Annotated in this window: 53 protein-coding genes and 1 tRNA gene (1 of these 54 running past the window's edge); 19 read left to right on the forward strand and 35 right to left on the reverse strand. The window is 50.7% G+C overall.

From position 1 onward, the window contains the following. On the forward strand, window positions 1-724 hold a 724-nt coding region (locus AC5OW4_RS02070; RefSeq protein ID WP_493676587.1), incomplete at its 5' end, for an alpha/beta hydrolase. A gap of 293 nt (window positions 725-1,017) precedes the next feature. Here the strand turns inward: AC5OW4_RS02070 and AC5OW4_RS02075 are convergent. From AC5OW4_RS02075 to AC5OW4_RS02120, 10 genes are all read right to left on the reverse strand, one after another. Then, window positions 1,018-1,464 (reverse strand): zinc ribbon domain-containing protein, encoded by a 447-nt coding sequence (locus AC5OW4_RS02075; RefSeq protein ID WP_072683843.1) that lies wholly within the window; start codon window positions 1,462-1,464, stop codon window positions 1,018-1,020. Between the two features lie 36 nt (window positions 1,465-1,500). After that, window positions 1,501-2,826: a replication-associated recombination protein A gene (locus tag AC5OW4_RS02080; RefSeq protein WP_493676588.1), complete on the reverse strand. Its 1,326-nt coding sequence runs from the start codon at window positions 2,824-2,826 to the stop codon at window positions 1,501-1,503. Window positions 2,827-2,906: 80 nt separating this feature from the next. Next, window positions 2,907-3,938, reverse strand: a complete 1,032-nt coding sequence (locus tag AC5OW4_RS02085) for a GGDEF domain-containing protein (RefSeq protein ID WP_493676589.1) — start codon at window positions 3,936-3,938, stop codon at window positions 2,907-2,909. Between the two features lie 48 nt (window positions 3,939-3,986). Continuing rightward, window positions 3,987-4,538: a DNA-3-methyladenine glycosylase I gene (locus AC5OW4_RS02090; RefSeq protein WP_493676590.1), complete on the reverse strand. Its 552-nt coding sequence runs from the start codon at window positions 4,536-4,538 to the stop codon at window positions 3,987-3,989. Window positions 4,539-4,712: 174 nt separating this feature from the next. Beyond that, on the reverse strand, window positions 4,713-5,357 hold the full coding sequence (locus AC5OW4_RS02095; protein WP_493676591.1) for a CBS and ACT domain-containing protein: 645 nt from the start codon (window positions 5,355-5,357) through the stop codon (window positions 4,713-4,715). Window positions 5,358-5,361: 4 nt separating this feature from the next. Continuing rightward, window positions 5,362-6,066, reverse strand: coding sequence for an ABC transporter ATP-binding protein (locus tag AC5OW4_RS02100; RefSeq protein WP_493676592.1), 705 nt, complete (start codon window positions 6,064-6,066; stop codon window positions 5,362-5,364). Between the two features lies 1 nt (window position 6,067). Then, window positions 6,068-6,841 carry an ABC transporter ATP-binding protein gene (locus tag AC5OW4_RS02105; protein ID WP_493676593.1) on the reverse strand — a complete coding sequence of 258 codons (774 nt, stop codon included), beginning with the start codon at window positions 6,839-6,841 and terminating at the stop codon, window positions 6,068-6,070. Beyond that, a complete protein-coding gene (locus tag AC5OW4_RS02110) occupies window positions 6,838-7,800 on the reverse strand; it encodes a branched-chain amino acid ABC transporter permease (RefSeq protein ID WP_493676594.1) in 963 nt (320 codons plus the stop codon). The genes AC5OW4_RS02105 and AC5OW4_RS02110 overlap by 4 nt, the downstream gene beginning before the upstream one ends. Window positions 7,801-7,804: 4 nt before the next feature. Beyond that, window positions 7,805-8,683 (reverse strand): branched-chain amino acid ABC transporter permease, encoded by an 879-nt coding sequence (locus tag AC5OW4_RS02115; RefSeq protein WP_493676595.1) that lies wholly within the window; start codon window positions 8,681-8,683, stop codon window positions 7,805-7,807. A 78-nt stretch (window positions 8,684-8,761) separates the two neighbouring features. Then, window positions 8,762-9,976, reverse strand: a complete 1,215-nt coding sequence (locus AC5OW4_RS02120; RefSeq protein ID WP_229100680.1) for an ABC transporter substrate-binding protein — start codon at window positions 9,974-9,976, stop codon at window positions 8,762-8,764. A 379-nt stretch (window positions 9,977-10,355) separates the two neighbouring features. On the opposite strand from AC5OW4_RS02120, the gene AC5OW4_RS02125 reads away from it, so the two are divergent. The 6 genes from AC5OW4_RS02125 to AC5OW4_RS02150 all read left to right on the forward strand — a co-directional run bounded on the left by AC5OW4_RS02125 (window position 10,356) and on the right by AC5OW4_RS02150 (window position 18,124). Further along, the gene (locus tag AC5OW4_RS02125; protein ID WP_308559632.1) at window positions 10,356-10,946 is read left to right on the forward strand and encodes a hypothetical protein; all 591 of its coding nucleotides are present in this window, start codon (window positions 10,356-10,358) and stop codon (window positions 10,944-10,946) included. A gap of 131 nt (window positions 10,947-11,077) precedes the next feature. Next, window positions 11,078-11,161: transfer RNA gene (locus AC5OW4_RS02130), tRNA-Leu, on the forward strand. Window positions 11,162-12,396: 1,235 nt separating this feature from the next. Continuing rightward, entirely contained in the window at window positions 12,397-13,767 is a 1,371-nt protein-coding gene (locus AC5OW4_RS02135) for an MATE family efflux transporter (RefSeq protein WP_072683854.1), read from the forward strand. A gap of 267 nt (window positions 13,768-14,034) precedes the next feature. Beyond that, window positions 14,035-14,898 (forward strand): DegV family protein, encoded by an 864-nt coding sequence (locus tag AC5OW4_RS02140; protein WP_072683855.1) that lies wholly within the window; start codon window positions 14,035-14,037, stop codon window positions 14,896-14,898. Between the two features lie 467 nt (window positions 14,899-15,365). Next, window positions 15,366-17,093 (forward strand): sensor domain-containing diguanylate cyclase, encoded by a 1,728-nt coding sequence (locus AC5OW4_RS02145; protein ID WP_159432756.1) that lies wholly within the window; start codon window positions 15,366-15,368, stop codon window positions 17,091-17,093. Window positions 17,094-17,128: 35 nt separating this feature from the next. Next, window positions 17,129-18,124, forward strand: coding sequence for an EAL domain-containing protein (locus tag AC5OW4_RS02150; RefSeq protein WP_083538458.1), 996 nt, complete (start codon window positions 17,129-17,131; stop codon window positions 18,122-18,124). A 270-nt stretch (window positions 18,125-18,394) separates the two neighbouring features. Here AC5OW4_RS02150 and AC5OW4_RS02155 read toward each other — a convergent pair whose 3' ends face one another. Then, entirely contained in the window at window positions 18,395-18,742 is a 348-nt protein-coding gene (locus AC5OW4_RS02155) for a DUF1622 domain-containing protein (RefSeq protein ID WP_072683856.1), read from the reverse strand. A 564-nt stretch (window positions 18,743-19,306) separates the two neighbouring features. Between AC5OW4_RS02155 and AC5OW4_RS02160 the strand changes: the two genes are divergently transcribed. Beyond that, window positions 19,307-21,154, forward strand: a complete 1,848-nt coding sequence (locus AC5OW4_RS02160; protein WP_195396208.1) for a GGDEF domain-containing protein — start codon at window positions 19,307-19,309, stop codon at window positions 21,152-21,154. A gap of 101 nt (window positions 21,155-21,255) precedes the next feature. On the opposite strand, the gene AC5OW4_RS02165 is transcribed toward AC5OW4_RS02160, so the two are convergent. Together AC5OW4_RS02165 and AC5OW4_RS02170 are read right to left on the reverse strand one after the other, a co-directional pair. Then, complete coding sequence (locus AC5OW4_RS02165) at window positions 21,256-21,756, reverse strand: HIT family protein (protein ID WP_072683858.1); 501 nt, start codon at window positions 21,754-21,756, stop codon at window positions 21,256-21,258. A 257-nt stretch (window positions 21,757-22,013) separates the two neighbouring features. Then, window positions 22,014-23,621 (reverse strand): amidohydrolase, encoded by a 1,608-nt coding sequence (locus AC5OW4_RS02170; RefSeq protein WP_072683860.1) that lies wholly within the window; start codon window positions 23,619-23,621, stop codon window positions 22,014-22,016. A gap of 160 nt (window positions 23,622-23,781) precedes the next feature. Here AC5OW4_RS02170 and AC5OW4_RS02175 point away from each other — a divergent pair, with 160 nt between their 5' ends. The 3 genes from AC5OW4_RS02175 to AC5OW4_RS02185 all read left to right on the forward strand — a co-directional run bounded on the left by AC5OW4_RS02175 (window position 23,782) and on the right by AC5OW4_RS02185 (window position 29,788). Beyond that, window positions 23,782-25,122 carry an HdeD family acid-resistance protein gene (locus AC5OW4_RS02175; protein WP_072683861.1) on the forward strand — a complete coding sequence of 447 codons (1,341 nt, stop codon included), beginning with the start codon at window positions 23,782-23,784 and terminating at the stop codon, window positions 25,120-25,122. Between the two features lie 429 nt (window positions 25,123-25,551). Next, window positions 25,552-28,503: an ATP-binding response regulator gene (locus AC5OW4_RS02180; protein ID WP_072683862.1), complete on the forward strand. Its 2,952-nt coding sequence runs from the start codon at window positions 25,552-25,554 to the stop codon at window positions 28,501-28,503. Beyond that, complete coding sequence (locus AC5OW4_RS02185; RefSeq protein ID WP_072683863.1) at window positions 28,487-29,788, forward strand: ABC transporter substrate-binding protein; 1,302 nt, start codon at window positions 28,487-28,489, stop codon at window positions 29,786-29,788. The genes AC5OW4_RS02180 and AC5OW4_RS02185 overlap by 17 nt, the downstream gene beginning before the upstream one ends. Before the next feature lie 122 nt (window positions 29,789-29,910). Here AC5OW4_RS02185 and AC5OW4_RS02190 read toward each other — a convergent pair whose 3' ends face one another. After that, a complete protein-coding gene (locus AC5OW4_RS02190) occupies window positions 29,911-30,378 on the reverse strand; it encodes a hypothetical protein (protein ID WP_072683864.1) in 468 nt (155 codons plus the stop codon). A gap of 119 nt (window positions 30,379-30,497) precedes the next feature. Here AC5OW4_RS02190 and AC5OW4_RS02195 point away from each other — a divergent pair, with 119 nt between their 5' ends. After that, window positions 30,498-30,926, forward strand: a complete 429-nt coding sequence (locus AC5OW4_RS02195; protein WP_308559635.1) for a GNAT family N-acetyltransferase — start codon at window positions 30,498-30,500, stop codon at window positions 30,924-30,926. Between the two features lie 110 nt (window positions 30,927-31,036). Here the strand turns inward: AC5OW4_RS02195 and AC5OW4_RS02200 are convergent, their stop codons facing one another. The 5 genes from AC5OW4_RS02200 to AC5OW4_RS02220 all read right to left on the reverse strand — a co-directional run bounded on the left by AC5OW4_RS02200 (window position 31,037) and on the right by AC5OW4_RS02220 (window position 36,798). Continuing rightward, window positions 31,037-31,723 (reverse strand): hypothetical protein, encoded by a 687-nt coding sequence (locus AC5OW4_RS02200; protein ID WP_308559636.1) that lies wholly within the window; start codon window positions 31,721-31,723, stop codon window positions 31,037-31,039. Window positions 31,724-31,773: 50 nt separating this feature from the next. Then, window positions 31,774-32,937, reverse strand: a complete 1,164-nt coding sequence (locus AC5OW4_RS02205) for an iron-containing alcohol dehydrogenase (RefSeq protein ID WP_493676596.1) — start codon at window positions 32,935-32,937, stop codon at window positions 31,774-31,776. Between the two features lie 119 nt (window positions 32,938-33,056). Beyond that, the gene (locus tag AC5OW4_RS02210; protein ID WP_072683868.1) at window positions 33,057-33,389 is read right to left on the reverse strand and encodes a cupin domain-containing protein; all 333 of its coding nucleotides are present in this window, start codon (window positions 33,387-33,389) and stop codon (window positions 33,057-33,059) included. 250 nt (window positions 33,390-33,639) lie between these two features. Beyond that, window positions 33,640-35,706, reverse strand: coding sequence for a serine hydrolase domain-containing protein (locus tag AC5OW4_RS02215; RefSeq protein ID WP_493676597.1), 2,067 nt, complete (start codon window positions 35,704-35,706; stop codon window positions 33,640-33,642). A 195-nt stretch (window positions 35,707-35,901) separates the two neighbouring features. Beyond that, window positions 35,902-36,798, reverse strand: coding sequence for a cation diffusion facilitator family transporter (locus tag AC5OW4_RS02220; RefSeq protein WP_493676598.1), 897 nt, complete (start codon window positions 36,796-36,798; stop codon window positions 35,902-35,904). A 641-nt stretch (window positions 36,799-37,439) separates the two neighbouring features. On the opposite strand from AC5OW4_RS02220, the gene AC5OW4_RS02225 reads away from it, so the two are divergent. Next, entirely contained in the window at window positions 37,440-37,925 is a 486-nt protein-coding gene (locus tag AC5OW4_RS02225) for an NUDIX hydrolase (protein ID WP_072683871.1), read from the forward strand. A 632-nt stretch (window positions 37,926-38,557) separates the two neighbouring features. Here AC5OW4_RS02225 and AC5OW4_RS02230 read toward each other — a convergent pair. The 8 genes from AC5OW4_RS02230 to AC5OW4_RS02265 all read right to left on the reverse strand — a co-directional run bounded on the left by AC5OW4_RS02230 (window position 38,558) and on the right by AC5OW4_RS02265 (window position 47,110). Then, entirely contained in the window at window positions 38,558-38,836 is a 279-nt protein-coding gene (locus AC5OW4_RS02230; protein WP_229100681.1) for a DUF1016 N-terminal domain-containing protein, read from the reverse strand. A 239-nt stretch (window positions 38,837-39,075) separates the two neighbouring features. Then, a complete protein-coding gene (locus AC5OW4_RS02235; protein ID WP_159432758.1) occupies window positions 39,076-40,446 on the reverse strand; it encodes an MATE family efflux transporter in 1,371 nt (456 codons plus the stop codon). A gap of 22 nt (window positions 40,447-40,468) precedes the next feature. Then, window positions 40,469-41,545 carry an SIS domain-containing protein gene (locus AC5OW4_RS02240; RefSeq protein ID WP_195396199.1) on the reverse strand — a complete coding sequence of 359 codons (1,077 nt, stop codon included), beginning with the start codon at window positions 41,543-41,545 and terminating at the stop codon, window positions 40,469-40,471. 114 nt (window positions 41,546-41,659) lie between these two features. Then, window positions 41,660-42,481 (reverse strand): PTS system mannose/fructose/sorbose family transporter subunit IID, encoded by an 822-nt coding sequence (locus AC5OW4_RS02245; RefSeq protein WP_072683873.1) that lies wholly within the window; start codon window positions 42,479-42,481, stop codon window positions 41,660-41,662. Beyond that, window positions 42,474-43,250 carry a PTS mannose/fructose/sorbose/N-acetylgalactosamine transporter subunit IIC gene (locus tag AC5OW4_RS02250; RefSeq protein ID WP_083538461.1) on the reverse strand — a complete coding sequence of 259 codons (777 nt, stop codon included), beginning with the start codon at window positions 43,248-43,250 and terminating at the stop codon, window positions 42,474-42,476. Before AC5OW4_RS02250 ends, AC5OW4_RS02245 begins: the two co-directional genes overlap by 8 nt. Window positions 43,251-43,264: 14 nt before the next feature. Further along, on the reverse strand, window positions 43,265-43,735 hold the full coding sequence (locus tag AC5OW4_RS02255) for a PTS sugar transporter subunit IIB (RefSeq protein WP_195548016.1): 471 nt from the start codon (window positions 43,733-43,735) through the stop codon (window positions 43,265-43,267). After that, complete coding sequence (locus AC5OW4_RS02260; RefSeq protein ID WP_072683876.1) at window positions 43,729-44,163, reverse strand: PTS sugar transporter subunit IIA; 435 nt, start codon at window positions 44,161-44,163, stop codon at window positions 43,729-43,731. The genes AC5OW4_RS02255 and AC5OW4_RS02260 overlap by 7 nt, the downstream gene beginning before the upstream one ends. Before the next feature lie 154 nt (window positions 44,164-44,317). Beyond that, entirely contained in the window at window positions 44,318-47,110 is a 2,793-nt protein-coding gene (locus AC5OW4_RS02265; protein WP_493676599.1) for a sigma 54-interacting transcriptional regulator, read from the reverse strand. 165 nt (window positions 47,111-47,275) lie between these two features. Between AC5OW4_RS02265 and rpoN the strand changes: the two genes are divergently transcribed. Both rpoN and AC5OW4_RS02275 read left to right on the forward strand, forming a co-directional pair. Then, window positions 47,276-48,550: an RNA polymerase factor sigma-54 gene (gene rpoN / locus AC5OW4_RS02270; RefSeq protein ID WP_072683878.1), complete on the forward strand. Its 1,275-nt coding sequence runs from the start codon at window positions 47,276-47,278 to the stop codon at window positions 48,548-48,550. Between the two features lie 102 nt (window positions 48,551-48,652). Then, the gene (locus tag AC5OW4_RS02275) at window positions 48,653-49,792 is read left to right on the forward strand and encodes a GGDEF domain-containing protein (protein WP_072683879.1); all 1,140 of its coding nucleotides are present in this window, start codon (window positions 48,653-48,655) and stop codon (window positions 49,790-49,792) included. Here AC5OW4_RS02275 and AC5OW4_RS02280 read toward each other — a convergent pair. Together AC5OW4_RS02280 and AC5OW4_RS02285 are read right to left on the reverse strand one after the other, a co-directional pair. Further along, a complete protein-coding gene (locus tag AC5OW4_RS02280; protein WP_072683880.1) occupies window positions 49,783-50,088 on the reverse strand; it encodes a hypothetical protein in 306 nt (101 codons plus the stop codon). The two genes, AC5OW4_RS02275 and AC5OW4_RS02280, sit on opposite strands and share 10 nt — an antisense overlap. Continuing rightward, window positions 50,070-50,723, reverse strand: a complete 654-nt coding sequence (locus AC5OW4_RS02285; RefSeq protein WP_072683881.1) for an HD domain-containing protein — start codon at window positions 50,721-50,723, stop codon at window positions 50,070-50,072. The genes AC5OW4_RS02280 and AC5OW4_RS02285 overlap by 19 nt, the downstream gene beginning before the upstream one ends. Before the next feature lie 81 nt (window positions 50,724-50,804). Between AC5OW4_RS02285 and AC5OW4_RS02290 the strand changes: the two genes are divergently transcribed. Then, entirely contained in the window at window positions 50,805-51,008 is a 204-nt protein-coding gene (locus AC5OW4_RS02290) for a hypothetical protein (RefSeq protein ID WP_493676600.1), read from the forward strand. Between the two features lie 188 nt (window positions 51,009-51,196). Here AC5OW4_RS02290 and AC5OW4_RS02295 read toward each other — a convergent pair whose 3' ends face one another. Beyond that, entirely contained in the window at window positions 51,197-51,544 is a 348-nt protein-coding gene (locus AC5OW4_RS02295; protein ID WP_072683883.1) for a hypothetical protein, read from the reverse strand. Between the two features lie 161 nt (window positions 51,545-51,705). Further along, window positions 51,706-52,311 (reverse strand): uracil-DNA glycosylase family protein, encoded by a 606-nt coding sequence (locus AC5OW4_RS02300; protein WP_072683884.1) that lies wholly within the window; start codon window positions 52,309-52,311, stop codon window positions 51,706-51,708. Between the two features lie 255 nt (window positions 52,312-52,566). Between AC5OW4_RS02300 and AC5OW4_RS02305 the strand changes: the two genes are divergently transcribed. Both AC5OW4_RS02305 and AC5OW4_RS02310 read left to right on the forward strand, forming a co-directional pair. Further along, the gene (locus AC5OW4_RS02305) at window positions 52,567-53,193 is read left to right on the forward strand and encodes a hypothetical protein (RefSeq protein WP_072683885.1); all 627 of its coding nucleotides are present in this window, start codon (window positions 52,567-52,569) and stop codon (window positions 53,191-53,193) included. Between the two features lie 89 nt (window positions 53,194-53,282). Beyond that, window positions 53,283-53,609, forward strand: coding sequence for a dATP/dGTP pyrophosphohydrolase domain-containing protein (locus tag AC5OW4_RS02310; protein WP_072683886.1), 327 nt, complete (start codon window positions 53,283-53,285; stop codon window positions 53,607-53,609). 453 nt (window positions 53,610-54,062) lie between these two features. Here the strand turns inward: AC5OW4_RS02310 and AC5OW4_RS02315 are convergent, their stop codons facing one another. After that, window positions 54,063-54,884: an HAD family hydrolase gene (locus tag AC5OW4_RS02315; RefSeq protein WP_072683887.1), complete on the reverse strand. Its 822-nt coding sequence runs from the start codon at window positions 54,882-54,884 to the stop codon at window positions 54,063-54,065. A 221-nt stretch (window positions 54,885-55,105) separates the two neighbouring features. On the opposite strand from AC5OW4_RS02315, the gene AC5OW4_RS02320 reads away from it, so the two are divergent. Beyond that, the gene (locus AC5OW4_RS02320) at window positions 55,106-55,876 is read left to right on the forward strand and encodes an AIM24 family protein (protein ID WP_072683888.1); all 771 of its coding nucleotides are present in this window, start codon (window positions 55,106-55,108) and stop codon (window positions 55,874-55,876) included. Window positions 55,877-56,163: 287 nt separating this feature from the next. Here the strand turns inward: AC5OW4_RS02320 and AC5OW4_RS02325 are convergent, their stop codons facing one another. The 3 genes from AC5OW4_RS02325 to AC5OW4_RS02335 form a co-directional block, all read right to left on the reverse strand. Next, window positions 56,164-56,577: a hypothetical protein gene (locus AC5OW4_RS02325; protein ID WP_072683889.1), complete on the reverse strand. Its 414-nt coding sequence runs from the start codon at window positions 56,575-56,577 to the stop codon at window positions 56,164-56,166. Between the two features lie 25 nt (window positions 56,578-56,602). After that, window positions 56,603-57,175, reverse strand: a complete 573-nt coding sequence (locus AC5OW4_RS02330) for a GrpB family protein (RefSeq protein ID WP_072683890.1) — start codon at window positions 57,173-57,175, stop codon at window positions 56,603-56,605. Window positions 57,176-57,297: 122 nt separating this feature from the next. Then, window positions 57,298-57,671 carry the 3' portion of an MmcQ/YjbR family DNA-binding protein gene (locus tag AC5OW4_RS02335; RefSeq protein WP_072683891.1) on the reverse strand. Its footprint extends 289 nt past the window's final position, so only the last 374 of its 663 coding nucleotides appear in the window; the start codon falls outside the window, past its right edge; it ends in the stop codon at window positions 57,298-57,300.

Here is a 57,671-nt window from a genome sequence, read left to right on the forward strand (position 1 = left end):
CGTCAGTCAGGATGGGCTGACACTGCGCGCCCTGCAATACACCGCGGATCCTGCGTCGCATCGCTACGCTCTGGTCATCCACGGTTATACCTCGAATAAAGAAGCGATGCAGACGGAAGCCCGGCATTTTTCCCAGCTGGGCTACACGGTCATCACACCGGATAACCGCGCGCATGGCGAAAGCGACGGATCCTATATCGGGATGGGCTGGCTGGACCGCAAGGACCTTTTACTCTGGATCGATCAGGTTGTAAGCCAGGATCCGGATGCGGAAATCGTATTGTACGGCGTTTCGATGGGCGGGGCGGCCGTAATGATGACCGCAGGGGAAGCCTTGCCTTCCCAAGTCAAAGCGATCATTGAAGACTGCGGTTACACTTCGGTATATGATATGTTTAAAAATCAGCTGGATTACCGCTTCGGCTTGCCAGAATTTCCGTTTCTGGCAACCGCGGATATCATGACCGGGATTCGCGCCGGCTATCACTTCAAAGAAGCGTCAGCTGTAGAACAGCTGAAAAAGGCAGCAGTGCCGATGATGTTCATTCACGGAAGCAACGATACTTATGTGCCGACAGAGATGGTTTATCAGGTCTATGAAGCCTGCCCGACGGAGAAAGAACTGCTGATCATTGAAGGCGCGGCCCACGCGGCCAGCGCGGATGTAGACCCGACATTGTACTGGGATTCAGTCACCACTTTTCTGAACCGGTTTTTAAGTTAATGATGATTCCATCTGTCTGAGCCGCAATGCAAACTGACTCAATAAAAACATGTCTGCTTCAGAATTCTGTTTGCTTTTCTGAAAAGACATGTTTTTTTGTTTGTTTTTTGTACTCTAATTGATCAGTTCAATCCAGATCTTCCCCATTAGACGCAATGACTTTTTTATACCAGTCTGATTGTTCTGCGCATTCCAAGATATAAATATTGAAAAAGGAACGCCGCAGTTTTTTTTGCGAATTGGATTGTATGGGAATGAAGAAATTTCCTTCTTCTCGCTGATGCTTGAGTCATCTAGTAAAATTGACGGAACTGGCTGGCCTGATCCGCCGCCTGCCGCAGTCCTTTGATCATCTCCTGCAGCGAGCGGTCGTCGACATGGAAATCAAAGCGCAGGCGCACCCGCTCGCGCAGCGTTTCAAAGTCAGGCACTTCCCCCGATTGAAGCTGCACGCCCAGATATTCGATCACTTCGTTCATCTGCTTTTCACTTGGCATCCACTGCGCCTGCTTCAGGCAGAACTCTTTTTCATTCTCCGCGATCTCAAAGCCCGCCTTGCAGCGCGAGCACGCGATGCCCCAATGCTTGCCCCAGCGCACGACCGGCACGAAAAATACCGATACCTGCTGCGCCTGCTCAACTAAATAAAAATGGCTCAGTTTTCCACAATGCGGACAAACCCGAACTCCCAGATAAGCTTTTTTGCGATGCCCCGAACCGGCGCCGATCATGATGAACATGGCGTCCCTCCTTATCAGTCCCCAAATCTTTTCATTTTATTGATGGCGATGCTGCTTCTGCCAGGCTTCGATCTGTTCCATCCGCTCCTGAATCCGGCCTTCCCGGCCCTGCCGCGTCGGCACATAATACTTCCGGTTCAGCAAAGCGTCCGGCAGGCATTGCAGCGTCGTTAGTTTTTCCTCGGTATCGTGGGCGTATTGATACCCTTCGCCATAATGCAGCTCCTTCATCAAGGCGGTCGGCGCGTTGCGGATCGCTAACGGCACCGGCTCCGCGAGATGTTCCAGCGCATCCTTCTTCGCCGCTTCATATGCCATATACAAAGCATTGGACTTCGGCGAGAGCGCCATATAAACGACGGCCTGCGTCAGATTGACGCTGCACTCCGGCATTCCGTTGAAATGACATGCCTGATAGGCCGCCACCGCGACCTCCATTGCCCGGCTGTCCGCCATGCCGATATCCTCGCTCGCAAACCGCACGACCCGCCGCGCGATATACAGCGGATCCTCGCCCGCTTCCAGCATCCGTGCCAGCCAGTACACCGATGCCTGGACGTCGCTGTTGCGCATCGACTTGTGCAGAGCGGAGATTAAATTGTAATGCTCCTCCCCTTTTTTATCATACAACAACGATTTGCGGTTGATGCACTGTTCCAGATGCTCTTTGGTCACGACGATATCCTCGCCGTTCTTATCGCCGTTGAGCACAACCATTTCCAAAGTGTTCAGTGCGGTGCGTGCGTCGCCGTTGGCAAAATTGGCGATCATCCACAACAGATCGTCGTTCAGATCCACATGATAATTGCCAAAGCCCCGCGGATCCTTCAGCGCCCGCGCCAACAGCTCCATCAAATCCTCCGTTGCCAGCGCCTGCAGCACAAACACCTTGCACCGGGAAAGCAGAGCGGCGTTGATCTCAAACGACGGATTTTCCGTTGTCGCGCCGATCAGGATGATGCTGCCCTTCTCTACAAAGGGAAGGAAAGCATCCTGCTGAGCCTTATTAAAGCGATGGATTTCATCGACGAACAGAATTGTCTTCTCGCCCATCTGGCGGTTCAGCTCCGCTTTATTCATGACTTCTTTGATTTCCTTAATCCCGCTGGTGACCGCACTGAAATCCACGAAATGCGACTGCGTGCGCTCAGCGATGATCCGGGCCAGCGTCGTTTTGCCCACGCCCGGCGGCCCCCAGAAAATCATCGAGGACACCTGATCCTGTTCGATCAGCTGCCGCAGGATCTTTCCCTCGCCTAAAAGATGTTTCTGACCCGCGACTTCCTCCAGCGTTTTCGGCCGCAGCCGGCTGGCCAGCGGACTGTTCAGATCGCGATCATCAAACAACGATTTCTGTTCCATGAACATCGCCTCCTGCGCTTATTATACAACATTTTCAATCGTTTCCACGCGTGAGTTTGAATTTTATTCAACTTTACAAGTTAGAAGACAATCCGATCCTTTCCCTGACGTTTTCCCTGATACATCCGTTGATCTGCCAGCTCGACTACGGCTTCAAAGTCCGCGCCGATCCTTCCGTAAGTCAGACCAAAGGTCATGGTGACCCGGATCAGATGCCCGTCGTAAGAAAATGGATAACTGCGGATTTTCTCTGCCAGCGTTGCCAGTTTTCTCTCTGCCTCCGCCTGCGGCAGATCCGCCATCAGAATCAGAAACTCCTCGCCGCCCCAGCGGCAGACAAGCGCCGATTCCGTTTCCCGCATCAGCCGGGCAGTCGTTGCCAGCACATAATCGCCGCAGATATGGCCATAGGTATCGTTAACCTGTTTGAAATCATCCAGATCTCCCAATGCCACAGCCATCCATTTCCCCTGACTGGTTCTGAGCTGTTCCTGTAAGCCATACCGGGTCAGCGTCCCGGTCAGACGATCCATGAAGGCCGCTTCCTGCAGCTCTTTGTTCTTGCGCCGCAGCCGGCCCTGCGCCAGCGCCGATGATACGTTGAAGATCGAGGAAGACACAAGAATAATCGTAAAACACATGGCAGCGTTAAACAGGTAAATGCCGTTTACCAGACTGCCGGGAAGCGCTTGCGGCAGCCATATTCCCTGATCCGAGGTCAGCTTCAAAAATGCGAACACGCCGATTTCCAGCAGCGAAAAGAGAAACGGAACCGTGCTGTGGCGATAAGGACAGATATAAATCAGCGAAGCCATCGCGATCAACAACAGCGGCAGGCCGGTTTCCCACCCCAGCGCGTGCGTTCCCACAACAACGAAAACGCAGACTTCCAGGTGAATCAGGGCTACCGCCAGACGATAGCGGCCATAGAATACCAGCACAAGCATCGTCAGATAAAACACTGTGCTGCCAACGTTGTAAAACACCATTTCCGTCATGGTCAGCCAACCGCCCAGCGCGATGTAGAGCACGTGCACAAGCATTCCCAAAAGGATAATCCGCTGATAAACGCGGCGAATCATGCCTTGATTTTCAACTTTATTTTTTGCCATCCCGCCTCCGCTCCTTTCCCCTTTGCCTCCAACCGCAGGCGTTTCCGCTCATACAGCCCGGAAACAATCCGCTTCATGTCCGTCGATAAATCCGGCAGCCTCCAGAAAAGCCTGCACGGTCACCGACCCGAGAAACCGCATCCCCCGTTGTTTCATCTGCTTTGCCAACGTATCCGACCAGACGGTTGTCGCCGGATGCGGACAAGTCCGCAACAGGATCGGTTCCGGCGGCAGAATCGTCTGGATGAAAGCCAGGAACGTTCCATATTCCTGCTGGATCGCCAGAAAGCAGCGGGCGTTGGTGATCGCTGCCTGAAACTTGCCGCGATGCCGGATCAGCCGCGCATTTTGCATCAGGGCATCCAGTCTGGCTGAATCATACGCCGCGATTAAAACCGGATCGAACTGATCCATCGCTGCGCGGAAAGCTTCGCGTTTATGCAGCACGATCTGCCAGGATAAACCGGAATGGAATGATTCCAGAATTAACAATTCAAACAATTCCCGCTCACCGCGGACCGGCTTGCCCCATTCCTCATCATGATAGGTTTTCAACTGAGCGGAGCCGTTTTCCGCCCAGCCGCATCGTTTGTGTTCCATGAGCTTTCCTCACCCGGCAGCTGACGCCCGCCGTTTCTTCATCTTCTTTTATTATATCAGAAATGTTAATTCTGCCTTCTGACAATCGCTGATCTTACTTTCCTGATTCTTTTTTTTCTGAAATTTTGTTCGCCGCGCAAAAAAGGACAGCCGGTTGCGGACTGTCCAGAACTCTTACTTATCGCAGCGGGTCAGCACTGAGGTTACCTGATAGCCATGGTCGTTCAACAGCTTTTTCATCACCTCCGGCGCTACGCCGCGGGCACGGATGACGACGTCAGTCTGCGCGTCTTTGCGATAGACGGCCAGGTTGGTGATCTGCGCCATTTCATCAAAAAACAATCCGGTCAGATCGGCCAGCACGCCCGGTTTGTCTTCGACCGCGATCACATAGCGGCTGCCTTCCTCATAATACCCCAACAGGTCGATAAACGCCTCGAAAATATCGTTCTGTGTGATGATGCCGACGACTTTGCGGCCTTCGGTCACAACCAGACAGCCGATGTCGTGCTGCCGCATCAACACCGCGGCTTCTTCCAGCAGCGCGTCGGAATGAATCGTCACGACGTCTTTGATCATGACAGACTCGACGGTGCTTTTTGCCAGAAGATAATTCAGCTCATAGACCGACAGGCTGGTCGCCTTGCTCGGGGTGTTCTCCGCGATGGTACCCTCGGTGACCAGACCGACTAACTCCTGGCCGGCGACGACCGGAATGCGGTGAAAATCCCGCTCCGCCATCAGATCCAGAGCCGCGCTGATCGAGGTATCCTTACTGATGCAGTAGGGATTGGCTGTCATACGATCTTTCACCAACATAATGTTATCCTCCTAAATAGGCTTTCTTAATGTCTTCGCTGGCGGCTAATTCCGCGCCGGTGCCGCTCAGCACGACGCTGCCGGTTTCCAGTACATACGCCCGGTTGGCAATGCCCAGCGCCATCCTGGCGTTTTGTTCGACGAGCAGGACGGTCGTTCCCTGGGCGTTGATATCCTGAATGATTGAGAAAATTTCCTTGACCAGCAGCGGGGAGAGGCCCATGCTCGGCTCATCCAGAAGCAAAAGCTTCGGTCGGGCCATCAGCGCCCGGCCCATCGCCAGCATCTGCTGCTCGCCGCCCGACAGCGTGCCGGCCAGCTGCTTCATGCGCTCCGCCAGCCGCGGGAAGCGCTGGCATACACTTTCCAGATCACTTTGGATTCCGGCTTTATCCTTGCGCAGATACGCGCCCATCCAGAGGTTTTCCGCAACGCTCATATCGGGGAAAATCCGCCGCCCTTCCGGCACCTGCGTTATGCCTGCCTTAACGATATCGCGGGCATTCTTCTTCGTTATGGACTGGCCGAGAAATTCAATTTCGCCGCCGCTTTTTTTCAACAATCCGCTGATCGCGTGCAGCAGCGTCGTTTTGCCCGCGCCGTTCGCGCCGATTAAAGCCACGATCTCGTTTTCCTTCACTTCCAGGGAAACACCCTTCAAAGCTTGAATTACGCCGTAATGAACGCTTAAATCCGTAATTTTCAGCATCTTAATCCTCCCCCAGATATGCCTCGATGACGCGGCGGTTGTTTGTGATCGCATCCGGCGTCCCATGGGCGATGCACTTGCCGTAGTCCAGCACGTAGATCCGTTCGCAGATCTTCATGACCAGCGACATATCATGTTCGATCAGCACGACCGTTAAATTGAATTGTTCCTTGATCTGATGGATCAGCTCCGTCAGCTCGGTGGTTTCCTGCGGATTCATCCCGGCGGCGGGTTCGTCGAGGAACAGAATCTTCGGCTTCGCCGCCAGTGCCCGGGCAATCTCCAGCTTGCGCTGCTGCCCATACGGCAGATTCTTCGCCAGCGTCGTCTGTTTTTCCGCCAGGCCGACAACTTCCAGCAGTTTCACCGCTTCCTCCAGCACGCGCTGTTCCTCGCGGTAATAGGAAGGCAAACGCAGAATTGTCGCCAAGGTGGAATACTTCACCGACTTGTTCATCGCCAGCTTGACGTTGTCCAGCACGGTCATGTTTTTAAACAGCCGGATATTCTGAAACGTCCGCGCCAGCCCCAGGCCGGTGATCACATACGGCTTTAAGCCGCCGATGCTTTTCATCGTCCCCTCAACATTCAGTTCGATTTTGCCCTCGCTGGGATCATAGACCCCGGTCAGCAGGTTGAACAGCGTCGTTTTGCCCGCGCCGTTAGGTCCGATCAGACCGATCAGCTCGCGTTCCTCAATTTCCAGATTGACGTTGGACACCGCGGCCAGACCACCGAAGTTTTTCGTAAGGCCGCTGACTTTCAAGACCGTCATCCGCGTGCCTCCTTTCGTTTTCCAAACCGCTCAAACAGGCTGGAGAACGTAAATTCTTTCGTGCCCAACAGACCGCTTGGACGGAAGATCATGATCCCGACGAGCATTAAGCCATACAGGATCATCCGGATATCGGAGAACTGCTGCAGGACCGTATTGAGTACGCCGATCACACCGGCCGCAATAAACGAGCCGGTAAAGCTGCCCATGCCGCCGAAGACGACGAGCACGAGAATATCAATCGACTTGTTAAAGGTGAACATCTCCGGTTTGATGACGTAGAACGCCCCGGCATACAGCGCACCGGCCACGCTGGCGATCATCGCGCCCAAGACAAACGCCATGATTTTATACTTCGTCGTATTGATGCCCATCGCTTCCGCCGCAATTTCATCCTCGCGCACGGAGATGCACGCGCGGCCCTGGGCAGACCGGCAGAAGTTCAGGATGATGATCGTGCAGATCACCACTGCCGCAAAGATAACCTGCCAGCTGATCAGTTTCGGCAGGATCAACCCCGCCGCGCCGTTGGTAATCTTCATATTCAAGATAAGGATGCGGATGATTTCGCCGAAGCCCAGTGTGGCAATCGCCAGATAATCCCCGCGCAGGCGCAGCGTCGGAATCGCAACGACTAACGCCACCACGCCGCTGATCACAATGCCGATTCCCATGCCGAGCAGAATCCCGCCCAGACTGGCGGAGAACTGCTTGACCGCAACCCCGGCACAATACGCGCCGATGATCATAAACCCGGCATGGCCAAGCGAGAACTGACCGGTCACGCCGATGATCAGGTTCAGGCTGATCGCCAGAATGATATTGATGCCGATCGTCATCAGTACGGTCAGGTAAACGTTGTTGATCACCCCGGCGCTGATTAACAATGAGATTAAGCCGTAGCTGCCCGCAATCAGAACAAGCCAGCAGGCATTCTTTTTATTCAACAGGTTCTTCATGCGCTTACACCTTTTCCTTTACATTTTTACCGAGCAGCCCGGCCGGTTTGACGACCAGAATGATGATCAGGATGATGTAAACGACGGCATCCTTATATAAAGAACTGCCGTAGCCGCTGACCAGCGTTTCGACAATGCCGATGAAGAAACCGCCGAACATCGCCCCGGGAATAATGCCGATCCCGCCGAAAACCGCGGCGATAAACGCCTTGACGCCCGGAAGCATACCCATCAGCGGATTGATGGAATTATAATACAGACCGACCAGCACGCCGGCCGCCCCGGCTAATGCCGAACCGATCGCAAACGTATAGGAAATCGTCATGTCGACGTTGACGCCCATCAGCCGCGCCGCGTCCGCGTCCACCGACACCGCCCGCATCGCCCGGCCGACCTTCGTCTTGCGCACGATGAATTGAAGCAGAAGCATCAAACCGATCGTCGTCGCGAAGATCGCGATCTGCTGGGTTGTGATCATCACATCGCCGATCATGATCTTCTGATTGGCCAGCACCTGCGGGAAAGTTTTAACGCCGGTGCCCATGACCTTCTGCGTGCTCGCCTCCAGAAAATAGCTGACGCCGATCGCCGTGATCAGCGCCGTAATCCGCGTCGCGTTGCGCAGCGGCTTGTACGCGATCCGTTCGATGACGACGCCGATTAAAGCACAGACCGCCATCGCGGCCACCAGCGCCGGAAAAAAGCTCATGCCTAACTGCGCCGTGCAGATAAATCCGATATACGCCCCCAGCATATAAATATCCCCATGGGCAAAGTTGATCAGTTTAATGATGCCGTACACCATCGTATACCCCAACGCGATCAGGGCATAGATGCTGCCCAGCGACAGCCCGTTGATCAGCTGCTGCAAAAACTGGGTCATAGTCCTCTCCTCCTTTTCTCAATGGGAAAAAATAGGAGAACTGCTTCCCCTATTTCTATCCGTTGTTTGCTTTGCCCGTTAATCCAACTTTGGCGTGACCGCGACCGCGTCCGTCTGAACGCCGTCGACCAGATTGACGACCAGCACCGGTTTGATCGGCGTGTGCGTCGGATCAAAGGTAAACGAACCCGTAACGCCGTCAAAGCTGATCTTTGCCAGCGCCGCCTGCACCGCCGCGCCGTCCGTGGATCCGGCTTCTTCCATGGCCTGGATCAGAACGTTCGTCGCATCATAGGCCAACGCTGCGAACATATTCGGTTCTTCATTATATTCCGCTTTGTACGCGTCGATAAATGCCTGCAGCTTGTCCGAAGCGCCAACCGTCGTGTAAGCGGTCGTGAAATAAACGTCGTTCAGGTTCGTTGCGCCGCCCAGTTCCACCAGCGTTGTGGAATCGAAACCGTCAGAGCCGACCACCGTCTGGTTCAGCCCCATTTCCCGCGCCTGCTTGATGATCAAGCCCGCTTCGTTGTAATAGCCCGGGATATACAGGACGTCGAAGTCCATTCCCTTGATCTTGGTCAGGACGGAGGAGAAATCCGTATCCTTGCTGACATAGTTTTCCTTGCCGACGATCGTTCCGCCCAGCTTGGTAAACTGCTTTTCAAAGGCTTCCGTCAATCCCTTGGCATAATCGGTTGTGGAATCGCCGTAAATGACGGCTTTGGTCTTGCCCAGCGTATCATAAGCATACTGCGCCATCGCCGCGCCCTGATAGGAATCTTCAAAGCAGACGCGGTAAACATAATCATACGGCGCGCTGGACGCATCGTCCGGGTTGGTCAACGTGACGTTATTCTGCGTCGCAGAGGGGGAAAGCACCGGAATCTTCGCGTCGTTTAAAATCTGATAGGAAGCCGCGCTGGCACCTGAGGTTGCCGGACCAACAACGCCCGCCACGCCGTCGTTAACCAGCTGCGCCGCTAAGGTTACCGCTTCTGTTGGATCCGATTTATCATCATATTTGACATAGCCATATTTTTCACTCCCGGCTGCCGCGTTGGCCTGCTTAATCGCCAACAATGAGCCGTTGAGTTCCGCTTTGCCATAATCCGCCACTTCGCCGGTCAGTTCATAGTGCAGACCAATCTTCACAGCCCCCGCTGTATCTGTACTACCCGCTTCCGGTGTTGTTGTACCGCTGTTTCCGGATCCGGAATTTCCGCATCCGCTCATGGAAGCCGCCATCATCAAGGCAACGGCGCCCATGAATACTTTCTTCATCGTATTCATCATTTCATCTCCCGTTTCTTTCTAAAACCGCCTGGTAAAAGGTTATAGTGGTTTTATTATAGCGCCGGCCCGGTCTGATTACAACCTCTTTTTTCATTTTTACAATTTGTTTTCATGAAAGTATTTTCAGTTTTGTTAAGAATTTGAATCTTTTTTCTTTTTCTACTTCCGACTTCCTCCTTATCGCTTATAATGAAGAAAAGGGAAGGAGTGAATTTCGATGATTCCGGATATACAATTAATAAGGAAGGAATTAATCCTGCGGAAAGAATCCGAGGCGTTACAAAAAGAAGTTGAAACTTTACGGACCGAACTGTTGGCCGCTGAATATGAGGCAGATCATGCTTCCAGCTGGTTTACGGCGAAAAAGAAACAAGCTTTGATCCAGAAACGGGATATCGTACAAAATCAGTTAACACTTAAAGAAGAAAAGCTATTGCACTTTTCCATCGCTTCGCTGCGCTGCCTTGCCGACCAATGTCAACTATTGAACGATAAACATCATTCCACAACTTCTAAGAGACTGGCGGAAATTCTCAATTTCGCTGTCAGAACCGAGCTTTATCTCACAGCGTTAACTGAACTGGACAATGCTTTGAACGAATGTTTTGTGGAACAGATCAATGTCCGCGATCAGGCTGCCATCACGAATAAAACGATTAATCTGTCGCCAGTGCTGCCGCTTCTGCCGGGTTTTCTCGATCATGACGCGCGCTACCGGAATCAACTGCACGAGTTCAATCAGAAATCATTACTGTCTCAGCCTCTGCGTCTGCGCCGCCTGGATTTTACGCGGCTGTCAGCAATGGATAAACAGAGCGAGCTGCGTTTTTTCGGCAAACAGTGCCAGCCTTTAAAAGCAGACCTGCAAACCATTCTGCGAAAGCTGGAAGACCAGGCGATTTGTTTCACTTCCGAACTAGCAAAAAACTTGGAGTCCTGTTCAAAATGCGCTGGATCCCAGAATTAAATTTCAGCATACGCCGCCGGGATTAAGGTTATCCGGGCCTGTCCTTCGCCGCTTTTCTCATATTTTCAATACGATTTGAGCTATCCAGATTCTTGTCAAAAATCAGAAGTCTTGGTATAATATCTGGGTATGCGCGTGTGGCGAAATTGGTAGACGCACCAGACTTAGGATCTGGCGGTTCATCCATGGGGGTTCGAGTCCCTTCACGCGCACCAGATATGAAAAAAGGGCTGTAACGTCAAGAAAAATTCTGAAAGTTACAGCCTTTTGATTTGCAAAGAGGCTTTTTCCGCATCAACTAAAGATAGTAATCAAGTTGCCATTCATAAATCCATTTGTTTCTATTTTATTTTTTAACTAAAGAATCAATAACCAGTTTATTTAAAAAGAATTATTTTTTGACTTATTTGTTAAAGAGGAACAATAAAAATTTTGCTCACCTTAAACTTGAAGTTCCATTCTATCAATGTCCTATATTCAAGACCTTTACTAAAACTCATTTCCAGTTTCAAATATCATTAAAGATGCAAGAGTCCGCCTGATTTTCCTGATTTCTCCCTATCCTTATTTAAGTACTTTTGACTTTTATCACCTATTGCTCTGCTGAAGAAACTTTACAACATAATATCAAGATAATACAATTACAAAAAGGGAGTTGGAGGAATTTCTATGGCCAGGCGAAAAAATATCACCAAAAAAAAACAAAATTATTTTTTCTTTTTGTTTTATTTAGTTTTCTAATTTATTATCTTACTTCATCACCTGTAGATGTAGCAAAGCATATTGAAATTCGAGTATATGACGAAGGAATCACTGCAATATTTGATTATAGACTGCCTATTACTTATAAAAATTTTAGTTATAACGATACAAATTTTAATTATGGCGGCAGTACCATCTATGTAATTAGATTAGAAAATGCAAAACAAAACTTTGATATCAACAAATTTAATATCTCCTATTCTGAAAATTTTTATTCATTGAAGCGCCATCAACGTTTCTACAATTCTAAATCATATAAAATTAATTATCAAGATCAATCATTTAAGGACTATCTCCATTACACAGGAATTAGAGTGCCTTATGATAATATGAATAGAGCTAATCCCTAATTAATAACTTATGCGAAACACAAAATTCAATTTTAGATCAGCAGCGGAAGCAGCGGATTTTTCATAATTTGAATATCGGTTTTCTCATCTGACAACCAGGACAAAAGAAACCGACTGCGCAGCGTTTTGCACCCGCCTTTTTATTGCTGGAGATCAGCGAAGAATTCGAAAATCTGTTTCTTTCCGAACTTCTTTACAGGATCTCCTGTACATTGACGATCTCCCTGTCCCATCCTGTTTGTTGGAATTTCCCAGGAAATAAATTTGATCGTTTCCAGCTTGAAATTCCTACCCGGGAGCGTATAATACTTAAATGACTTAAGGGGGAACTTTTTACTGTGAAAAAATCTTACGCCGTGGATATGGTCAACGGTCCACTGTTGAGCCGCATCCTCATCTACGCCTTTCCTTTGATTTTGTCCGGCGTCCTGCAGCTGTTATTTAATGCTGCGGATATCGTTGTCGTCGGAAAATTCACCGGCAGCCACGCTCTGGCCGCCGTCGGCTCCACCAGCGCTTTGATCAATCTGTTAGTCAATTTATTCATCGGGATATCCATCGGCACCAACGTCATGGTCGCCCGCTATTGCGGAGCACGGGACTGGCAAAACTGCGAGGACACCGTGCATACCTCGATCGCCATTTCCATCATCGGCGGCATTCTGATGATCTTTGTCGGCGTTTTGTTCGCCCGGCCGTTATTGGAATTAATGGGTACGCCAGCCGACGTCATCACGCACTCCGTGCTGTATATGCGGATCTATTTTCTCGGCATGCCGGCGTTTATGATCTATAACTTCGGCGCGGCGATTCTGCGTGCAATCGGCGATACCAAACGGCCGCTGTACTTCCTGACGATTGCCGGCGTTGTCAACGTCATCTTCAATTTGTTTTTTGTCGTTGTCTTCAACATGGGCGTCGCCGGGGTCGCGATTGCGACGGTAATCTCGCAGGCGATCTCTGCGGTTTTAATCCTGATGTGTCTGTTGAAAATGGACGGCATGTGTCAGCTGCATAAAGAAAAGATCAAGCTGCACGGCGCGAAAGTGAAGGAAATGCTGCGGATCGGCATTCCGGCCGGTTTGCAGGGAATTGTATTCAGCATTTCCAACGTGCTGATCCAGTCGTCGGTCAACTCCTTCGGCTCCATCGTCATGGCCGGCAACACCGCCGCCAGCAATATCGAGGGCTTCGTCTATACCGCAATGAACGCGATCTATCAGACCTCGTTAAGCTTCACCAGTCAGAATCTGGGCGCCGGCAATACCGCGCGGATTAAGAAAATTCTGTGGTGCTGCCTGGGCATTGTCACGGTGATCGGGCTTGTGCTGGGCCAGGGGGCATACCTGCTTGGCCGGCCGCTGCTTTCGATTTACTCCTCCGATCCGGCCGTCGTCGATTTCGGTCTGGTCCGGCTTTCGATCGTCAGCGCTTCCTATTTCCTGTGCGGTTTGATGGACGTCTGCTGCGGAAGCATTCGCGGTTTAGGCTATTCGATCATGCCGATGCTTGTGTCGCTGACCGGAGCGTGCGCCTTCCGCGTGCTGTGGATTTTTACGATTTTCCAGGTTGAACATACGCTGTTCAGTCTGTATATCTCCTATCCGATTTCGTGGATTCTGACGTTTGCGGTGCATATTCTCTGCTTCGTTTACGCTTACCGCAAATTGATGAAATCGAAGCTGGATCTTCAATCCGCCGAAGCCTGAGGCATGCCCCTGAGCTGATGATTGAACCCGCTTTCGATCCGGCGCTTCCAAAAATTTTCATGATTTGATCACGATCTTAGACTACACAATTTTCAAAATGTGTGGTCTTTTCTTTTCCGGCGAATCATCTTTTTATTTTTTTCCAAAAGAAGACTTTACTTGACACGAGGTTCACGGTAAAGTAGTAGCGTCTGGTTTTTCTTAATGAGATGTACTGACATCATAAACTAGAAGAATCAGAGTTAAAAATAAGTGGGGGACTTGGTTATGAAAACAATCATTACAACTGAAAGCTGTTCCGACATCCCGGCTTCCATGCTGGAAAAATTAAATGTTCCCATGGTGCCTTTCAGCGTCAACTTCCCGGACCGGACAGTCCTTGACGGCGAACTTCCAATTCAGGAAATTTACGACTTTTACGAATCCACACGGCAGATCCCGAAAACATGCGCGGTCAGTCCGTATCAATACAGTGAGTTCTTCAATCGACTGCTGGAAGATCCGGAAGTGGAAATCGTCCACATCGGGTATTCCTCGGCATGCTCGTGTTCTTTCCAGAACGCCCTGATCAGCCTGCAGGACTGCGACGAATCGCGCATTCATTTAGTCGACTGCCTGAACGTTTCCGGCGGGTTCGGCTTGTTGACGCTCAAAGCAGTGGAGCTGCATACGCGCAATCCGCAATGGAGCGCCGCGGAGCTGGCGGAGGAAGTTCGCAAATGGGTGCCGCGGATCAAGACATTGTTCATTCCGGAAAAGCTCGATTTCCTGGCGGCCGGCGGCCGCGTCAGCAACGCTGCAGCGCTGGGTGCTTCCCTGCTGCGGATTAAGCCGCGCATCGACATCCTCAAGGGCGAGCTGATCAACACGAAGAAGTATTACGGTACGATGAAAAAAGCGGCGTCCCAGATGGTGGAGGATTTCCTCAGCGAAGAACCGCTGGACCGCACGATGGCGCTGATCATCTATGCCAAAGGCGCCGACCCGGATTTGTTGGAACGGCTGCGTCAGCGCGTGCTGAACGACGGTTTCCAGGAAGTGCTGGTGTTTGAGCTGGGCGCGGTGATGACCGTGCACGGCGGCAAGGGTGCGATGGGCATTACCGGATTCCGCAGCGAAGCGGCAAACTAAAGATCGCCCTGCATTCGCAGAGAATGGCAGACGAAGGGGCAGATGTACCGATGGTTCCAATCCTTGCGGACAGTTTGTTTTCCGATATGCCTGGATCTGCCTCTTACAATATAAACAACACGATTCTTATCCGGCGGACAAAGCTTCCAAAGCAATCGCCTTTACGACCGAACGTCAACGTTCGGTTTTTTTGACAACGTCCGCTGAACCCTTCCTTTCGTCTTCCGGTTGTTTCCTTTTTGACCTGTATTTTACTTTATACCCTGAAATTATCGAATTTAATTAAAATTATTGATCATTTTCCGATCAATTTTCATTCTACGGATTTCCACGATCCGTTTACCGGAATTAAGCTTTTATTCCTTATAAATTGCAGTATAATAAAAGTAACATCCTTTGTGTCCGGTAAGACTGAATCGGGCAAACGCCGCGCAGGCACCCGATTGATGGAAGAAAGCGGTATTGTTATGAAAAACAATAAGATTTCGTATTCCACCCGTTTTTTGCTCATTCCTTTAATCCTCTCTTTAATCCTGACCGGGATTCTTTCGTTGTTCACGATCCGCAATCTTCAAGGCAACGCCCGTGTCATTAACTATACCGGCATTGTGCGCGGCGCAACGCAGCGGCTGGTCAAACAGGAACTGAATCACCAGGCGGACGACGCGATGATTGAGAAAATCGACGGGCTGCTGAACGAACTGGAAACCGGCGAAGGTCCCGACGCTTTAATCCGTCTGGATGACAAAGCGTTCCAGGCTCAGATCAAACAGATGCGCAACGCCTGGGCGCAGATGAAAACCGCCATTTATGATTTCCGCAAAGGAGGTTCCGCCAGCGAACTTTATGCTCTGAGCGAAACCTATTTCGATCTGGCCAACGACGCTGTCAGCTATGCTGAAGCTTATACCGAGGCCAGCGTTCACAACGCCCAGATTTCTCTGCTTTTAGTCAATGTTTTTTTCCTGCTGATCACGCTTGTCTTGTTATATTTCAGTCATCTTCAGCACAAGCGGCAGAAACGTCTGGAACTGGAGGAACTGGAAACTCGCCGCAAACAGGAGGAACTGGATCAGCTCAACCGGGAGCTGCAGGCTCCGATGAATGAAATCAGCGAGCTTATTTACATTTCCGATCCTGAAACCTATGAATTGTTATTTATCAATGAAAGCGGCCGCAAAGCCTTCAACATTGATTCGATCGAAGGAAAAAAATGTTACAAGGTCTTGCAGGGATTAGATCAGCCCTGCTCCTTCTGCACCAACGCCGTCCTGAAAGAGAACGAAACATACAGCTGGGAAATCAATAATGCCCTGACCCATTGTCACTATCTGCTTAAAGACCGGCTCATCACCTGGAACGGCCGGCGGGCACGGCTGGAAATCGCGTTTGACACGACCAAAAGCGAAGAAGAAAAACAACGCTTAAAAACGATGCTTGATAATGAAAAACTGATCGTGGACTGCGTTCGCGAGCTTTACGAGGATGAAATGCTCGAATCGGCGATTCCGGAAATGCTGCGCCGGCTGGGTGAATTCATGGAAGCGGAACGAATTACACTGTTCTCCCTCAGTCCGGTCCGGCTGACGATTACCTCGCGCTGGTCCGCTGAGGGCGCTTCTGAAATTGAAATGCTTTCCGACCTGAAAGTCCGGCCGTTTTACAACCGCTGGCTGAAACGGCTGCGCGAGGATGAATCGTATGTCGTCGAAGATGTGGAGCAATTAAAAACACCGTTCCCAGAAGAATACAAGCTGCTTCACGCTTACGGCGTCCAGCAGCTGATCATTCTCTCCCTTGAGGTGCGCGGCGAAGTCGTCGACTGCATCTGCATCGACAATCCGGCTTCGGGCAAGCTGCAGAACTCGATCATCGTCTTGCAGACGCTGCGTTACTTCCTGCTTCTGGCCCGTCATCGCGCCATTGATAAAGCCAAGCTGGCGCAGCTCAGCTACACGGACAGCCTGACCGGCCTGTTCAACCGCAACCGTTATATTCAGGACCTGGATAAAAAGATTTCAGCTCCGCAGCCGGTCGGCGTTCTGTTTGTCGATCTGAACGGATTAAAAGAAATCAACGATCAGTTCGGGCATGACCGCGGCGATGAAGTCTGCGGACCTGTTCCGATCACCTGCGGGCCTGCTTCGCTCCGGATTCCTGCTACCGCATCGGCGGTGATGAATTCGTCGTTCTGACGCACGATTTATCCGAAGAAGAATTCTTCGATCAGGTGCATCATCTGCGGCTGCGGCTGCAGGACAATACCAGGCTGCACTTGGCCGTCGGTACCCATTGGGCGCTCAGCGGTTCTCAGCTTCCTTCCGCCATCAAAGCCGCGGATGAAAAGATGTATAAAGATAAAAAGGCTTATTATTACCATGCCTCGCAAACAGGACGCTACCGTCACCATACGGATGAAGTTCTGCCGTTAGCCAATTTGAATATCTTGCGTCAAAAGATCAATGAAAGTCGCTTTCTCGTATACTTCCAGCCAAAAATTGCGATTGACTCCGGGCTTTTGGTCGGCGCTGAAGCGTTGGTCAGATATCAGCTGGACGATAATTTAATCCTGGCTCCCAACGCCTTCATTCCGCTGCTGGAAGAAACGCAGACAATCAGTCAGATCGACTTCTTCGTCTTTGAGTTTGTGTGTCTGCGGCTGCAAAAATGGATTCATGAAGGTCGGGCAATATCGCCGGTTTCCGTTAACTTCTCACGCTACACCGTTCTGGAAGAGACGTTTTGCCAACGTCTGGCCGAGCTCAGCGATCACTATCAAATTGAACGGAATCTGTTGGAAATTGAAATCACTGAAAACGCGCTGGATGTTCGCGAAGAAGATCTGCGCAGGATCATTGATACTGTGCGGCGCTTTGGATTCAGTGTGTCGATCGACGATTTCGGCGTTGAATTCTCCAATCTCTCGCTGTTTTCCGGGGCAGACTTCGACATTCTCAAGCTGGATCGCAGCTTGATTCAGGACATCGCCGTCAACGAAAAAGCGCGGGCACTCATCCAGGCGATGAGCGACGTCTGCCTGAAAATGAATATCAAGCTGGTAGCGGAAGGCGTAGAAACGGAAGAACAACTGAACATCTTGAATCAGTGTCATGTCAATATTGCGCAGGGCTTCCTGTTCTCCAAACCGATTCCCGTCGCCGATTATGAAACGAAATATTTGCCGCTTCCCGATGCAGATCTCAACGGCGGACAGGACAAATGTTAATTTTTTTAAACACGCTCCCTCGGAATGAACAGCCAGGCTATGGGCTTCGCCCACGCTGTTTTCAAGGGAGCTTTTTCATCCGTCAACGATACGCAAAAACGCAGCGTTTCCGCTGCGTCGGACTTGCTTTTTCAGCTGTTCTGCGGGATCTGACGTCTTTGCTTTCCGGTGGTTTCCGCAGCGCGATTTCAGCGCCGGAGTTCGTTCATAATTTGAACTTATCGGAAATAAATTCGCCGTTCATCCCCGGATGCAGGTACTCGTAGTGAATCAGTCGATCTTCTTTTCGATCATTTCCAATTCCCGTTCGTGCTGTTCCTGTTTCATTTCCCAATGGATCAGGATGGACAACGCGACGCGCATCACAATGACGCCGCCGACCATCATCAGCTCGCTGACTTCTTCCAGAGCGATGGTCTTGAGAATCTCCGCGCCTAACAGAAAGGAAAGACCGGTTGAAAATCCCTTCAACAGATCCAACGCAACGTTGTCGTCTTTTTTGAACAGAGAAATTGCACCCTTGCATCCAGCGTAGATGATCATGACTAACGCCAGCAGTTCAAAAAATAAGACCGCGACTTCGCCGCCTTTTAAAATAAATTCTTTTAATTGCAACATCTTCCTCAACTCCATCTTTTAGTTTACCATGACCAGCTTCGGATTCCAAGCGAAAGCGCTTAGATTCGAACATTATTTTACGCAGGTAAAGTGAAGAAATGGATGATTCAGTCCTTATTGGTCGAAAACCCAACAAGGAAAAGGCTGTGCGCCAAGGGAATAGATTGAGGTAAACTCGCTTTAAAGCTTAGTTCTGCACACAATTCCAGATTAAAAAGAATGCACGGCTCATGCAAAGCTTCCATTCAAAAAAACTGAGGCTTTTTTCTTTGCAAATAAAATAACTTTTGATCATTTTCTTAAGAAATAATTTCCCCTTTTGCGCCATGGTAACGCGGGTCAGGCTTTGAGAACTGCGGATGTCCCTGCGAAGAGAAGCAAACCTTCATTGCAGCTCCAGTTCAAATAGATATCCGGTCAACAGGGACAAGATTGTACGTTATTTACAGAATTTATGTTGTATTTTTTCAATGAGTTGAATATAATTTTCATAGTTAAGCCGGAGAACTTCTTTTCCCCTCACAAATCCAATCTATTTCAATCATAAGAACGGATGTGAACAATATGCAGAGAAAAAGCTGGAAGAACAGCTCGCTGCTGCTTCTTGGAACCGCAGTATTCGCAGGTCTTGTTTTCATACTATTCAGCACTTATCAAAGCTGGCTGAACGTCAAGTTTGAGCAGCAGATCATGGAAAACTACACCGCCTACATTGAGAGCGAAGGCGCGCAGTTTTCAGGAGCGCTCAGCGATATCGAGGGAACGCTTCAAACGCTGGCCGCATTGCTTTCCCAACAGCCGCAAACTCCGGATCAGGCGGAACTTGAGCCGGCGCTGAGGTTGTTGTCCGCGCAAAATGCTCATTTTAATGTTCAGATGCGAACACCTTCAGAAATGTCGTTAACTCCAATCCAAAGGAAACTGCTGGAACACAACGAGACAGTTGTCACTTCAATGGAAACGTCCAATTCCGGAGGTTCCTTTCTGCGCGTTCTGATCCCCATACTTCATCATTCGCAAATCGACGGCATCCTTGAGGCCTCGGTCGATGTGACTCAGCTGCTTCAGAAAAGTCAGTCGCAGCGGATTCAGACGCCGTTAAACAGCTGGATCGTGGAATCCGACGGTTCCAGCGTCTATACCAGAAACGCAAACGAGAGCGCTTATGTCAATCTCTACGCGCTGATCGAAGGCAATCCCAATTCGGAAACCACGCGGCAGCAGGTCCGCGCCTGCCTGCAGGCAGGCAATTCCGGTACGTTCCGGGTTCAAACACGGCAGGAAGGGACGCTGTACGTATCGCTGACCCCGCTGAAGACCGGCGGCTGGACGCTGGTAAATTTCACCCAGGCTAATGAAGCCTCTGAGAACTCGCAGATGATTCTGCTTTTCACAATGCGGATCGGGTTATTCCTGATTCTGACAACCGCCGCCATGGCTTATCTGGTTTACGTGCTCCTCGCACGCCAGCGCCGTCAGATCAATCTCGAACAACGCCGCTACACCTTCCTCTCACGGTTTTCCGACACGTTGATTTTTGAGTATGACGTCTTGGAGGATATGCTGGAACTGACCGGCAACGCTCAGAAAATTCTGCCGGTCAAAGAACTCTCGGCCAGACATGTGAAAAAGAACCATGCGTTGACGCCGTTTATTCATGCCGAAGATTTTTACAAGATTGAGGAAGCCTTCAAGACTGTCCACCGCTTTCAGGAATTCGGTTCCGTTGAGCTGCGGATCAAAACCCGCGACGGCAGCTATCATTGGTTCAACTGTCAATTTCAGGCCGTTTATGAACGTTATCACCGCGATCCGGTGATGATCATCGGCAAGCTGACTGATATTCAGGAACAGAAGCATATTGAGCGTCAGCTGATCGAGGAATCAAGCTGCGATGGCCTGACCTCCGTTTTAAACAAGAAAGCCGTTGAACGCCGGATTCGTGAAGAACTGAGCGAGAAGACGGAAGGTTGTCTGCTCATGATCGATCTCGACGATTTTAAAATCATCAACGACGAACTGGGACATGTTGCCGGGGATCAGGTATTGGCAGCCATCGGCGTTTTATTAAAAACCTGCTTCCGCCAGAATGATTTGATCGGCAGGATCGGCGGCGATGAATTCGTCGTCTTCCTTCATTCCATTAATCCGACGGTGATCCATCAAAAAGTAAAACAAATCAACAAGACCTTGCCCAAGCTGCTGCATCGGGAACAGATTCCGGCCGTGGTTACGCTGAGTATCGGCGCGGCCATCAGCCGTCCGGGCGATACCTATCGGCAACTGTTCAGCCGGGCTGATCAGGCGATGTACTGCGCCAAGCAGCGGGGGAAGAATCAATTTCATCTGGAAGTTTCGTCCGCCGAAAGTGCTCGGGAAAAAGAGCCGGCGGAAATAAAAACTACCCGATAAAAACAGCCGCGGCTGCTTTTATCGGGTCTTTTATAAAGCTTCAATTTTGCATGGCTGAAAATACATACTCCGCAATGATCCGCTTTATCGGATGGCGGCTGTTATACAGTCATGCCCAGACGTTCGATTTCCCGGCGCAATTCCTGAATCCAGCGCTGGCGCTGCTGGGAAGAAATTTGTGCCTGCGGGCCATGCAGAACCGCTTTTGGCGTCAGCCAGATCGGTCCGGGCTGCGGCGTATCGCCGGTGCGGCGAGGGAACAGATGCCAGTGCATGTGGACGCTTTTGCCGATACCCAACAACTCGTAATTCATTTTCTCCGCATGAAAAACCGTCGCCACCGCCTGCGCTGTCAACGCCATTTCATTAAGAAACTGAGTCCTAAAACCCGGCTCGAGATCAAACAGTTCCACAGCGTGGATTTTGCACAAAAATAAGGTATAGCCCCGAATGTATTGATCGTCGCCCAACACGACATAGCCGGTCGGCAGCTCCGCGACCAGATTGGGATTCTCTCCCCGGGCGCTCAAACGCAGACGGGCGCAGACATCGCACTCCTCGTCGTTCAGCCAGGTTGTGGAAAATGCTTGTTTTAATTCCATCTTCTAAGTTTCGCTCCTTTGCCATAAACTGTCCTGGAAAGCAGATATTAAAAAATCCGCAGCGGCGACCTGCACGCCTGTTCCGGCAGTCTGTTCCTTTCCGCAGGCTGATGCGCCGCTGTTCACGCTTTCCACACTTGTTTTCAGGATAGCGGATTCCCGCAGGGAAGACAAGCTCAGCCCGAAAATCGTCAGATATTTGTCAGAAATTAAAAAGTCAGGCTTCACAACGGCAAACCTGACTTTTAATCTCATCCTTATTTCGCAATATAAACCGTAACGCCTTCCTTGATCGTTTCCAGCACCGCAATCGCGCCGATTTCCTCAACCGGACAGCTCAGCGGGTTCTCCTTTAGAATCACCAGATCGGCCAGCTTGCCTTCCTCCAGCGTTCCCTTACGCGCTTCCTCATGGTATTGCCAGGCTGCGTTGATCGTGACGGCCTTTAACGCTTCCAGCGGCGTGATTCGTAATTGAGGATTGAGCTGCTTTCCGCCTCTGGTCACCCGACGGCAGGCACATTCGACGCTTTCCAGCATATTGGGCATGATGACCGGCGTATCCTGATGCATCGTCACATTCAGCCCCTCGTCGATCGCCCAGCGCATCGGACTGATGTTGCCACCGCGTTGGAGCCCGAAGTTGCGCAGATGGATATCACCCCAGTACCAGCAATGCGCGGTGAAGAACGACGCCGTCATGTTCAGCGCCTTCATTCGCGCCAGCTGATCAGCCCGGACCAGCTGCGCATGGATCATCACCGGCCGCAAAGCTTCCGCTCCCGGATGCCGGGCCTGTTGGCGCTGCGTGCAGCGGATCAGCTGTTCCGCGGCCGCATCCCCGTTGCAATGGGTCAGCAGCTGCCAGCGATGGCTCATGGCCTCGTCGATCATCGCATCGACCTGTTCGTCGGTATACACCGGGTAACCGCAATATTGCGAATCTGTGTCAAGGTAAGGTTCGCTCATCCAGGCCGTCCGCCCTTGCGGGGAACCATCCAGGAATATCTTGACGCCGCCGATCCGCAGCCGGTTCTGATATCCTTGGGCATAATCCGGATGCTCGCTGATCAGCGCTTCATTCTCCTTAAGATCCACATAGCTGACGACATCGACCTTCAGCCGTTTCCGTTCGGCCATCGCCTGCAGCATCGCCCAGTCCGGACGCTTTGTGATCCCATCCTGCACCGTAGTGACGCCGCAGGATAAATACTTTTTTTGCGCCTGATCCAGCTGATCCAGCAGCTGATCAATATCCGGAGCCGCCATTCCCCGCGACAGCTGCGTAAATGCCGTTTCTTCCAGATATCCATCAGGCTTCCGGCTGCCCGCTTCCCGGCCGATCCGTCCGCCTTCCGGATCCGGCGTGGACGCGTCAATCCCCAGCTGTTTCAGCGCCGCGGAGTTCACGACGCCCATGTGGCCGGAAGCATGCGCGATTAAGATCGGATGCGACTCGCTCACCGCGTCAAGTTCTGCCCGGGTCGGATGCCGTTTCTCCCTCAGAAAATTATGATCATAACCAAATCCCTGAATCCACGCGCCCTCCGGCAGCTGCCGCTCGATGAGAAAATCCCGGATTTTCTTCTGCAGCTCGCCGATGGACGCCACATCGTCAAAATGCACGAGATTGACGGTCTGGGCCAGCGCCGTGATGTGGCTGTGGGGATCAATGAAGCCCGGCAGCATCGTATGCCCCGCCAGATCTCTTTCTTCCAGCTTCTCCTGCGGATGCGCCGCCTGCCAGTTCCGCGCCTGATCCAGCGAACCGACCAGCACGATCCGCCCCTCCTTCTCAATTAACGCCTCTGCCATCAGATCTTTCGCCATCGTCACAATCACACCGTTCTTATACAACACTGCCATACCGCAACCTTCTTTCTTTTGTCTTTATTATACCCGTCCCCCGCTCATCCTCGATAGTCATTTTCAGGCTTTTGTCAATCGTTTGGTGATTTGCTTTCTTTCATTCCTTATTTGTTCTATAATAGGTAAGAATTCAAGCGCAGGGAAGGGAGCGGGTCAAATGCTTACCAATAAATTCAGCAGTGCTTCTTCCTTATTAACGGGGATCTTTTTTATTATATTGGGCGCGTTGTTTTTTACGGAGTATTCCAAAATCTGGGCGTTGATCTATATTCTGTTTATGATCGGCTTTCTGTGGATCGGCCTCAACCAGATCCTGCGGGCGCTCAATAACAAGCAAAACGCCAGCCTGAACCTGCCGAAAGTTTTGACCAGTCTGTTATGCGTCGGTCTGGCGATCTACACCTTTTTCAATCCCGGCCTGTTCTTCAAGTTTATCCATTACGTCATCGGCTGGTGGGCTTTACTGAACGCCGCGATTCAGTTTATTAACTTCTACGTCTACCGCCGCGATTGCCTGAAAGGCACTTACGTTCTGTTCTTAAAAGGACTGGCGGACGCGATCTTCGCAGCGATGTTGATGCTCAAGCCGATCAACAAGCTGTGGATCGTCGCCTACATCGCCGGAGCTTATCTGATCTTCTACGGCGGCGTCACGGTTTTGGAAGCGTTGAAGGATTTATTAAGCGCCGGGATGAGCGTGAAAATCCGCGAGCATCTGCGCATCTCCATTCCAGTTTTAATCTCGGCGATCATTCCGCAGCGCTTCTTCCTGTCGATCAACGCGCTGATCAAAACCAACAAGCTGAATCCGGACGCGCACGTTGCGCCGCAGGCCAGCACGGATCTGGAAGTGTTCATCTACCTGAAAGAATCCGGTCCGGAATCGCTGGGACATGTTGATATCAGCTTTCAGGGTAACATCTATTCCTACGGCTGTCACGATCCGCATCACCGGGGGCTGTTCGGGACTCTGGGCGACGGCGTGCTGATCGTCTCCAAGCGTGAAGCCTTTCTGAAGCATGCGCTGAAATCTGAGGATAAGACGATCATCAGCTATGGTCTGGCGTTAAGCGAAGGCCAGAAAGCGATGCTTCAAAAACGGATTGACGCGATGCTGGAGCGTGCCTATCTCTGGCGGCCGGATGCTCAGTTAATCGCCGAGGGCGAAACGGCTGAAGGCGAAGCCCGGGATTACGCCTCGCGCGTCTGGAACGCGACGCACGCGCACATGTACAAGTTTGCCAACGGCAAATTCAAGACCTATTTTGTTTTCAGCACCAACTGCGTCCTGTTGGCGGATGAACTGCTTCATTGCAAGGAACTGGATCTGATCCCGATCGGCGGCATCGTTACGCCGGGCACGTATCTGGAGTTTCTCAACACGGAATATCTGCGGCCGGGCGGGATGGTCGTCGAGCGGACGATTTACAAGCGCACCCATGGCAAGGGCGGCGAACATGGCGGCTCGTTTGGTTCCTCGCTTTCTTCCTCTTCCTGATTTCAGCAGGATCTGCGTTACGGAAATTCGGTTGAATTTCCGTTTTTTTATTTTTTTATTTCCTTGACTTCCGATTTGGGAAAACCGTGACGGATTCTGTTTTCGTCTGCCTGTTCCCTTTCCTTTTTCCGCTTTGACAAACGCCGTCCGCCAGGCGTCCTTATATGTTATAAGATATGTCATTTTCTGAACCAAATATGTTTGTTTAATACCAACATAAGTATTTATTCCGCGACTTTAATGTTATACTTTATTCTTGTATAGAACTAATTATTGATTCATCCCTCCTGCGGTTATTTTCATCAAAGCGCGCAGGTCAATGAATTGCGGGCTTCGCCTCACCGTCAGATCTGTCCGTTATTGTTTTACCGCCTTGCCCGCTCCTTTTCACCGTCTTAACACCCGCTATTGAAAATGAAGGTAAATCATATGAAAGTAAAAAAACAATCCGTCGCTTTCATCCTGGGGATGATCGTGCTGCTGGCAGGGACCGGCACGCTGATGATCACGGCGATGCGCGAGATCAAGGTTAAAATGAACGTCAGCGCCAACACGACGCTGCTCAACACCACGCGGATGATCTCCGACAGCCTGCTCAATAATTTTTCAAGCGATCAGCAGCAGCTGGAAACCTGCGCAAATCTGTTCAGCCGGATCGATCTTGAACAGCCGGAAGACGTCGTTCGGGCATTGGCGGAATATACCGAAGCAACGTCCTTTTTCCGTTTTTATTTCGTCAATGACGAGGGTGTGGGCTGGGATTCGACCGGCGCAAAGCTGACGCTTGAGGAAATGAGCTTTGACGATACCGCGCTGAGCGAGGGGAAAGCGGGTTATTCCGACGCTTATCTCGGCGCCAGCGGCCGTTTGCAGATCACATTCCAGACGCCGCTGCGGATCAACGGCCAACTTGCGGGCGCCTTGTATGCGGATAAAACAATGTCGAATTATCACAGTCCGTCGTTGTTCACATTCAACGGCGTGGCCGGCAGCGCCTACGTCGTTCAGGGTGAGGACGGAGCGTGGATCATCGACAGCTCCGCAAGCAATACAGACAACCTGTACGTTTTTCTTGGCAAGCAAAACAACGAACCGGCCGTCCTGGACAAGCTGAGAACGCTGATAGCGGACAACCGGTCGGGAACGATCCGGATTCAATACCATCAACAGAACAGCTTTCTCTGCTTCATCCCGCTGAACGCCAGTCATCACTGGTACTTAATTTCGATTCTGCCGCAGAATATCCTGCAGCAGGAGTCGGCGGAAGTTCTGCAGGTGATCTCCTTTGCCCTGGCCGGGTTGTTAGTCGCGCTGGTTTTAATCACGCTGCTCTTACTGAGCCGCCAGGCCTCCAGCAGCCGCGAACAGGAGCGCAAACGCCGCGAACAACTGTTCCAGATCATTTCTGAAAATGTCGACTTTGCCTTTCTCTTATATACGCCGTCCAGGCGGAAAGTGGAAATGCTTTCGGAGAATGTCCGCTTTTTATTCAACATTGAAACAAAAGAAGCCGTTGACCATCCGGAACGTTTGTTTCTGAGCTGCGGGATGCCGCCGCAGGATCCGGCCGGTCATGCGTTTCTCAACGGCGAGCTGACCCAGCGGCTGCGTTATGAATATCAGACCGGTACTGAAAACAAGCTTCAGCGCTGGATTGAGATTTATTTCATTCCCGTTCACAGCGATCAATATCTCGCCGTCCTGCACGAAACGACGGCTGAGCATCACATGCGTCAGGATCTGGCCGACGCCCTGCAGCAGTCGCAGGAAAGCAATCAGGCCCGAACTGTCTTTTTCTCCTCGATGTCGCACGATATCCGTACGCCGATGAACGGAATTATCGGCATGACGACCATCGCTCAGTCGCACCTGGACGAACCGGAAAAAGTCGCGCATTGTCTGGATAAAATCAGTCTCGCTTCGCAGCATCTGCTCGATCTGATCAACGAAGTCCTCGACATGTCGCGGATTGAAAGCGGCAAGATCAGTTTAAAAAAAGAACCCGTCAATCTGTCCCGGCTGATCTCCGACGTGCTGGTTCTGGTCAAGCCGGACCTGACGAAGAAACGCCAGACGCTGCATATCCGCTCAAGCGCGCTGGATTATGACACGGTGATCGGCGATACGCTGCACCTGCAGAAAATCTTATTGAACCTGTTGTCCAACGCCGTCAAATACACTCCGCCGCAGCAAGATATCACCATCGGGATCCATGAAGAAGCCGGCGTTGACGATAAAATCAACGTGATTTTCACCGTAGAAGACACCGGGATCGGCATGACGCCGGAATTCCTCAATCGGATCTTCACCCCGTTTGAGCGGGCGCAGGACAGCCGCATCAGTCAGATCACCGGCACCGGTTTAGGCATGGCGATCACCAAGAACATCGTCGACATGATGGCGGGAACCATTCAGGTGGAAAGCCAGGTTGGCGTAGGTTCCAAATTCACGGTAACGCTGCCGTTTACGACCACACAGACAACGCAGACAAAAAAAGTTCCGCTGGCCGGCTGTTCCGTGCTGGTAGTGGACGATGATCCCGACACCTGCGAAGGTCTGCGGATGATGCTGGAACGTGAAAATGTCCAGGTCCGCTGCGCCTACACCGGCCAGCAGGGAATTGACGCCGCGCTGCTGGCACATCAGGAAGGCCATGATTATCTGGGAATCATCATGGATTGGAGAATGGAAGGTCTTAACGGGATTGAGGCTGCGCGTCAAATCCGCGCCCGGATTCCTTCAGAGATTCCGATCATTCTGCTTTCCGCTTACAACTGGGAAGACGTCGAACAGGAAGCGCTGGATGCCGGCATTAACGGATTTTTAACGAAGCCGATTTTCCGGAGCGAATTGATTGAAAAACTCTCCGACGCTCTCATTCAGGTCAAAGAGGGAACGCCGGCGCTCAGCGATACCGCCCTCAGCTGGCCGGCTGAGGATTTCAGCGGGATGCGTGTTCTCTTAGCGGAAGATAACGAGCTGAACCGCGAAATTGTCATCGAACTGTTAAACGGCTGCGGAATTCAGGTGATCTGCGCGCATAATGGACAACAGGCGCTCGATCTTGTCCGCCAACAGCCGGAAGACGCTTTCGATCTCATCCTGATGGATATCCACATGCCGGAAATGAATGGCTATCAGGCTACCGCGGCCATCCGTTCGCTGCCGGATGCGGCGAAGGCCGGACTGCCGATCATCGCGATGACGGCCGACGCTTTTGACGAAGACGTCCAGAAATGCATGGCTGCCGGCATGAATGGACACATTGCCAAGCCGATTCAGTATCCATTACTTTTTGAAACGCTCCGCCGCTACCAGCCCTTTGAACAAAGACCTGCGACATCAAGAAACGAGGAGAACAACCATGACCATCAAAACTAAATTACGCAAAGCGGCGGCCGCGCTGACGGCCCTCTGCCTGATCGCCGGCTGTACCACCAAACCGAAAGACCCGGAAGTTTACATCGACGATAAAAATGAAGAAATCGTGCTCACCCTGTTCGCTCAGGGAGAGGTCGTTGCCAACCTGATTCAGCAATGCTTCAATGAAGTGATCAACCGCAAGCAGGAAAAAACATTTATTCTTTACAGCGACAGCGCCTCCTTTTACGCAGACGAAGGACTCTCTTACCGCGAGCTACTGTTAAAAAGACTGGAAAGCGGCGAAGCGGACGATCTGTTTATCATTCCCGCCGAAGACGTGCTGGAATTTGACCGTAAAGGTTATCTCTATGATCTTTCCGATATGGATTTCATCCACAATCTGTCCGCCGATGCGCTGCAGCAAAGCACCTATGACAACAAGGTATTCTCACTGCCGCTGTCTTATACGGCGTTCGGCTTGTTATGGAATGTCGATCTGCTTCATCAGTACGATCTGGAAGTTCCGCAGACACTATCTGAATTTCTGACTGTCTGCGAAACACTGAAACAAAACGGCATCGTCCCTTATGGCGCAAACATGGATTACGGCCTCAGCATTCTGGCGATGTGCACCGGGCTGGCGCCGTTGTACAGAGACGCGGACAAAACACAGAAACTGGCGCAGCTGGCTGAAGGAACATTGCCGATCAGCCATTATCTGCGCGACGGATTCACATTCTTAAAAATGATGATTGATCAAGGTTATCTGGACATTGAGCAGGCACTGAACACACAGCCCAACAGCGAGGAAGAAGCCGGCCGGTTCCGCGATGGTCAATGCGCGTTCATCAGCGCCTTTTGCCGGGCCGCCACTTTCTCCAGCGATTACCATTTCGAAGTCGTCATGACCGCATTGCCGGTTCTGGAAGAAGGCTCAATCTGCGTTGTCGGCGCGGATCAGCGGCTGGCTGTCAATCCCAATTCAAAACATTTAAAAGAAGCGCTGATCACAGTTGAAACGCTGGGTACTGTTGAAACGCTCAATGAATTCGCGAAGATGCTGGGCAAAACCTCACCAGCCCGCGGCAACGAAGCTTCGACTTTGCCGCAGGCCGCGCCGCTGGTTGCCAGTCTGGCAGAAGCCGAACAAATTCCCAATCAGGATTTCTCGCTGCATTTCAACACCTGGAATACAATTAAGGAATTGTGCGTTAAGCTGGGACAAGGGGAAAGTATTGACGCCCTGTGCGATGAATATGACAAGATTCAGCTTGAGGAAATTGAAACCTATCAAGGACAGTAACCGAAACGGCATTCCGGATGAGCTGGAAACAGCACGATTAAAAAAGACCTGGATATCCCGACGCTTCATTCAACGTCGCTGGATCCAGGTCTTTTCTAGTTCTCTTCCGCTTGCGTGTATCTTCAGTTTTTAGCTTTCGCCTTCAGGTTCAGTTCAGCCTGTTCCTGTTCATAACGCGTCAGCATCGCTTCCACCGCATCCCGCTGCGCCGTTGAAAAGTAAACGAAGCGGCTGACCTTCTTCACCGTAAACTCCACCTTGATCTCCCTGGTTTCCTCTGCCTCCGTGACGTCGGCCTGCGTAATCCGATCCCAGGTATAAAGATTTCCCAGCAGTACGATTCCCTGATCGCTGAAACCGCTGCGCATCTGGCTGTAAAGAACCCCCAGCAAGACGATCAGCACCGTCTGAACGATCGAGAATAACGAATGGTTTTGAAACAGCCGGATTATGCCGATAACGACGAAAAATGCCGTAATGATCCAGGTCGGCCCCAGCTTGCCCGGCACTTGGACCTGTCGGGAATGCATCGCCATCCGGGTAAAATAAAAGAGTAAAATCAGATTGACTATGACAATCGCGATTTCCATGAATTCTCACCTCATGGTGAACATTATACCATGATCTGAGCGCTTTAGAAAGAGCGAGGGCGCCGGTTGACAAGCGTCTTAAATCAAGCTACGATAAAACCAGCCAAGGAGGAATTTTCATGGAACTGCATTTTTTCACCGGAAAACAACCTGGTTTCGAACAGGCCGCCGCGATTCGTCAGGCGGTGTTTGTCGAAGAACAAGGGTTTCATAATGAATTTGACGAAACTGACGAAACCTGTCTGCATTGCGTGATCTGCGATGGAGAACAGCCGGTCGCCACCTGCCGGGCGTTTGCCAAGGGCGACGAAAGCGGCCGCTGGATCATCGGCCGGGTTGCCGTCAGCCTGAACTACCGCGGCCAACATCAGGGAAACGCGGTGATGAACGCCATGTTGAAGCATCTGTCAGAACAGGGGGTGCGGGAAGTGGAAATTTCCGCTCAATGCCGCGCCGCCGGCTTCTATGAAAAGCTGGGGTTTCGTTCTACCGGAGAAACCCACATGGACGAATATTGCCCGCATGTGACAATGCTCAAGACGCTTTGACCGCTGATGACCGTCACCATCGTCCCACAGCGCTGAATCTTAATACGGCTGCAATCATAAAAGGAATTCCCTTATAAGTCCCGGGAATTCCTTTTTTGTTTTCTTGATAGCTATCGTTCGGCTACCAGCGCCAGATTTTCCTCGAGCATTTGCCTGATCATCACTTCCCAGGCTGTGCCCTTCAATTTTTCCATAGCTTCCTTCAGCATCTTGCGGCAGTTTTCTTCATCATTCTTATAATAGTAGAGCTTCGCCGCACGGTACAGGAAAATTCCCTGATAAAACGGATTGGTCATTTTCGACGCCAGATCCAGCAGCTCGTCCAGAATCTCCGTGTTGTGATGAATATAAATTTCAACTAAAAAGGTACATTCCTTGAGGATACTTTCCACCTGCGAATTGTTGAATTTCGCGGCGATGGCCTTCAAGGTGTCATACGCCTTCAGGGCTTTATCGAACTGCCGGGTATCAATATAAAAGGACACTTCCTTCTGCGCTAACCCCAGCTTGTTGGCCGGATTCATTTTAACGGCGTCCAGCTGTTCGAAAATCTCCTCGATCTTCGCCGTTTCATTCTGCATCAACAGTGCGTCGATCGCCATCAGCGAACGGGTTTTTTTCGAAAAGAACATCTTCCCTTTCCAACTGTTGAGGACCTCGAGATATTTCTCCGGGTTGACCTCCTTATACAAAATTTCCGACAGCTCGACCATCAGCTTCTGCATCATCCGGTTCAACAGGAAGTACAGGATCAGACCGACGGCGAGAATCAGGACAAACTGAATGATTTTATTCATGACTTTCCCTCGACTTTACTTTGTTAACTATATCATAAAATTTGAACAGCTTACAGACAGGCGCGATAGATTTCCAGAATATCCTCGCGGGTTAACGGCACAAAGGCGCGGCTGAAATCATTTTTCGCCGCCTGATCCGCCATTTCTTCCAGCCGGCTTTCGTCAATGCCGACCTCGCGCAGCGTCATCGGCAGCCCCATGGAAGCAAAGAACGCCGACAATCTATCTATCCCCTGCTGAGCCGCTGTCCAGCAGTCCAGCTGCGGATCGACGCCCCAAACATTCAGCGCAAACCGGGCGAAGACGTCGACGGTCTGTTCGTTAAGCACATGCTTCATCCAGCGCGGCGTTACGATTGCCAGACCAACGCCGTGGGTGATGTCATAATAGGCGCTCAATACATGCTCCAGCGGATGACATGTCCAGGCTCTGTTTTTCCCCAGCGAATTCAGACCGTTGATCGCCAGCGAGGCCGCCCACATCAGATTGGCGCGGGCGGTGTAATCGTCCGGCCGCGCCAGCGCCGCCGGCCCCGACTGAATACAGGTTTTTAACAAGGCTTCCGACAAGCCGTCCTGCACGGAAGCATCGCGGACCTGATCAAAATAAGATTCCATAATGTGCGACATGATGTCCGCCGTCCCCGCCGCGGTCTGACCCTGGGGAACGGTATAGGTATAGGTCGGATCGAGAATACTGAAGCGCGGATACATGCCATAGCTGCTGAAACCGCGCTTGTCGTGGGTTTCCGGATTGGAAATCACCGCAATGTTGTCCATTTCCGAACCGGTCGCCGCCATCGTCAGCACGGTGATCAACGGCAGGCATTCCTTCACCTTCGTGCGGTCGAGCACCAGCTCCCAGGGATCTCCCTCGTATGCTGCGCCGGCACAGATGGCTTTCGAACAATCCAATGTGCTGCCCCCGCCGACCGCCAGCACGCAATCCAGCTGATGTTCGCGGACCAACCGGACGCCTTCGCGCACCGATCCGATTTTCGGATTGGCCTGCACGCCGGACAGTTCCTGCCACGCGATCCCATTTTCTTTCAACAAGTTTGTAATCGTATCGTACAATCCCGTTTTTTTCACGCTGCCCCCGCCATAAACCAACAGCACCCGCGTACCGCAGGTCTGAATCAGTTCTGGCAGATGAACGATCTGACCTTGTCCGAAATAGACTTTTGTCGGAATATCATAAATAAAATTATTCATCCTTTTTCCCTGACCTTTCTTAATGAGCCCTTGCCGGACTTTTGCCTAACGAACGTGGCGCGCTGATTCCCGCCTCCGGCTGCTTTGCCAAAATGCAGTGATGTCTGCGGCTCAGGAAATTATGGAAAAACCACTGTCAGCAGCATTTTAAACGCCATCTCGGCATAGACGGCATGCGGCTTGCCCGCCGGCATGATGATCGTTTCTCCAGCCTTGCAGAAATGGACATGACCTGCGATCGTAAAGCGGCCGATGCCTTCCAGCACCAGGACCATCGCGTCGCCTTCGGATTCATGCGTACTGATTTCCTCGCCCTGATCAAACGCAAACAGCGTCAGGCTGACCGCGTCGTTCTGGGCCAGCGTCTTACTGACGATCTGCCCCGGCAGCACAGCGACCTGATCGGCTAATTTTAAACTGGTTTCCGGATTCATGTTTTTAATATAACTCATAAGTTTTCCTTTCCAGAGGTCTGGCCTCAGCCAGCCGGCACCTTGCGAAATCCGGCTGTCATTATGATTATTTTACCATGGTTTCCTGCGTTCTGCGCACTATTCCTGTCGATGTGGAAGAAAGCTGGAATTTCTGATGGAACGGGATTCCATCTTTGCTTCAATGTGAAAAACTGCCGGCGTGTTTTCACACCGGCAGTCTGAGAAGATTCTCTGTTTTTCCCCCATGGGAAATTGAAACCAGACGACGCTAATCGGAGATCGTGATCGTAAAGGTTGTCTGCGGATCGCCGGCCAGTCCCAAATAACCTCCCTCCGGCAGCGTCAGCGTCTGATCGCCGTCAGTGACGCGGTTATACTGGCAGATCATCGAAGAATTGTACATGAAGACTCCGTCGGATTCGGAGGTCACCGTCAGCGTCTTGCCTTCCTGCAATGCGGGAATAAACAACCATTGGGTATTGCCGGCTTCGCCGATCGTGACGGTCATTCCGTCTTCAAGAAGATCCGCTGCTTCTTCGCTGACGTACAGATCGCCGCCTGCCTGCAGATATTCGACGCCGTCTTTCGTGAAGAACTGGTAATCAAACTGATCGCGGCTGCCGCTGCCTGGAATCTGAACGAAAGCTTCGGCCCGGTTTTCATCCATGATTTTATGAGCGTTGACATAGCCTTGTGCAAATGTGCTGAGCGGCGCCGGAGCGACCGGCAGAATCATTTCATAAATCTGTGATTGGGAACTCTCGCTCAACAGGAAGTAGAGCTTTCCGCTGCGCTGCTGCCAGGCGGATTTTACGGCATAGGATAACGGATTTTCTTCCACCTTCATGGCGTAGTACACCGTTGCCGCCGTGTAGCCCAAACCCGGAATTTCCGTCACGGCTTCGACTTTCAGATAGGTGTGTCCGCCGTTTTCCTCGAAGCTGAACAGCTGGTTGGTCGTCGGCGAAGGCAGCAGGAACTTGCCATCCCCGACATGCGTCAGCGGCGTCGGGGTATCCGGCGCCTGTTCCATCGTGAAGTTGAGCATACCCTCGTCGGTGAAGTCGATCCGATACAGCGAGGTGGAATCTGCGTACAATCCGGCATAGTCCTTGACTCCATCCGGAATCGCCGGAATTGTTTCCGGCACCGACGGCAGCTGATAACGCGGCAGCGCTTCGCTGATCGCGCCTTTTTCCAGCAGCGCCTGTTCCAATAGCGTTGCGGCCATCATCTGATTATACGAGCTCAATCCGCCCGAGCTCAGAACGACGCAGGTCAGGCCATATTCCGGAATGACTGTGAAATTGGCGTGCGAATACATCGTATCGCCGCCTTTGGTCAGCGCCTGGATGCCGCCCTGGGCAAATGGGGCCAACGCGACGCTGTCCCAGCCTAAGCCATAATCCAGACTGTTGGCTTCCTCGCTTGGCCAGATCCCTTTTGCGGCTTCGTTTTCACTCATCGCGCTTAAAGAATCCGCGCTGAGCACCGGGGAACCCGGCATGAACGCCTGACCCCAGCGGCATAAATCCTCCGCGGTGGAGAAGAGGCCGCCGGTACCGATCACCGACACGATATCCGCCGGAATCTCCCGTTCCGGCTGACTTGCGGAATAGACTTTCGGCATCGCGCTGAAATCGACGTTTTCCACCGGCGTCTGCGTCCGGCCCATGTCCAACGGTTCTAAAAACTGCGAGCGGAGATAGCTGGTAAAATCCTGACCGCTGACCTTTTCCACAACCAGCTCCGCCAGCACATAACAATCGTTGGAATACACAGAATATGCGCCCGGATCCGCCTGCAGCCGCATCGTTTTCAAGGTTTCCAGGAATGTATCGTGAGCGGTCGTGCTCGGTGCGAACACAAAACCCTCGTCAAAGGTTGAACCCGGCAGGCCCGCGCTGTGGTTCAGCAGCATCCGCACGGTGATCTCAGAATAACGCTCGTCCGCCATCGTGAATTCCGGAAGCAGCTCCGCGACCGGCTGATCAAGTTTCAGCTTGCCCTCTTCCTGCAGCTTCATGACGGCTGCGGCCGTAAACATCTTCGACACGGAACCGATCGCATATTGATCGTCCGCGCTTAACGCCTGATCGGAGCCCTTGGCAAACACGCCCCGCTGACCCGAGACGAGGATCGTATCCCCATCCATCAGCGCATATTGAACGCTTGTGGCGCCCAGCTGACTGACTAACATCTCCGCCAGCTGATCGGCGGTTTGCGTCAAGCCTGCGGTTTCCATCGTCGGCTCACTGCTCGGCGTCGGCGTCGGCTGCGCCGTGCAGCCGGACGTCGCAAGCAACAGCGCCAACAAACATGTCCATCGTTTCATTAAGTATCCCCCTTCAAATTTCTGATCGTTTTGTTTGATCTGACTGTAATTAAAACACAGCTGACCGGCAAAAACAAGCCGTCGGCGATCAGCGGAGAAAATCAGACCCTGACCGGAAGCCTGATTCGGGCAGCGGCCGGAGTTCCGTTTAGAATTGAGCAAATTGAAAGAAACAGATTGAAAGACACAGATTTTCTATTCTTTCCGGACCGGATTGACATGAATAGCGCAGTGCTTCACTCGCGGGAATGTTTCCTCTACCGCCTGATGCACATTTTCAGCGATCGCGTGAGCTTTGACTAACGGCAGGTGGGCGTCGACGCCGATCTCCAGTTCGACATAAATCCGATTTCCAAAAATCCGGGTGCGAAGCGTATCAATCGTCATCACGCCGGGCTGCCTGACGATCACCTCGGCGATTGCGTGCAGCGCTTGCGTATCACAGGACTGGTCAATCATCTTATTCAGCGACTGCCAGAACAGTTTTACAGCCACTGCCAGAATCAGGGCGCAAATGATCAGCCCCACGGCGGGATCCATCCACAGCCAGCCCTTCCGCGCACCGCCGATGCCGAGCAGCGCCCCCAGCGACGACAAGGCATCGGAGCGATGATGCCAGGCATCTGCCATCAGAGCATCAGAATCCACGGTGAGCGCAGCCCAGCGTGTCCACCAGTACTGGCCTTCCTTGACCAGAATTGAGACCACCGCCATCATCAGCGCGGCCCGGCCCGGAACTTGTAATGCCGCCGGATGGCAAAGTGTCCTGATTGCGCTGATCCCGACGCCGACCCCCGTAATTCCCAACATGACGGCCAGGATCAGGGACGCAGCACTTTCCAGACGTTCATGGCCAAACGGATGATTGGCATCTGCCTGGCGATGTCCGCAATGCACGCCGATCATCACGACGACAGTGCTTGCGCAATCGGATGCAGAATGAACGGCATCGGAAATCATCGCCTGCGAATGTCCGGTAATCCCGGCAAACAACTTGAAAACGGAAAGCAGTAAATTCAGAATCAGGCTGGTCAGGCTGACGTTCAGCGCCAGCTTTTCAGCGGAATCGGAAAAAGAAGATTTCTCAGTCATGCTTTAATCCCTCGCATTCCTCTTATCTTATGAAGTCCGCAATCTTTCTGTGATCTGATTCCTGATTTTCCAACGCTTAGAACTTGGATAGAATCCGATTTCATTGCTTTTCGCTGCCTTTAGAAAAACAAGCGTCGCTGAAAACAGGCGTAGAGAAATTTCCTCCAATGCGGGAATAACAATTTCTCTGACTTATCACAAATTAGGTCAAACATTAAGAAATGATCAGGTACTTAGATCGTCTTCTACTTATTCGGCGTACCATTTTACCCCATCGTTATCACCTCATCGTTAATTAATCATTAAAAAAACAGTATTTGAATTTGCCATATCAAAAAGTCTTGAACTGTGAAAAGCCTTGCAAGCACTGAACTTTCGCAAATTAAAAGACTAAAAACAATAATGATTTTTGATGCTTTAGTGCCCAAATGGTACCCGGATTTCCTGCGTGATGTAAGACGATACGGGCAGATATAACAAAGAAGCTTGCTATTCATGGGTAAAACCCGTTCATCTGGACCGTTGATGGGGACTGACCCCTTTATTCCACACAGGTTCGTTTTAATTACAAAAATTCAAAAATGAGCGCTATAATAGATGACATACAGATTGAAAAATTTTAAATTTGGAGGTGAATAGCAATGGAATTTAACTGTGGTTTTATAAAAGATAATAAATGGTTTCGTTATAGAGCAGCGGCAATTATTATTGAAGATGATTGTGTGCTATTTGCAGGAAATGAATTGGATGACTATTTCTATTCTATAGGCGGTGCTGTTCACATGGGAGAAACCGCCGAAGATGCTGTTATAAGAGAGGTATATGAAGAAACAGGTATTTGCTACGAAATAGACCATCTTGCGGTTATTCATGAAAACTTTTTTTATAAAAGCAACGGCTCCCTGGCAGGTTTGGATTGTCACGAAATTTGTCTTTACTATCTGATGAAGCCAAAAGGAAGTAAACAACTCTTTAGTAACAGCTATACGCAAGGTGTGAAAGAAGAAATGTACTGGATACCTATTCCAGATTTAAGAAGGCACAAGGCGTTTCCTGCATTCTTGAAAGATTATCTAAGCAAAGAACATTGCGGAATAGAACATATCATTTCGGATGAAAGGAACTAACAAATGTAAGTTTGCGTAAGAAATCAGGATATTATTAACAAGCTGCTTACTGTCGCGAACAAAAACAACTGATTTTACGGAAAGGGTACTACTTTCCTATACTTGTGGCGGAACTTTTTACAAAGGAATGGAAGGGAAAGGATAATCTGAACAGAGAGTTGCTTTGAAGCATTGCAGTTAAAGGACATTTTTAAGTGAAAAGGTATAAACACCTTGTTTTATCAGTTTTAGTGACTGTGAAGGCTGGTTATGCAAGGCTTATTGAGTCCCTAATGCGTAACAAAGGCATTCTCATCGTCTTTGCAGTTGCGATAACATCACCTTGTGTGTATGCTTTTTGCCTTGTTTGTGGTGCTGAAATGGTACCCGATTTTACAAAGCCAACTTATGCGGAGATATGCGAAGATATAAGCAAAAACGTGAAAATCATTGAAAATACAGTTTTTCCCTCACTTCTATAAACACTTGTAAGAAGTTATAAGACGATTTTCGTCTATAAAATCAATAAAAAATAAATACCATGCGACATGTGCAATTCCAACGTGTATGTAATATTTTTGTTGTCCATTGGGACACCTGCCTTTGATTTTCATATGATCTGCGAATCTATTATTATATCTTTTGAAGCTTTTTTATACTCTTGGCAACACTTTCACTTCGCCTGTTCCCCCTGTGCTGATATCGCAATCTAAAATTCTTGCGTTCCAACTCTCAATAACCGCTTCTTTCATATACCAATAGCGTGCATTTTCATCCGTAATACGAAAAAGACTCCTAATATGTGTCCAATTCAAATTGTGAACGCATGCGTTCACAATTTGCTCATCAGGAAAGTATTGATAAAATTTAATGTGATATTGGGAGGCTATTTTCTCAGCGTCCAGTTTTTTTGACTTTTTGTACTTTTTCAACAGCTTCGCCCACATCGTTAACATGACTTAGCAGTATATAGTTATAAAGAGCTTATCATGTTCCTTTAAGATGCACTTTTCTGCGAAAAGAAAGCGTCTTGGCAACACTCGAACGAGTTTTCTACTAAAACGCTCTTTTTATTTCCGTTAATCAGTAACCATTCTCCTCACGCTTTCAGCGGCCGCTGCGGAGATAACTGATGATTTCCTCAGATCAAACGTTTCATTCCTGATCGTGATCATGACGTCCGCTCTTGAACCGTCACCTGATGAATCCACTGACAATGATGAATCCGCCAGTCCCCGGCAAACGCCTTGATTACATCGTCGCACCGCAGGATAAAGAAGGTCATAAACACCGGAATTCCCGCCTGCTGCGAACACCACCAGCCGACTGGAATACAAAACGCCCACAAATAAAATACATCGTTGAAAAAGACGAACCGGGCATCCCCGCCGCCGCGCAGAATCCCGACATTATTGACAAACCCCATGCAGCGGAAGATTTCGATCAGCGCGCCCACGACCATGATTTGCACGAGCACGCCGAATGTTTCCGGCGTAATGTTGTAAAATTTCGGCATCAGCGGAATGATCGCCAGAATAAACAGACAGGCCAGCGTCCCACTCGCCGCGCCGACCCGCTGCAAAAGCCGAATCGGCTGATCCAGCTCGGCCTGTTTCCCTTCGCCGATCAAGTTGCCGACGACGACCGAAGCAGCTGCGGAAATCCCCTGCGAGAGCGCGCAGGAAATCTGCGCAACGACGTTGAAGATCGCATACGCCGTCGCAAACGCGAAAGCCATGTGGCCGGAGATCATCGTCAGCACCGAGCTGCCCAGCACCCACGTTAATTCATTGGCGACCACCGGCGCACAGTTTTTGACAAACGAAGGCCACAGAATCTTCTGTGGATGGAGAATACAGCTGAAACGGAAACGAATCTTTTTCTCAAACCCAAGCGAATAAACAATCAGAATGGCGCATTCCAGCATCCGCGCCAGAATGTTCGCCAGCGCGCTCCCCACAACCCCGCAGGCCGGAACGCCCAGATTGCCGAATACGAAAAGCCAGTTGAAGATCACACTGGCCCCGATCGACGCCAGCGACGCACCCATCGCCACATTCACATCTCCGACAGCCCGCAGCGTATTGCCCAGAACCGTCGTGATCCCAAAAAACAGATAGGACACGCTGACGATCCGCAAATACTGCGTTCCGACCGCGATCACTTCGGGATTGTTCGACAACAGCGTCATGACCTCGCGCGGAAACAACGCCGCGATCGCGACCAGCACCGCCGCTGCGCTCAGCATCACGCGGAACGTGTAGCCGATCACCGACCGGATCGCTTCGCCATTCTGTTTTCCCCAATACTGCGCGATCAGCACGTTAGCGCCGCCGGTTGTCCCGAACAACGTCAGCTGGAAGATGAAGAACAGCTGGCTGGCCTGCGATACCGCGGTCAGCTGCGTTTCACCCAGCGCCCCGACCATCAGCGTGTCGACCATGTTGATGCCGACGGAAATGATCGTCTGCAGCGCTACCGGCACCGCGATCAACAGGATCACTTTCAGTAAAGCGAAGCGTTGAGGGTTGAGAAAAAGCACGTTCCCGTGCTTCTTCCTCTGCTTATTCATCGTGCGTATTGAAGTATTTCATCTCCGGGAGCGGATCCTGCGTTTTAATGTCCTTCAATTCAATGCCGTAATCCACAGCCAGCCGGTAAGCGAGGATCTCCACAACCGGCGCGTATTCCAGACATGCGAAGTCCTTCGAGGCCGGCGTGAAGCCCAAATCGTCCGCGTCGATCGGATTGGCGCCGATCACATACGCGTGGCCGACATCGTTTTTCATGTATTTCGCAATGCCCATTGCCAGATGGTTATCCTTGCCGCCGTCGTTCAACACAATGACCGCATGCCGTTTCGTGAAGCCCATCGTCGGTCCATGCAGACCGTCGTCCATTTCATAACCGACGCACATGAAGCGCTTGGCAATCTCGAGAATTTTCAGCGCGCCTTCCATCGCAACGCCATACAGACTGCCCGGGCCATACAGAACAAAGGCATCGACGTCCATCAACGCTTCCTTGTTGTGATCAAACCAGGCCAGTGTCCGGTCGCAGATTTCCTTGTGGTCCTTCGTCACCGCCAGCGCGTCTTCCATATAGGCCGCCGCTTCCGTCTCGCTGACAACGCCGCGCGCCTGTCCCAGAGCCACGCCCATCAACATTTCCGTCAGGATGCTCGCGCAGTAACCAATCGTGCGCATGCCGTATTCTTCGTAGCCGCAGCCCATGTCGATATGCACATCCGCTTCTTTTGCCAGCGGAGTCGTCGGCGCTTCCGTAATCGCCGCCGTCAGACAGCCCAGCGCTTTGACTTTTTTCAATGCCTGCTGCGTCAGCGTCGAGGTGCCGGACTGGGAAACGAAGACATACAACGCCTTCGGGTTATAAACCGTTTTTGCCAGGAATTCGTTGGGAATCATCGTGCACGTTGACAGCTTGCTTGCTTTTTCAACAAAACGGTACGATGTCAGCGAACAGGTGTTGCTTGTGCCGGAACCGATAAACATGATTTCGTTCAGCTCGCCCAGCCGATCCTTTACTGCGTCCAACAGCGGCGCAAATGTTTCTTCCCGGCGTGCGACGATCCCTTCAATCACCGACGGTACACGATAGATGCAATCCAGTAATGTCACCATTTCTTTTCCTCCTTCAAATGGAATAGAATCCGATCAGGCAGAGGACTCCCTGCCTGATCGTTATTCTTCTTTCTTTCATTGTAGCTTGAAATCCGGTTGTTTTACAGACTTCGCTTAGAAAATACCAATCCAGGTACCCAGAATTGCGAAGATCATCAAACCGAAGATCAAAACTGTCGGGTTGACTTTATTCTTCAATAATTTAAAGCAGAACAAGGTCAGTAACAGCGGAAGCAGATTCGGGAAAATTGTGTCCAGCATCGCCTGGATCGACTGTTCCGCTCCATTCATTTCAAAGACGAAACCGATGTTGCAGGAAACCATCGTCGCCGTCATCGCGCCAACCGTCATCAGACCGACAGTGCTGGCAGCTTTCGTAATCGTACCCATGATGCCGTTTTCCGCAGCGTCGCTCATGAATTTCGCGCCTAAGCTGTAGCCTACGAACGGGCCGATATAACGAACAAACGTCGCAGGAATGTTATAAACCAACAAGAAGATAATCGGTCCTAAAATACTGCCGTTGACCGCAAAGCTTAAGCCAATGCCCATTGCAATAACACGCAATGTACTCTGGAAAATGGAATCGCCAATGCCCGCGAACGGTCCCATCAGGGAAGACTTAACCGCAGAGATCGAGGATTTATCAAAGTTTGGATCTTCCGCCCCCTGTTTTTCCATCGAAGCAGCTAAACCAGTGATAAAGCCGGAAACGCTTGGGGTCGTGTTGAACAGTTCCCAATGCCGTTTGTAACCTTCAATCCGGTCTTCTTTTTCCGGATAATATTTGTTGATAACCGGGATCATCGTGTATAAGAACGCCAGCGCCTGCATTTTTTCCCAGCAGTATGGAGCGCTCATCGTGCAGGACCGCATCGCGATCTGCCGACACATTTTATTTTCTTCTTCTGTTAAATTGAATTTTTCCTTAATCATTGAATAATTCCTCCTCTTCATCCGCGGCGGCACTGGCTGACTTACCGTTGTGATTTTGTTCAACAAAGAGAATAATAACGTACAGAATACCTAAAATGGCGACTGCCATTAACGGCAAACCCAGATAGGACGAGAGAATAAAACCGACGAAGAAATAAACTGCCAGCTTTTTGGTCCACATCATCTTTAACAATAATGCAAATCCGACTGCACCCAGCATGCCTGCCGCGACGCCCATACCATCTAATAAAACAGTTGGCAGCACAGCGATGAATCCTTCGACAGCGGTCGATCCCAAAGCGATCGCACATGCACAGACGATGCCACGCGGAATGAATGTGGTTAACGAAACAAGCGGCATAATTCTTTCTAATGTCTTATAATCGCCTTTTTCCACCCATTTGTCTATTGCCGGGCTCCACAGTGAACGCAACGCTGTAAATGGAACGAACATCATCTGGCAAAGCATCGAAGCCGGAATTGCCAACGCAAAAGCGGTTTCCACACCCTGACCTAAAATAATCGCGTAAGCCGTACCGACGGCGGTCCCTGCTACGGCATCCGGCGGAACTGTGCCGCCGATCGCCATAACGCCCATGAACACTAATTCCAGGCTGGCGCCAACTACGATACCCGTTGTAATATCCCCTAATACGATACCGATGACTGTACCTACAATCAACGGTCTGGTTGTCATAGGATAGGAGAACCATGTTTCTACGAAGTCGCAGAAAATGACTGCCAATCCTACTAACAAAGCTTGTGTCATAATTGTTTCCTCCTCTAAATTAATTTACTGACATCTGTTTTTGATTCACTGGGAACCATTCGCAATTCAACATAAACCAGAGAATTTAACTCTCTCAGTGTCGTTAAATCGTCATCGTTCATATGGACGTTGGCCGCCACCTGTCTGCTACCCTCCTTTTTCTTGACTCCTCCGATGTTGACACTTTTTATCTGCCCTCCTGTTGCCTTTACCAGTTCCAACGCATCCTGAACCGTTCTGACAATCAGGAAAATCCGGGTTTTCTTCGTGCGCGGATCATTCAGCAGCACCGCTGCATCCTTCACCGTTTTGATCGCCAGCTTCACGCCGGCCGGTTTGGCCATCTTGAACGCCAGCTTGCTCATCTCGTTAGTCGCCGCCTCGTCGTTGGCGATGAGAATCGCATCCGGCGCGACCTGATTCACCCAGGTCACCGCGACCTGTCCGTGAAGCATCCGGTCATCCACTCTGCACAGCTCTACCATAAAACATCATCCTCCATTCCCTTTTCAATTTGTTCCACCGCCTGCTTGTGCGACAACACGGTGATCGTGTCCTTGGCCGACTGCACGGCGTTTTCCAACAATTCCATCGTGGAAATGTCCTGAACGTTCAGATGGCATTCCAGGATCATCGACAACGTCATGCCGCCGACCAGATACACATTCGGATACCGGCACAGTTCCGTCAGCTGATTATGCACGCTGCCGCCATGAATATCGCAGAAGATCATGAAGTCGCAATCCGGCTCGGCTGCGACCTGCCGTTCGATCCGGCGGGCGATCTCGGCCGGGGATTCGTAACGATCCAATCCCAGAGCCTGAATTTCTTCGCAATCACCCATGATCATTTTGGCGGCGCTGAGCACCCCTTCGGCCATGGATCCATGAGAAGCCAGAATTATCTTTCTCACGGGCTGTCCTCCCTTCTCTACTTACGCTCAAATATAAGCAATTAGTATGCCAATTCGAGTTTTTTTGCGTAATTTCTATTTTTTGGAAGAAAAAAAGCTGAAATTCCGGAATTCTTTCTGAAATTTCAGCTTTTGTACAGTGTGATTCATGCTTTTATTCAAAGTAACCCGTTTCATCTTCGACACTATTTTCCTCTTTCTCGACACTGCCCAGCGCAATGTATTCATACAAATAGCCAATTTCCGACAGCGGAATCGACACATTGTAAATCCGTTCCACCTCGGCGAAGCTCTTGCGGATGACGTCGATGAAGTCCTGATGCTCCCGCTGCAGCTCGTCCAATTTGTCGTATGGGGCGACGGTCTTGTTGATGATCAGCCGTTCGATCAGACAGCTGATATGCAGGTACAGACCGACCTTGACGTTGCTCGTAATCCGCAGACCCAGCTGCGCTTCAATCGACCGGATGATCGTTTCGACGTTGCCGAGAATGATTTCCGGGTTGAGAATGGTCAGATAGTTCAACAGATTTTCCATCGGGAAGTTGCGCAGCAGGTTGTCGTTAAACTGCTGGATCTCGTCCGGGCTCATGAATTCGTTAAGCAGCTCGGAGATCTTCTCGATGTTCTTCTGTTCGATCAGCTCTTCCAGCGAGATAAATTCCACGCCCTTGATCTTCGGATCCATCGTGCCGACAACGAACAGAATGTTGTATTTGTCAAACACCGGAGCCTGAGAGCCCATCGTCTCGATACTGTCATATTCGTAGGAAAGCACCGGGATGTTCTGCCCTGATGGCAGACTCTTTTCCAGCAGCTTCTTGATCTTCTCCGCCGTGCCGAAGCCGCTCTGGCAGATTGACAGGATGGCGTTGGCCTTCTGGCGGTTGCGCACGATCAGGTAACGGTGCTGGTTGCGGTTGGCCGCTTCCTCCAGAATCGTTTCAATTCCTTCCCCCTCCATGATCATACATCCGATATCCAGCGCCAGCTTGGTCGTGACGTTGTTAATGATGCCGATATCGACATTCTTTAAATTCTCCGTGTACTTGTAGATTTCCTCCAGCGATCCCATATCCACCATCAACAGCACTTCCTTGCACCCTTCCAGGTGTTTCAGATAGTCGGACACCTTGCGGATGATCACGTCCACGCCGCATTCGATCGGCATGTCGATGGCGTCGAAGATCTTGCGGCGAAGCAGCTGGTTGGCGACCTCGGCGATACTGCTGGCAATGTTGAAACCGTGCGCGATGATCAGCACCGGAATCTGCGAGGTTTCCATCTCGCGGTTAAAATACATCATGTAGATCAACAGATCAAGATATCCGATCCCTTCCAGCTTGATGTTCAGACTGTCCTGAATCAGCCGGGCGACGTTGCGGATCGCCGTGGCATTGATCGGAAACAGGCGCTGAATCGCCGCGATACAATCCTGAATTTCCCTGTGGTATTTCTTGTCCAGCGGCAGGCAGGAAACATTGTGGCTGGCAAAATCGAGAATGAAGCGCGACATCGTCACGACCTCGGAATTGCTCAGCTTTTCCAGATTGTATTTCTGCGCCGTGATCTGATAGATATTCTCAACCAGGCTGGCCGTCAGATCGTCCTTGGGCGTCTTGCCCGCGGGATTGTTGAAGAATAAATAATCCGTGTAGCCTTCCAGCAGGATATAGGCTTTTTCAATAAACTCCGGCATCGGCAGATTGTTCCGGTATTGTTCGATCAGCCCCTTATTGAAGGTATAAAGCATTGTTTCAAAATACTTCTGCTTCATCATCTGGCGGGTGTCGATCATCTTGCCGTCGTCATATTCCATCAGCTCGCCGTTGGCGGTTCCGCTTTGAAGCAGGAAGCTGGGCAGATCGTACAGATGCAGCTCAACCGGATCGGCAGCCGGATCGCGCAGATAAGCTTTGGCGACGCTGGCGCGGATCGTATTGACCAATTCTCCGACGTTGCCGGGATAGGCATGATTGACCAGCGTCTGGTAGGCCAGTTCACTGAACACGACCTGCCGGGCGATCTTCCCGCTTTCCTGAGTCACGATCTCATGCACCAGCTCGCGCTTTTCCTGCAGGGAGCGGTCGACGAGCGAAGGCACCTGAACGAGAATCGGAATCCGCCGCAGCAGTGTTTTCAGCAGCACCTTCTGCGGGTCCTCCGTCGTTGCGAAGATCAGCCGCACCTTTGCGGAATACCACGTTTCGTTATCGCCGACCATGTGATAGATCCCTTTGTCCATAAACAGAAAGATCTTCTCCTGACATTCCGGTTTCAAGGCATGAATCTCATCGAGAAACAGCACGCCCCCGTCGGCCAGCGCCAGTAACCCGGCCTTGTCCTTTTCCGCACCGGTGTAAGAGCCTTTCTTATAGCCGAACAAATTCGTCAGGAACAGCTCCGGATTGTTAGCGTATTCGGCGCAGTTGACGGTGACGAAGCTGCCCTTCTTGTCCAGAATTCCTTTTTCCACGCTGTATTCGTAGGTCAGCTGCGCGATATAGCTTTTGCCTGTGCCGGTCTGTCCCTGCAGGAGAATCGGCAGGCCGATGCCGGGATAGGTGATCGCCGCCTTGCATTGCTCGACGCATTGCTTCAGACTTTCCTGATGCCCGACCAGCTTGCGGAAAGACACGATCTTTTCCTTCCGCGCCGTTACATCCCGCATAAGCTCCTCCACCGAATCGTAGGCCGGTTCCAGATCTTCCGCCTTCGTCCGCTCGCACAGCGCGGCTTTGCTTAAAAAGTAGACCGGACGCGTGTTGATTTTAATAACCGTCCCCTCGCCATGGGCTTCGTTAAGATATTGCGAAACAAGATTGCGGCTCACGCTGAAACGCTCCGCCAGCCCCTGAGCGCTTAAGCCGGACAGATCGTTCCAGGCGAAACAGCGGGTTGCTTCCGCCAGCGCGTCCAGAATTTTTTTCTTTGCCGGACTTTCCATAATTACCCCTCCTTCTGTTCTCCCCTTGGAATAATTCGTTGAAAAAAGATTACAATTTAAGAATAGGTTCGGAATTCGACTTTGTCAATCAAACGCGAATTAATTTTGAGAGCGCTGTCACCAAGTCCCGGTTGTGCTACAATAAGAAAAAAGGAGGGAGACCGCATGAAAAGTACGTTTGCCTTAACGCCGAAGATCCAGCCTCAGCACCGGTTGAAACCGGCGATGCTGGAATCTTTGAACATCCTGCACATGAGCTCCGACGCGCTGGCGGCCTACCTGGACGAGCAGATGCTGAGCAATCCGCTGCTGGAATGGAGTGATCAACGGCCGGTTAAGAGCGGCGATCTCTATGAGAAAGCCGGGCAGTTTGTCGCGGCCGAGGTTTCCCTGAAACAACAGCTGCGGCACCAGGCGGCAGTTTTGTTGGAACCGGCGGATCAGGCAATCGCCGAAACGTTGATCGGCTTGCTGGACGAGGACGGTTATCTGCGCGAAAAGACAGATGAGCTGTGCGGTTTGTTGAAGATCGGCGAACCAAGGCTGAACCGGATTTTGTCTTTATTGAAAACCTTGAAGCCCACCGGGGTGTTCGCTCAGGATCTGCGCGAATGCCTGCTGCTTCAGCTTATGGAATTGCATCCGGAAAATGAACTGGCCCGGCGGCTGACCGGGCAGTTGGAAGCACTGGCCCGGGGCAGTACGGCGGCCTTATGCAAGACGCTGCATTGCACGGCGGATCAGCTAAACGAAGCGATTGCCGCAATCCGCAGCTGTGATCCCAAACCCGGCCGCAGTCAGGGCGCCGCGGCCGCTTCGCTGGCTTGCGAGGTGGCGGTGGAAATCGAAGACGGACAGTTTAAAATCACTTTGACTCACAGCTTCAGCGAGCTGATTTTCAATCCGCTGCCGATCGACGATCCATCGGTTCAGGAATATTTGAAACAAAAAACGACAGCTGCCAAAAACCTGCTTCTGGCAATTCAAAAACGCAACCAGACATTGGCGGCGATCACTGAAGCAATCTGTCTGAACCAGAAAGGATTCTTTATGGAGGGACGGCCTTTAATGCCCCTGACCCGCCATCAGATCGCCAGTCAGCTGGGGCTGCATCCTTCAACGGTTTCCCGCTCGCTGGCTGGCAAAGGTCTGGAATTTAACGGTCAGCTTTACCCGTTCTCCATCTTTTTCTCCGCCAAGATTCAGGACGAATTAAGCCAGGATCAGGTGCTGCGGCAGCTGAAACACTTAATTGACGAAGAAACGCCCGACACGCCGCTGAGCGATCAACAGCTGAGCGACCGGCTGAAAACGCTGGGCTGCCCGATCAGCCGGCGAACAGTCGTCAAATACCGGGAAAAACTGCACATTCCCGATTCCCGAGTCCGCCGCCAATGGGCGCAGACCGCGTTAAACCGCAAACATTCAGGAAAAATCTGAAAACCAGCCGAAGTTTCCCCTTCTTTTCTCATCTTGTTAAAATTATTAACAACCTGTCTTCAGTTCTCTGTTATAATAAACTTACATATTGAAGGTGAGTTTATGCAGCGATGGAAAAGACGCGTCGATCTTCAGGTTTCCCTGCTTACGGCAGCTGTTGTTTTTTTGTCTTCTTCCGTCGTTTTTATTTTATGTTACACGTATACGTATGCCGGAATGATTTCAGAATTAAAAGAGCGGGTTCATGCCATCGTCAGCTTTGCCAACACGTCGCTGGATCCGCTCACCTTCACGGAAATTCATGACCGGGGCGATATGACCTCTCCGCTTTACCAACAGACCGCCCAGCTGCTGCGCGATATCCGCAGCGCGACGGGAGTGCGTTATTTATACACGGCGACCGTTACGGAAAACGATACCCTGATCTACTTATTAGATGGTCTGGAGCCGGAAAGCGAGGATTTCCGCTATCCCGGCGATCTGATTGAACCGGAGATTCAACAGGATCTGCGGACAGCGCTGGCCGGCACGGAGATCCTGCCGAATACCATCAAGGCGACGGACTGGGGGAAAATATTCATCGCCTATTCGCCCGTCTATCAGGATGATGCGGTCATCGGTGTGGTCGGCGTCGAATTTGACGCCGGGAGACAGGCTGAAATTTATCATCAGCTGCGAAACTTTATTCCCCTCACGTTAATCTTTGCCTGCGGCCTGACCACAGTGATCGCCTTCTTTGTTTTCCGCCGCATTTCCAATCCACATTATAAAGATCTGGCGATAACGGATCAGCTGACGCAAATGCGCAACCGCAATGCTTTTGAAGTGGATATCGGCAATCTCAACGCTTCTCATCAGTTTAAAAAAATGGGTATTCTTGTGGCGGATCTGGATCATTTAAAACAGGTTAACGATGAGCTGGGGCATATTCAGGGGGATTTGTATATCCAGAAAGCCGCTGCAATCCTGCAGGAGTGTCTCAAACCCCAGGCGGTGCTGTATCGGACTGGAGGAGATGAGTTCGCGGCTTTGATTTTGGACACCTCCGGACGAAAAGACTTGAGCGATCTCTGCACGCAGCTGCGGGCGCTATATAAAAAACGCCGGCCCGACTGGCCCGTAGAGACCGGCTTATCGGTCGGCTGGGCTGTTTATGAGATCGGCGATCATTCTGTCGAGGACATCTATCGGCGGGCAGACAACGCGATGTATCAAGATAAAGCGGCGTCCCATCAACAATAAGACAAGGCTTCAGCGAGCTGGGGTCTTGTCTTTTCTTTCGTTTCTTCAACGTGCATGTTCTTTCGTTTCTTCACCGTGCTTTTTTTGTTTTTCAGCATGGGCTTTAAGATTGGCTGATTCTCGGCTTTTGCCCCTTCGCCTTTCTTGTCCTTCCGCCAGCCTGAAATGAATTTTGCTTTTCCAATCGAAGCGTAATTACCAGAATCAAGGCCGGAAACCGTTCCGACCTTTTCCTCTCTTTGCCCTGTGTTTATCTGTTTCTTTACCAAACTGCGGCTTATGCCTGACTGTTCCATTCGTCAAAGAATTCCTGGAGGTACTGTTCCATAAACGCCGTGCGTTTTCGAGCCAGACGCCGGCCTGTTTCCGTGTTCATCATTGATTCCAGAAGCAGCAGTTTTTCATAGAAATGGTTGATCACCGTGCTCCGCTCGCTGCGGTAAGCGGCAGCGTCCATCTGAGTGCGCGGCGGCAGTTTAGGGTCGTACATCGGATTGCCGACATGGCCGCCATAATAGAAGGTCCGGGCAATTCCAATCGCGCCGATCGCATCCAGCCGGTCCGCATCCTGGACGATTTGCCCTTCTTTGGATAAGATCTGCTTTTCGCTCAGATTCTTGGAAAAAGACAAATGATCAAGTATCGTGAATACCGGTCTTTGAATCGACGGATCAATTTCCGCCAGACGGTCTTCCAAAAGCTGATGTTCCTTTTGAGGATCCGCCGTCAGCTTATCGTCGATGACGTCGTGAAGCAGCGCTGCGGCGACGATCAGATAGAGATCGCAGGGCGCTTCGCTGCGGGTGATCAAGACCGCGTTGTTGACCACGCGCAGAATATGATCGAGACTGTGTCCGCTGGTGTCGCCGGCCAATTTGGATTGCGCGATGGCATAGAATTTCCGGCAGTTTTCAATTTGTGTGCTATTCATGTTTCTCCTTTTCGGGCTCAAGCCGCCCGGTTTGTCTGTCAGGTTCCATTGTACTCCGTTTGTTCATCAATCAGGCTTGGGATGATTACAAGATGGAAAACTCAAACGATGCCGTCGTCGGCTTCGTCACAATCTGAATTTGAAGTAGAAAAATCGGATTCTCTTTTCTTGGAAGACGCCGAAAACACGCTTCTGCGGCAAACGCTTGCTTTGCGGGGGGGGGGGGATTCTTTTTTCGCTATCTCTGTTTCTGAGGGGCTGGATCAAAGATCTGATATCCGCTGACAGTCTGAATTTCCCCGCCGCTGACTTTAACAAAGCGTTATCGCATAATGCCAGAATCGACCGCGGCACGGCTGGCCTGTCGGATTTCTTCTCGCTGTTTGTCACTTGTTCGATTGAAATGGAGCTCCAGATAGATTGAAACCAACCCCAATCCGCAGATTTGTACCCATGCCAGACCGCTGTCAAGCTCAGCGCAGAGAAACGGAAGTGACCACCCGGCGGATCAGTGCTTCGTTCTGATCGTAAAAGTCCCGGTCAAACGATCCTGTTACGGTATAATACCGGGCTTGACCTTCAAAGAACAACAACTGCAGTCTGACGCTTCTGCCTTCCTTCAGCACCGCCAGCCGGCCGCGGTCACCCTGCCTTGAGACAACGAGCTGATCTTCAGAATCCATCAGTGGGAAAGTCCATGCGGGTACGCCATATTGATAAATCACCCTGAGCGCATTCTGACCGGAAGGATCGCTGAGTGTCAGGCCATAATTCGGTGGAATTTCACTGATCAGCGGGGTGTGGATATTCGCATCGCACACACAGCTCCAGCCCGCTGGCAGTTCGATCGAAAATTCCGGATCTCAAGGTACTTCCGATTTAAACACGCAGCGTTTTTCTGCAAGATGCAGGAGAATACTGACGCTCAAAATTACTGCGATCAGAATGGGACAGACTTTCATCAAGCGGGAAATCATTGTCATCAACCTCTTTTACGAATCACGGCGTGAATTTGAGCGCGGATTTCCGGCATCCGCCGCTGCTCAAAGTCAGGATGATCCTTCAGCCATTTGCGGTTTAATGGAGAAGGGTGGGGCAGCGTAAAAACAGGAATCCCCCGGAAGCTCTGTGTATGGAAGATTAATTCTTCCAGCGCGAGTTCAGGATACAACCACTGTGCGGCATAGCTGCCGATCAAAATGATGCGCTGCGGCTGCACCAGTTCCAGTTCCCGCCGCAGATACAGCTCGGCACATTGCTTCGGCGGTCGAAGATCGCCGCTGCCTTTGGCTTTACCGGGATAACACCGGGCGATCGAAGCAATATAAAACAGCGCGGGATCATAAAATTCCGCATCCGTAATCTGATACCACTCCTGTTTCAGCTTTTTGCCGCTGGCGTCATTAAACGGCAGTCCGGTTTCCATTACGCGCCGGGACGGTGCCTGACTGATCTGAAATATTTTGGAATCGAGATTTCCCTGAAATACCGGGCGCGGTTCATCCTTGATCTGTTGCCGGCATTCCCGGCAGTTCTGAAGCTGAACTTTCAACCGTTCAAATTGTTCCCTTCGCTCTTCATTGTTCATTTCTTGTTCCTCAATCCTCGTGCTTTGTTTCATTATACCACGCTTTTAGGGAATTCATCCGGTGTTCCTTCAGGCTGTTGACCATTGGAATCTCATTGCAAAAGCGTAAGGAAAATGCTTTAATTCAGTCAGAAGCAAAACGACGCAACGATTCAATGATCCGATTCATCCAAAGGGCGAAAAAACCGAGTTCATATAGTTTCGATCCAAGAGATCAGCCATTTTGCTGAAGCGTTATAAAAGGAGGAAAAAAGGATGAAACCAAGTACGAGAATAATTTGTCTTGCCGGACTTCTGCTCAGTCTGCTGAGCAGCTGCCAACAGACCGCCGGTTCAAAATCAGAACTCAGCCTGAAAGCCGCTGCTTTCAATCAGGAAGACGCCGCGATTGCCAAACAATTTGGCTATTCGTCAGATCCCCTGATTTTCCAGTTTACAACGGACAGCTCCGTTCAATCGCTGCATTATACGGTCTATACGCTGAATCAGGGACAATGGGAAGCCCAATGGACCGGCGATCAAAGCTTATCCGGCCTCCGCGGCCGCATCGCCGTATATACCGACGGACTGCCGAAGGGCTATACGTTGATTATGCAATGCGATAATGTCTGTGTGAAAGACGAACTGCGCGTGGAAAATCCCGATTTTTCAATGCCGGAACAAGCGGTCTTATCAACGGCGGTTCTGAGTGAAGAAACGTCATGGACGAAAGGCCGGGAATTCCCCATACTGGTTCAACAGATTTCCACCCATGAAAATAAGGGCGCAGTAAATCTGGAACAATTTTTCAAACCGGATCACTTTTCCGATCAGGACGAGGTCTGGGCCTTGACTCTGATTTTTCAGGAATCAGAGAATTCACGGCAGCTGCCTTCAAAGTGATCCTTGAAAATCGCAAATAGAAAACCCTATATGTAGGTGCTATAATAGAAACGTACAAAACGACAAAGCAAAATTTGTGGAGGCAATTTATGAGCGATTTCAGCATTAAGGATATGCTCTTCATGCAGCAGACATTGCAGGAAAAATATAAAGATAAGTGGGAAACGATTGGCCCTGAAGCGGGAAAACACAAATTGTTGTGGATGATCGGCGAAATAGGCGAGGTCGTAGATATTATTAAGAAAAATGGAGACGTCAAGGCACTTGAAGATCATGCGTTACGAAGACATCTGATTGAGGAAATGGCGGATGTTCTTATGTATTACAACGATGTCCTTCTTTGTTATGGAATCAGTGATGAAGAACTCAAAGAGGCATATACGACCAAATTTGAAAAAAATATGAAACGCTGGTGAATTCCAGTTTGGGATATTTCCAACAAGCAAAAATCTCTCTTTCTTTCATAGACGGAAACAAATGATTTTTAGAAATGTGACGAAGGTTAATGGACCTTTGAGGTATAACCCCCACACTCTATCCATTGTAAAAGCTGTATTGGCAAGACCTGATGAACCTCTAATGCATAGCATAGCGGCATGAACAAGGGTATCCTGAATCGCCTTCGTGGGCATGATAATACCGTCCTGTGTTTTTATTTCTTGCCTTATTTTGTGGTGCTAAAATGGTGCTCAACTTTACAAAACTGACTTAATCGGAGATATAAAGTAATAAATGGAACTATGCGGAAAACCATGATTTTAAGCCATCTTCTCATGGTATCATAAACTTTTATGCAGACTTACAAGAAGATTTCCGTCTATTAAAGCAATAAAAAAATAAACGGGATTTGAATCCCGTTGTTTTTGCGTTTAGCTATTTTTTTCTGCCAACAGATGCTGGGCGATAAACTTCCCGACGCCGTCGTGATCGTGATCCGCCGTGATAAAATCCGCGGCACTTTTTGTTTTCTCGCTGCCGTTGGCCATGACCACGCCCATTCCGGCATGGATCGTCATGTCGTAATCGTTATCCGCATCGCCGAAGGTGCAAAGCTCCTCCATGGTGAAACCATGCAGCGCCATGACTTCTTTCAAGCCCTGCGTTTTCGATACCCGCGGATCCATGTATTCGAACAAAACGCTGGCCGTGATCAGGCCGGCCGATTTGGTTTTCGGAACGGTAAACGTATGACTGCGGGCAACGACCGTTTCCATCATTTCCGGATCACAGACAATCATGACCTTCGGCCGGGGTTGATTCAGAAATTCATCATAATCGACCACATGGTAGGGAATATGATCTACCCGGGAAAGCCGCTGGATGAACCGGTCATCCTTGGGCGCAAACAATTCCCCCTGCCAGGGAATCGCAAAGTTCACATCCAGATCCTGATAATGTTGGATGACCTGACGGATAACGTCACCGTCCAAAGGAAAACTGCTTTTTTCCACATTCAACAGAAAGTCAGCGATTTCCGCGCCGCCCGTACCGACAATCGCATCGACGAGTCCGTTAATGCCCCAACGCTCCAGTTGATTTTTAACACTATGCACATCCCGGCCCGTCGCCAGACCAAACAGAACGCCCTGCGCTTTTATTTTTTTAATTTGTTCGATGGTATAGGGAGAAACGACTCCCTGGCTGTTCAGCAACGTTCCATCCACGTCGCACATGATTGCTTTGATCGCCATTTTCTAGTCCTCTCTGATTTCACAGTCCTATTCATTATAAATCAAAAAACAGGGAATGCGGACATTGATTCGTAAATTCGTTAATTCACACAAAAATTTCCATGTCAGCCTCTTCTGGATCCCAAACCAGAAACCCTAAAACTTAACCTGAAATTAACAAAAGTCCGGCCTGGCTCCACTTCGCGCATGGTATAATTGAAAAAAGAAAGAAGAGGAATCCCATGTATCAGATAAAGAATTTTCAGGATAACGACGACGTCCGGACGCTTGATCAGCTCGGCCCATTTACCGTCATCGAATATCTGCGCGATCTCAGCGTTACGCCCGGCTCTGCCATGACCGCTTATTATTGCAATGAGATGAATGTTCGCAAACGGCAGGTACTTTGCGATCTGGCGCAGGCCGATATCACCGTCCAGGCCGGCGCGATGCAGTGGATGGTCGGCGATGTGAAGGCAACGACCGGCGTCAAAGGAGTCGGCGATCTGTTAGGCAAAGCGATCCGCGGCAAGGCAACCGGCGAATCGGCGATCAAGCCGGAATACACCGGCAGCGGCACCTTGGTGCTGGAGCCGACTTACAAACATTTAATCTTGATGGATGCCGCAGATTGGAACGGCTCCGTCGTTCTTGACGATGGTTTATTCTTAGCCTGCGACTCCCGATTGCAGCACAAAGCAGTCATGCGCTCGAATTTCTCCTCCGCGGTAGCGGGCGGCGAAGGTTTGTTTAATTTGAGCTTGAACGGGTCCGGCGTCTTCTGCATTGAATCCGATTGCCCGAAAGAAGAACTGGTGGAAATCACATTGAAAGACGACGTGCTGAAGGTTGACGGCAACTTTGCGATCGCCTGGAGCAATTCGCTGCAATTTACCGTGGAGCGTTCCAGCAAGTCCCTGATCGGTTCTGCCGCTTCCGGCGAAGGACTGGTCAACGTGTATCGCGGCACAGGGAAGGTTTTGTTAGCGCCGGTCGCAACGCTGCCGCGATAAGATCCTTTACGCAAAAAAAGACGGAATATCGGTGCTTCCGTCCTCTATGATCCGAAATCTTTCGGATCTTTTTTTCTTCGCGGGCCAAAGATCTTGCATTATTCCTTCCACAAGATTTCCGCTGTCTGACATCGGGGAGCCTGACCCTTTTTTACAACGAAGAAAAACATGATCGACAGGAAATCCCGATATTTCTTCACTTTCAATGAAAGGCGCTTCGAAGATCGGCACGCCGCAGTCCTGAACCCTGCGCCAGCATTTTCCGTCTTACTTCCCGATTTCAGACTTTACTGAACGATGAAGTCGGACGATTGGAAATGGCTGTAATACCTTCCGCTTTTGGCGGTAAATAGAATTCTGATCTTCCCTGATTCCTCGGGTTCCCGCTTTTCCCGGGATGCTTCCGTCCTTTTTGGCAACGGGTCTTCCTGAACGCCGATGATTGTCAGCCACCCCTTCAAACAAACGCCGCGGTAAAACCGCTGATCCATAAAGTAAAGGCTGGCTGGCCGTTGATCAATTCCCGGAAAAGAAAACGCCGCCGCTTCCACTTCAAACCAGAAGCCGCAAATTCCCTCACGCCGGCAGGCTTGCGGCAGCGTCCAGGTTTCAGGATATCCCTGATCGTCGATGAAGCTGCAAACGACATCGCTGACATGATCCGCCAGTTTTCCAATCGTCTGTTCTGGATTTCTTATCATTTCTATTCTCCTGTTCTTAATGAACTCAAAAATCATTCTCGCGGTATTTTTCCGCTTTTCCTTTCTGCGTATACTCCCGAATCATTTCCGTTTTAGCCGCGGTGTAGCCGTCACGATCAAAGCGATACAATTTTGCCAGCCACAGCTTCAGCTGTTGATATGCCAAAGCGGCTTTTGGATGATCAATCAGGTAATCCCGGAAAAACAGCTCGTCATGATCGCCCGGCCGGCGCAGATGGAGATGAAAGACACGCTCCGCAAAGCCCTGCGGCGTATAGCCTTTATTGAAGGACATTCGCAACTCCGACTGACTCATGCATAAATATCCCGCATCGAGAAGCCGTGCTTGCATGTCTTCCCAATTCGCCTCTTCCGTCGTTTCCACCAGAATATCCACAATCGGTTTCGCCCAAATTGTTCCTATGGCCGTACTGCCGATATGTTCCATGCGGATCAGCTGATTTTCAGGCAGCTGACTTTTCAGGAATGAAGATTCCTCTGCATAGAATTGCGGCCATTCCTGACGGGGCGGGACCAATTCGATTGGAAAGAGATGCCACAATTCTTCTAACGACATTTCAGATAAAGCCTTTGTCATAAACAGTCCTCCTTTGCGGGCAGTGAAGGCCAGGATGAAGCAGCTGAAACGTCTAAGCCTGAGTGATCCCGGATTCGCGGCGAAGATCCCGCCTCCGGCTACACGCTCACGCTTTCGCTTTCTTATGTCATCGCAAAACTCTTATCAATCCAGTTCTGGATCGCGGCGTCTGTCAGGACACCGTCCAGCGTCAGTGTGATCCAGTGCTTTTTATTCATGTGAAAAGCCCGGTACTGGCCTGGCTTACCGACTTCTTCCGCAATCATAGCCGGCTGTGCTTTTACGACAAGAATTTCGATCCATCCCTCGCGCTGCGGATCCAGCTTGCGGCTTTCAATCGTCATCAGCACGCCAAACCATTTCAAGGTTTTCTTATGGCGCAAAGCTGCGGAATGGGGCGAAGCTTCCCAAAGGTATTCCGGCTGCACATCATAACGTTCGCGGAGATAGCCGACGATCCGCCGGGCTTGTTCCGCCTGAAACGTGTCGGTGATAA

The organism is Holdemania sp., assembly GCF_986127675.1.

Coding starts and splice junctions, on each gene's coding strand:
- AC5OW4_RS02075 (WP_072683843.1), bottom strand. CDS start 1,464: ATGTTCATCATGATCGGCGCCGGTTCGGGGCATCGCAAAAAAGCTTAT.
- AC5OW4_RS02080 (WP_493676588.1), bottom strand. CDS start 2,826: ATGGAACAGAAATCGTTGTTTGATGATCGCGATCTGAACAGTCCGCTG.
- AC5OW4_RS02085 (WP_493676589.1), bottom strand. CDS start 3,938: ATGGCAAAAAATAAAGTTGAAAATCAAGGCATGATTCGCCGCGTTTAT.
- AC5OW4_RS02090 (WP_493676590.1), bottom strand. CDS start 4,538: ATGGAACACAAACGATGCGGCTGGGCGGAAAACGGCTCCGCTCAGTTG.
- AC5OW4_RS02095 (WP_493676591.1), bottom strand. CDS start 5,357: ATGTTGGTGAAAGATCGTATGACAGCCAATCCCTACTGCATCAGTAAG.
- AC5OW4_RS02100 (WP_493676592.1), bottom strand. CDS start 6,066: ATGCTGAAAATTACGGATTTAAGCGTTCATTACGGCGTAATTCAAGCT.
- AC5OW4_RS02105 (WP_493676593.1), bottom strand. CDS start 6,841: ATGACGGTCTTGAAAGTCAGCGGCCTTACGAAAAACTTCGGTGGTCTG.
- AC5OW4_RS02110 (WP_493676594.1), bottom strand. CDS start 7,800: ATGAAGAACCTGTTGAATAAAAAGAATGCCTGCTGGCTTGTTCTGATT.
- AC5OW4_RS02115 (WP_493676595.1), bottom strand. CDS start 8,683: ATGACCCAGTTTTTGCAGCAGCTGATCAACGGGCTGTCGCTGGGCAGC.
- AC5OW4_RS02120 (WP_229100680.1), bottom strand. CDS start 9,976: ATGAATACGATGAAGAAAGTATTCATGGGCGCCGTTGCCTTGATGATG.
- AC5OW4_RS02140 (WP_072683855.1), top strand. CDS start 14,035: ATGAAAACAATCATTACAACTGAAAGCTGTTCCGACATCCCGGCTTCC.
- AC5OW4_RS02145 (WP_159432756.1), top strand. CDS start 15,366: ATGAAAAACAATAAGATTTCGTATTCCACCCGTTTTTTGCTCATTCCT.
- AC5OW4_RS02155 (WP_072683856.1), bottom strand. CDS start 18,742: ATGTTGCAATTAAAAGAATTTATTTTAAAAGGCGGCGAAGTCGCGGTC.
- AC5OW4_RS02160 (WP_195396208.1), top strand. CDS start 19,307: ATGCAGAGAAAAAGCTGGAAGAACAGCTCGCTGCTGCTTCTTGGAACC.
- AC5OW4_RS02165 (WP_072683858.1), bottom strand. CDS start 21,756: ATGGAATTAAAACAAGCATTTTCCACAACCTGGCTGAACGACGAGGAG.
- AC5OW4_RS02170 (WP_072683860.1), bottom strand. CDS start 23,621: ATGGCAGTGTTGTATAAGAACGGTGTGATTGTGACGATGGCGAAAGAT.
- AC5OW4_RS02175 (WP_072683861.1), top strand. CDS start 23,782: ATGCTTACCAATAAATTCAGCAGTGCTTCTTCCTTATTAACGGGGATC.
- AC5OW4_RS02180 (WP_072683862.1), top strand. CDS start 25,552: ATGAAAGTAAAAAAACAATCCGTCGCTTTCATCCTGGGGATGATCGTG.
- AC5OW4_RS02185 (WP_072683863.1), top strand. CDS start 28,487: ATGACCATCAAAACTAAATTACGCAAAGCGGCGGCCGCGCTGACGGCC.
- AC5OW4_RS02190 (WP_072683864.1), bottom strand. CDS start 30,378: ATGGAAATCGCGATTGTCATAGTCAATCTGATTTTACTCTTTTATTTT.
- AC5OW4_RS02195 (WP_308559635.1), top strand. CDS start 30,498: ATGGAACTGCATTTTTTCACCGGAAAACAACCTGGTTTCGAACAGGCC.
- AC5OW4_RS02200 (WP_308559636.1), bottom strand. CDS start 31,723: ATGAATAAAATCATTCAGTTTGTCCTGATTCTCGCCGTCGGTCTGATC.
- AC5OW4_RS02205 (WP_493676596.1), bottom strand. CDS start 32,937: ATGAATAATTTTATTTATGATATTCCGACAAAAGTCTATTTCGGACAA.
- AC5OW4_RS02210 (WP_072683868.1), bottom strand. CDS start 33,389: ATGAGTTATATTAAAAACATGAATCCGGAAACCAGTTTAAAATTAGCC.
- AC5OW4_RS02215 (WP_493676597.1), bottom strand. CDS start 35,706: ATGAAACGATGGACATGTTTGTTGGCGCTGTTGCTTGCGACGTCCGGC.
- AC5OW4_RS02220 (WP_493676598.1), bottom strand. CDS start 36,798: ATGACTGAGAAATCTTCTTTTTCCGATTCCGCTGAAAAGCTGGCGCTG.
- AC5OW4_RS02225 (WP_072683871.1), top strand. CDS start 37,440: ATGGAATTTAACTGTGGTTTTATAAAAGATAATAAATGGTTTCGTTAT.
- AC5OW4_RS02240 (WP_195396199.1), bottom strand. CDS start 41,545: ATGGTGACATTACTGGATTGCATCTATCGTGTACCGTCGGTGATTGAA.
- AC5OW4_RS02245 (WP_072683873.1), bottom strand. CDS start 42,481: ATGATTAAGGAAAAATTCAATTTAACAGAAGAAGAAAATAAAATGTGT.
- AC5OW4_RS02250 (WP_083538461.1), bottom strand. CDS start 43,250: ATGACACAAGCTTTGTTAGTAGGATTGGCAGTCATTTTCTGCGACTTC.
- AC5OW4_RS02255 (WP_195548016.1), bottom strand. CDS start 43,735: ATGGTAGAGCTGTGCAGAGTGGATGACCGGATGCTTCACGGACAGGTC.
- AC5OW4_RS02265 (WP_493676599.1), bottom strand. CDS start 47,110: ATGGAAAGTCCGGCAAAGAAAAAAATTCTGGACGCGCTGGCGGAAGCA.
- rpoN (WP_072683878.1), top strand. CDS start 47,276: ATGAAAAGTACGTTTGCCTTAACGCCGAAGATCCAGCCTCAGCACCGG.
- AC5OW4_RS02275 (WP_072683879.1), top strand. CDS start 48,653: ATGCAGCGATGGAAAAGACGCGTCGATCTTCAGGTTTCCCTGCTTACG.
- AC5OW4_RS02280 (WP_072683880.1), bottom strand. CDS start 50,088: ATGGAACAGTCAGGCATAAGCCGCAGTTTGGTAAAGAAACAGATAAAC.
- AC5OW4_RS02285 (WP_072683881.1), bottom strand. CDS start 50,723: ATGAATAGCACACAAATTGAAAACTGCCGGAAATTCTATGCCATCGCG.
- AC5OW4_RS02290 (WP_493676600.1), top strand. CDS start 50,805: ATGATTACAAGATGGAAAACTCAAACGATGCCGTCGTCGGCTTCGTCA.
- AC5OW4_RS02300 (WP_072683884.1), bottom strand. CDS start 52,311: ATGAACAATGAAGAGCGAAGGGAACAATTTGAACGGTTGAAAGTTCAG.
- AC5OW4_RS02305 (WP_072683885.1), top strand. CDS start 52,567: ATGAAACCAAGTACGAGAATAATTTGTCTTGCCGGACTTCTGCTCAGT.
- AC5OW4_RS02310 (WP_072683886.1), top strand. CDS start 53,283: ATGAGCGATTTCAGCATTAAGGATATGCTCTTCATGCAGCAGACATTG.
- AC5OW4_RS02315 (WP_072683887.1), bottom strand. CDS start 54,884: ATGGCGATCAAAGCAATCATGTGCGACGTGGATGGAACGTTGCTGAAC.
- AC5OW4_RS02320 (WP_072683888.1), top strand. CDS start 55,106: ATGTATCAGATAAAGAATTTTCAGGATAACGACGACGTCCGGACGCTT.
- AC5OW4_RS02325 (WP_072683889.1), bottom strand. CDS start 56,577: ATGATAAGAAATCCAGAACAGACGATTGGAAAACTGGCGGATCATGTC.
- AC5OW4_RS02330 (WP_072683890.1), bottom strand. CDS start 57,175: ATGACAAAGGCTTTATCTGAAATGTCGTTAGAAGAATTGTGGCATCTC.